50 protein-coding genes (1 of these 50 only partly in view) are annotated in these 57318 nt (G+C 72.9%); 35 read left to right on the top strand and 15 right to left on the bottom strand.

The window, feature by feature from the left end; all coding sequences use genetic code 11:
* On the top strand, positions 1–43 hold the 3' end of the coding sequence (locus ABT118_RS26830; protein WP_350674116.1) for a DUF4192 domain-containing protein. It extends 1574 nt beyond the left edge of the window; only the last 43 of its 1617 coding nucleotides appear in the window; its start codon lies beyond the left edge, outside the window; it ends in the stop codon at positions 41–43.
* A gap of 44 nt (positions 44–87) precedes the next feature.
* On the opposite strand, the gene ABT118_RS26825 is transcribed toward ABT118_RS26830, so the two are convergent.
* Positions 88–1401, bottom strand: a complete 1314-nt coding sequence (locus tag ABT118_RS26825; protein WP_350674113.1) for an alpha/beta fold hydrolase — start codon at positions 1399–1401, stop codon at positions 88–90.
* Positions 1402–2350: 949 nt separating this feature from the next.
* Here ABT118_RS26825 and ABT118_RS26820 point away from each other — a divergent pair.
* The 7 genes from ABT118_RS26820 (at position 2351) to ABT118_RS26790 (ending at position 11603) form a co-directional block, all read left to right on the top strand.
* Positions 2351–4345 (top strand): amylo-alpha-1,6-glucosidase, encoded by a 1995-nt coding sequence (locus ABT118_RS26820; RefSeq protein WP_502884682.1) that lies wholly within the window; start codon positions 2351–2353, stop codon positions 4343–4345.
* Positions 4346–4509: 164 nt separating this feature from the next.
* Positions 4510–5262: an NUDIX hydrolase gene (locus ABT118_RS26815; RefSeq protein WP_350674101.1), complete on the top strand. Its 753-nt coding sequence runs from the start codon at positions 4510–4512 to the stop codon at positions 5260–5262.
* Between the two features lie 165 nt (positions 5263–5427).
* Complete coding sequence (locus ABT118_RS26810; RefSeq protein ID WP_350674098.1) at positions 5428–6624, top strand: ABC transporter ATP-binding protein; 1197 nt, start codon at positions 5428–5430, stop codon at positions 6622–6624.
* A 2-nt stretch (positions 6625–6626) separates the two neighbouring features.
* Complete coding sequence (locus tag ABT118_RS26805; RefSeq protein ID WP_350674095.1) at positions 6627–7430, top strand: hypothetical protein; 804 nt, start codon at positions 6627–6629, stop codon at positions 7428–7430.
* A gap of 150 nt (positions 7431–7580) precedes the next feature.
* Positions 7581–8504, top strand: a complete 924-nt coding sequence (locus ABT118_RS26800) for a FadR/GntR family transcriptional regulator (protein WP_350674092.1) — start codon at positions 7581–7583, stop codon at positions 8502–8504.
* Positions 8505–8939: 435 nt separating this feature from the next.
* Complete coding sequence (locus ABT118_RS26795; protein WP_350674088.1) at positions 8940–10544, top strand: RNA polymerase sigma factor; 1605 nt, start codon at positions 8940–8942, stop codon at positions 10542–10544.
* A gap of 162 nt (positions 10545–10706) precedes the next feature.
* Complete coding sequence (locus ABT118_RS26790; RefSeq protein WP_350674084.1) at positions 10707–11603, top strand: S1 family peptidase; 897 nt, start codon at positions 10707–10709, stop codon at positions 11601–11603.
* A 132-nt stretch (positions 11604–11735) separates the two neighbouring features.
* On the opposite strand, the gene ABT118_RS26785 is transcribed toward ABT118_RS26790, so the two are convergent.
* Positions 11736–11966, bottom strand: a complete 231-nt coding sequence (locus tag ABT118_RS26785; protein WP_350674081.1) for a DUF7455 domain-containing protein — start codon at positions 11964–11966, stop codon at positions 11736–11738.
* A gap of 505 nt (positions 11967–12471) precedes the next feature.
* Between ABT118_RS26785 and ABT118_RS26780 the strand changes: the two genes are divergently transcribed.
* From ABT118_RS26780 to ABT118_RS26765, 4 genes are all read left to right on the top strand, one after another.
* Complete coding sequence (locus ABT118_RS26780; protein ID WP_350674078.1) at positions 12472–14583, top strand: DNA gyrase/topoisomerase IV subunit B; 2112 nt, start codon at positions 12472–12474, stop codon at positions 14581–14583.
* A 13-nt stretch (positions 14584–14596) separates the two neighbouring features.
* Positions 14597–15556, top strand: a complete 960-nt coding sequence (locus ABT118_RS26775) for a BadF/BadG/BcrA/BcrD ATPase family protein (RefSeq protein ID WP_350674075.1) — start codon at positions 14597–14599, stop codon at positions 15554–15556.
* A 152-nt stretch (positions 15557–15708) separates the two neighbouring features.
* The gene (locus ABT118_RS26770; protein WP_502884675.1) at positions 15709–16059 is read left to right on the top strand and encodes a DUF485 domain-containing protein; all 351 of its coding nucleotides are present in this window, start codon (positions 15709–15711) and stop codon (positions 16057–16059) included.
* Complete coding sequence (locus ABT118_RS26765; RefSeq protein ID WP_350674068.1) at positions 16056–17657, top strand: monocarboxylic acid transporter; 1602 nt, start codon at positions 16056–16058, stop codon at positions 17655–17657. The genes ABT118_RS26770 and ABT118_RS26765 overlap by 4 nt, the downstream gene beginning before the upstream one ends.
* Here ABT118_RS26765 and ABT118_RS26760 read toward each other — a convergent pair.
* Positions 17635–18363, bottom strand: coding sequence for a response regulator (locus ABT118_RS26760; protein WP_350674066.1), 729 nt, complete (start codon positions 18361–18363; stop codon positions 17635–17637). The two genes, ABT118_RS26765 and ABT118_RS26760, sit on opposite strands and share 23 nt — an antisense overlap.
* Positions 18360–19937 carry a sensor histidine kinase gene (locus tag ABT118_RS26755; protein WP_350674060.1) on the bottom strand — a complete coding sequence of 526 codons (1578 nt, stop codon included), beginning with the start codon at positions 19935–19937 and terminating at the stop codon, positions 18360–18362. Before ABT118_RS26755 ends, ABT118_RS26760 begins: the two co-directional genes overlap by 4 nt.
* 260 nt (positions 19938–20197) lie before the next feature.
* On the opposite strand from ABT118_RS26755, the gene ABT118_RS26750 reads away from it, so the two are divergent.
* From ABT118_RS26750 to ABT118_RS26735, 4 genes are read left to right on the top strand one after another with little or no spacing between them, the layout of a single operon-like run.
* Positions 20198–21019 (top strand): ABC transporter ATP-binding protein, encoded by an 822-nt coding sequence (locus ABT118_RS26750; RefSeq protein ID WP_350674057.1) that lies wholly within the window; start codon positions 20198–20200, stop codon positions 21017–21019.
* Positions 21009–21878, top strand: a complete 870-nt coding sequence (locus ABT118_RS26745; RefSeq protein ID WP_350674055.1) for an ABC transporter permease — start codon at positions 21009–21011, stop codon at positions 21876–21878. The genes ABT118_RS26750 and ABT118_RS26745 overlap by 11 nt, the downstream gene beginning before the upstream one ends.
* 38 nt (positions 21879–21916) lie before the next feature.
* Positions 21917–22963, top strand: a complete 1047-nt coding sequence (locus ABT118_RS26740) for an ABC transporter substrate-binding protein (protein WP_350674051.1) — start codon at positions 21917–21919, stop codon at positions 22961–22963.
* A 56-nt stretch (positions 22964–23019) separates the two neighbouring features.
* A complete protein-coding gene (locus tag ABT118_RS26735) occupies positions 23020–24171 on the top strand; it encodes a hypothetical protein (protein WP_350674048.1) in 1152 nt (383 codons plus the stop codon).
* On the opposite strand, the gene ABT118_RS26730 is transcribed toward ABT118_RS26735, so the two are convergent.
* Together ABT118_RS26730 and ABT118_RS26725 are read right to left on the bottom strand one after the other, a co-directional pair.
* The gene (locus ABT118_RS26730; protein WP_350674045.1) at positions 24134–25051 is read right to left on the bottom strand and encodes a ferredoxin family protein; all 918 of its coding nucleotides are present in this window, start codon (positions 25049–25051) and stop codon (positions 24134–24136) included. The two genes, ABT118_RS26735 and ABT118_RS26730, sit on opposite strands and share 38 nt — an antisense overlap.
* Positions 25052–25293: 242 nt before the next feature.
* Positions 25294–27747, bottom strand: a complete 2454-nt coding sequence (locus ABT118_RS26725; protein ID WP_350674042.1) for a DNA gyrase/topoisomerase IV subunit A — start codon at positions 27745–27747, stop codon at positions 25294–25296.
* A gap of 251 nt (positions 27748–27998) precedes the next feature.
* Between ABT118_RS26725 and ABT118_RS26720 the strand changes: the two genes are divergently transcribed.
* From ABT118_RS26720 to ABT118_RS26710, 3 genes are all read left to right on the top strand, one after another.
* On the top strand, positions 27999–29342 hold the full coding sequence (locus tag ABT118_RS26720) for a M16 family metallopeptidase (RefSeq protein ID WP_350674038.1): 1344 nt from the start codon (positions 27999–28001) through the stop codon (positions 29340–29342).
* Positions 29343–29359: 17 nt separating this feature from the next.
* Complete coding sequence (locus tag ABT118_RS26715; protein ID WP_502884681.1) at positions 29360–30724, top strand: M16 family metallopeptidase; 1365 nt, start codon at positions 29360–29362, stop codon at positions 30722–30724.
* 298 nt (positions 30725–31022) lie between these two features.
* Complete coding sequence (locus ABT118_RS26710) at positions 31023–32216, top strand: RtcB family protein (RefSeq protein WP_350674032.1); 1194 nt, start codon at positions 31023–31025, stop codon at positions 32214–32216.
* Positions 32217–32218: 2 nt separating this feature from the next.
* Here ABT118_RS26710 and ABT118_RS26705 read toward each other — a convergent pair whose 3' ends face one another.
* Entirely contained in the window at positions 32219–33037 is an 819-nt protein-coding gene (locus tag ABT118_RS26705) for an LAGLIDADG family homing endonuclease (RefSeq protein WP_350674029.1), read from the bottom strand.
* Positions 33038–33167: 130 nt separating this feature from the next.
* On the opposite strand from ABT118_RS26705, the gene ABT118_RS26700 reads away from it, so the two are divergent.
* Positions 33168–34079 (top strand): glutaminase, encoded by a 912-nt coding sequence (locus ABT118_RS26700; RefSeq protein WP_350674026.1) that lies wholly within the window; start codon positions 33168–33170, stop codon positions 34077–34079.
* Between the two features lie 16 nt (positions 34080–34095).
* Here ABT118_RS26700 and ABT118_RS26695 read toward each other — a convergent pair whose 3' ends face one another.
* The gene (locus tag ABT118_RS26695; protein WP_350674022.1) at positions 34096–34821 is read right to left on the bottom strand and encodes a GNAT family N-acetyltransferase; all 726 of its coding nucleotides are present in this window, start codon (positions 34819–34821) and stop codon (positions 34096–34098) included.
* A 75-nt stretch (positions 34822–34896) separates the two neighbouring features.
* Positions 34897–35175, bottom strand: coding sequence for an HPr family phosphocarrier protein (locus tag ABT118_RS26690; protein ID WP_350674019.1), 279 nt, complete (start codon positions 35173–35175; stop codon positions 34897–34899).
* 226 nt (positions 35176–35401) lie between these two features.
* Between ABT118_RS26690 and ABT118_RS26685 the strand changes: the two genes are divergently transcribed.
* The 4 genes from ABT118_RS26685 to ABT118_RS26670 all read left to right on the top strand — a co-directional run bounded on the left by ABT118_RS26685 (position 35402) and on the right by ABT118_RS26670 (position 40731).
* Entirely contained in the window at positions 35402–38179 is a 2778-nt protein-coding gene (locus ABT118_RS26685) for a bifunctional acetate--CoA ligase family protein/GNAT family N-acetyltransferase (protein ID WP_350674015.1), read from the top strand.
* A 93-nt stretch (positions 38180–38272) separates the two neighbouring features.
* Positions 38273–38863, top strand: coding sequence for a DUF5998 family protein (locus tag ABT118_RS26680; RefSeq protein WP_184913544.1), 591 nt, complete (start codon positions 38273–38275; stop codon positions 38861–38863).
* A 9-nt stretch (positions 38864–38872) separates the two neighbouring features.
* Entirely contained in the window at positions 38873–40042 is a 1170-nt protein-coding gene (locus ABT118_RS26675) for an alkaline phosphatase family protein (protein WP_350674009.1), read from the top strand.
* Between the two features lie 35 nt (positions 40043–40077).
* Positions 40078–40731, top strand: a complete 654-nt coding sequence (locus ABT118_RS26670; RefSeq protein ID WP_350674007.1) for a thymidine kinase — start codon at positions 40078–40080, stop codon at positions 40729–40731.
* Positions 40732–40735: 4 nt separating this feature from the next.
* Here ABT118_RS26670 and ABT118_RS26665 read toward each other — a convergent pair whose 3' ends face one another.
* The gene (locus ABT118_RS26665; RefSeq protein ID WP_350674002.1) at positions 40736–41449 is read right to left on the bottom strand and encodes a VOC family protein; all 714 of its coding nucleotides are present in this window, start codon (positions 41447–41449) and stop codon (positions 40736–40738) included.
* Between the two features lie 128 nt (positions 41450–41577).
* Between ABT118_RS26665 and ABT118_RS26660 the strand changes: the two genes are divergently transcribed.
* Positions 41578–42420, top strand: a complete 843-nt coding sequence (locus tag ABT118_RS26660; RefSeq protein ID WP_350674000.1) for a sulfurtransferase — start codon at positions 41578–41580, stop codon at positions 42418–42420.
* A 53-nt stretch (positions 42421–42473) separates the two neighbouring features.
* Here the strand turns inward: ABT118_RS26660 and sepH are convergent, their stop codons facing one another.
* Entirely contained in the window at positions 42474–43541 is a 1068-nt protein-coding gene (gene sepH / locus ABT118_RS26655) for a septation protein SepH (RefSeq protein ID WP_350673996.1), read from the bottom strand.
* Between the two features lie 439 nt (positions 43542–43980).
* Between sepH and ABT118_RS26650 the strand changes: the two genes are divergently transcribed.
* Positions 43981–44775 carry a hypothetical protein gene (locus tag ABT118_RS26650; RefSeq protein ID WP_350673993.1) on the top strand — a complete coding sequence of 265 codons (795 nt, stop codon included), beginning with the start codon at positions 43981–43983 and terminating at the stop codon, positions 44773–44775.
* Positions 44776–44782: 7 nt separating this feature from the next.
* Here the strand turns inward: ABT118_RS26650 and ABT118_RS26645 are convergent, their stop codons facing one another.
* Both ABT118_RS26645 and ABT118_RS26640 read right to left on the bottom strand, forming a co-directional pair.
* Positions 44783–46099, bottom strand: a complete 1317-nt coding sequence (locus tag ABT118_RS26645) for a D-arabinono-1,4-lactone oxidase (RefSeq protein ID WP_350673991.1) — start codon at positions 46097–46099, stop codon at positions 44783–44785.
* Positions 46100–46245: 146 nt separating this feature from the next.
* Entirely contained in the window at positions 46246–47475 is a 1230-nt protein-coding gene (locus ABT118_RS26640; protein WP_350673988.1) for an MFS transporter, read from the bottom strand.
* A gap of 125 nt (positions 47476–47600) precedes the next feature.
* Here ABT118_RS26640 and ABT118_RS26635 point away from each other — a divergent pair, with 125 nt between their 5' ends.
* Together ABT118_RS26635 and ABT118_RS26630 are read left to right on the top strand one after the other, a co-directional pair.
* The gene (locus ABT118_RS26635; protein ID WP_350673984.1) at positions 47601–48755 is read left to right on the top strand and encodes a ferrochelatase; all 1155 of its coding nucleotides are present in this window, start codon (positions 47601–47603) and stop codon (positions 48753–48755) included.
* A 31-nt stretch (positions 48756–48786) separates the two neighbouring features.
* Positions 48787–49563, top strand: coding sequence for an inositol monophosphatase family protein (locus ABT118_RS26630; protein WP_350673979.1), 777 nt, complete (start codon positions 48787–48789; stop codon positions 49561–49563).
* A gap of 72 nt (positions 49564–49635) precedes the next feature.
* Here ABT118_RS26630 and ABT118_RS26625 read toward each other — a convergent pair whose 3' ends face one another.
* Entirely contained in the window at positions 49636–49821 is a 186-nt protein-coding gene (locus ABT118_RS26625) for a hypothetical protein (protein ID WP_350673975.1), read from the bottom strand.
* Between the two features lie 462 nt (positions 49822–50283).
* Here ABT118_RS26625 and ABT118_RS26620 point away from each other — a divergent pair, with 462 nt between their 5' ends.
* The 4 genes from ABT118_RS26620 to ABT118_RS26605 all read left to right on the top strand — a co-directional run bounded on the left by ABT118_RS26620 (position 50284) and on the right by ABT118_RS26605 (position 54302).
* Entirely contained in the window at positions 50284–50937 is a 654-nt protein-coding gene (locus ABT118_RS26620) for a response regulator transcription factor (RefSeq protein ID WP_350673972.1), read from the top strand.
* A 52-nt stretch (positions 50938–50989) separates the two neighbouring features.
* Positions 50990–52288: a sensor histidine kinase gene (locus ABT118_RS26615; RefSeq protein ID WP_350673970.1), complete on the top strand. Its 1299-nt coding sequence runs from the start codon at positions 50990–50992 to the stop codon at positions 52286–52288.
* A gap of 258 nt (positions 52289–52546) precedes the next feature.
* The gene (locus ABT118_RS26610) at positions 52547–53548 is read left to right on the top strand and encodes an acyl-ACP desaturase (RefSeq protein WP_502884673.1); all 1002 of its coding nucleotides are present in this window, start codon (positions 52547–52549) and stop codon (positions 53546–53548) included.
* Positions 53549–54002: 454 nt separating this feature from the next.
* Positions 54003–54302, top strand: coding sequence for a DUF4193 domain-containing protein (locus ABT118_RS26605; protein ID WP_350673967.1), 300 nt, complete (start codon positions 54003–54005; stop codon positions 54300–54302).
* 229 nt (positions 54303–54531) lie between these two features.
* Here the strand turns inward: ABT118_RS26605 and ABT118_RS26600 are convergent, their stop codons facing one another.
* The gene (locus ABT118_RS26600; RefSeq protein ID WP_350673964.1) at positions 54532–54978 is read right to left on the bottom strand and encodes a DUF3093 domain-containing protein; all 447 of its coding nucleotides are present in this window, start codon (positions 54976–54978) and stop codon (positions 54532–54534) included.
* A 164-nt stretch (positions 54979–55142) separates the two neighbouring features.
* On the opposite strand from ABT118_RS26600, the gene ABT118_RS26595 reads away from it, so the two are divergent.
* From ABT118_RS26595 to ABT118_RS26585, 3 genes are read left to right on the top strand one after another with little or no spacing between them, the layout of a single operon-like run.
* On the top strand, positions 55143–55715 hold the full coding sequence (locus ABT118_RS26595; protein ID WP_350674353.1) for a PaaI family thioesterase: 573 nt from the start codon (positions 55143–55145) through the stop codon (positions 55713–55715).
* Complete coding sequence (dut, locus tag ABT118_RS26590; protein ID WP_350673960.1) at positions 55712–56200, top strand: dUTP diphosphatase; 489 nt, start codon at positions 55712–55714, stop codon at positions 56198–56200. The genes ABT118_RS26595 and dut overlap by 4 nt, the downstream gene beginning before the upstream one ends.
* Positions 56201–56257: 57 nt before the next feature.
* Entirely contained in the window at positions 56258–57061 is an 804-nt protein-coding gene (locus tag ABT118_RS26585) for a DUF3710 domain-containing protein (RefSeq protein ID WP_350673956.1), read from the top strand.
* Positions 57062–57318: the final 257 nt, after the last annotated feature.

The raw sequence follows: 57318 nt of genomic DNA, 5'->3' as shown, positions 1-57318 counted from the left end.
GCACCGCCCGCACCGCTCCCACCGGGCCAGGCGGGCGAGATGACGGAGCGTCGGTTCGGCCCGCCGTCCGGGCCCGGTCCGGAGGCCCTACAGCTCGCCGCGCGCCATCCGGATCAGCCGGTCGAGCACCGCGCCGCCGCTCACCCGCAGCCCGTCGTGCTCCCACTCGTTGGTGACCCAGGCCCGCAGGCCCCGGACGGCGTCCGCGGTGGCCAGCGAGTCGGCGGTGTCGACGTACATGTCGTCGTGGTAGACCGCTGCCACCACCGGCACCTGATTGGCCGCCAGCCGCTCCGGGGAGTACAGGTCGGGCCAGTCCGACTGCTCCGCGAGCAGCTGGGCGGTCTCCCGCAGCGCCTGCAGCGCGGGGTCGGTGTCGAACAGCGCGGGGTAGATCATCTCCCCGGTGAAGAGCACCGTCCGCCCCTCCTGCAGCGCCGCCTCGGCGTCGAACTCGGGGAACTCCTTGCGCACGCGCTCGGCCGCCCACTCGGTCCCGGCCGGGTCGACCGAGCGCTGCCCGTAGATCGACTCGTGCAGCACCGCGTACAGCGGCCCCTGGGCGAAGGAGAGTTGGGCCTGCACCCCGGCCAGGAAGAGGTCGGAGAGCTCCGGCCCGCCGACGCCCTCGATCCAGGCGTCCTCCAGCAGGTAGTGCAGGACGTGGGAGCCGCTCCCGGTGCCGAGCAGCATCCCGAGGCCCTGGAAGGCCTCCACCGTGAGCAGGCCGCCGCCCGGCAGCTCGGCCGGCCGGTCCAGCAGGTGCGCGGCGATCCGCTGCACCGCGGCGACGTCGTCCGGGTAGCGGGCGTAGTGCGAGGCGTTCTTCCGGGCGACCCGGGGGTAGGCGGCCCGGTAGACGTCCTCGGCCGAGCTGCGCAGGCCCGGCAGGCCGCCGGTCACGAACGCCTCCTGCAGCCCCTCGGGCGCGAGCGAGAGGTAGGTGAGGGTGCAGAAGCCGCCGAAGCTCTGGCCCAGCAGGGTCCAGCGGCCGGCCTCCCCGAGCAGCCGACGGCGGATCAGTTCCGCGTCCCGGACGATCGAATCGGCCCGGAAGTGCACCAGGTAGTCGGCCTGCTGCCGGGGCCCGCCCCGCCGGGCGAGGGTCTGGCGGGTGGCTGGAGTGGAGCGGCCGGTGCCGCGCTGGTCGAGCAGCAGCACCCGGTAGTCCTCCAGCGCCCGGACCAGCCAGCCGTCCCGGCCGATCGGCCTGTTCGCCCTACCGCCGGGGCCGCCCTGGAGGAACAGCAGCCAGGGCAGATCGTCACCCTCCCGACCGGAGGCGACCACCTCACGGGCGTACACCTCGATCTGCTCGCCCTCGGGGGCCTGGTGGTCGAGCGGCAGCTGGAAGAGGTGGTCGACGGTGACAATCCCGGGCAGCCGGCTGGCGGTGGACATACAACTCCTCGGTACGTGCTGGTCACAGGGCGCTGAGCGGTGGCCGCTCACAGTGTTCCCGGTGCGACCGCCGTCGCCAACGCACCGTATCCTGACGCAGGCGAAGGGACGGCCGACCGGGGATCGGGCCAGGTCACTTCGGCTGCGAACGACTCGGGGGTCGTCGCCGGACGCCGCTGCGGCGGCCGTTCGGGACGGTGTGACAACCGCTGGAGCAGGCGATGCGCCTGCCGATGGCGGCCGGATCGGCGTGACCTGGGGGAGGGGCGGTGCGTTCAACCTGCTGGGCATATGCGCCGGCCGACCGAGGCAACCCCGGACGGCGAGTGCCCGGGCGCCGGAGTCCATGGTGGAGCCGGTGTCGGCGTCGGAGCAGCGCGGCTCACGGCGAGGGCGGACTCGGCCCGACCACCCGGGACCGCAGCACGGGCTCCGGCCCGGTTCGGCGTTTTAAGGCCGGTCCGCCCGCCGCTCCGGCCCAGCAGTACCCGCCCGTGATCGAGCACGTGCCCGGCCGACCGGCTGCCCAGCCGTCGACCGGCCGAAGAAGGAGAGCCTGGTGACCGACCCGAGGCCGCCCCGGGACACGCCGCCGCCCGCCGGGTCTGCCGCACCGTCAGGTCCCGCCGGGCCCACCCCTTACCCCGCCCCCGGAAGCGGCACCGGCTTCCCGGCGCAGGTTCCGGCCCCGGCGGCCCCGCCCGTGCCGGCCTGGTCCGGAGCGGCCCCGGCTGCTCCGCCGTTCCCTCCGCCGTTCCCGGCCACCCATCCCGGAGCGGTACCGCCCGGCCCAGTCGGCCCGCCCCGGGCCCCGTCCGGTCCGCCCGCTGCGCCGTCCCTGGCGCCGCCCGCCGCGCCCGGCCCCGGCCAGCCGCCGCGCCCGCCGGTCCAGGGCCGCCCGCAGCCCGTCTCCACCCACGCCACCGTGCTGTGCGTCAGTGCCCCGGCGATGGCCGCCTCCGGGCCGGACGGCCAGCTGCGCGGGCAGGGCCTGCACGGTTTCTACCGCGCGGGCGTCCGCACGCTGGCCCGGATGGAGCTGCGGCTCGGCGGGATGGAGCCGATGCCGCTCCAGGGCACCCTCACCTCGGCGGCCGAGGCCCGCTTCGTCGGCGCCGTCCGCCTCCCCGGCGACCCCGACCCGGACCCGACCCTGACGGTCGAACGCCTGCGCCACGCCAAGGGCGTGGAGACCGTGACGGTACGGAACACCGGCAGCCGTCCGGCCCGCATACCGCTGGAGATCGCCCTCGGCACGGATCTCGGTCTGCTGGCCGAGATCGCCGCCGGTCAGCGGTCGGCCGACCTGCCCGGGCAGGTCCAGTCCGCCGGGCTGCGCTGGGCCGGTCCGCGGCACAGCGCCACCGTCACCGCCCGGCCCTCGCCGCACGCCGTGCTGGCCGGGGCCGGGGTGCTGCGCTGGGACTTGGAGGTGCAGCCCGGGGCCCGCTGGTCGGTGGAGCTGGGCACCGAGCTGGAGACCCTCACCCCGGAGGGCGTACGGCCACCGACCGGCCGGGGCGCGGGGGTTCCGCTGCCCTGGTCCGAGCCCGAGGTCCGGTGCGACGACCCCCGGGTGGAGCTGCTGGTGCCGCGCTCGCTCGATGCGCTCGGCAGTCTGCTGGTCGCCGATGCGGACCGGCCGACCGACCTCTACGCCGTCTCCGGAGCGCCCTGGCGCTTCGGGCTGACCGCCGCCGACGCGCTCTGGGCGGCCAGGCTCGCCCTGCCGCTTGGTACCCGCCTGGTGGCCGGCACGCTCCGTGCGCTGGCCCGCCGCCAGCCGACCGCCGGTCCGCAGTCCGGGGTGATCCCCGGCGTGCTCCGGCACGCCGGGCCCGAGCTGCCGCCGTCCTGCACGGCCACCGAGGCGACCCTGCTCTTCGTCACCGTGCTGGCGGAGGCGTGGCGTTGGGGCCTGCCGCGGGCGGAGGTGGCCGAGCTGCTGCCGGCCGCCGAGCGGGCGCTCGGCGCGCTGCGCGCCAACATCACCGACGACCGTCCGGCATTCGACCGGCCGGCACCTGACCGCCCGGCGGTCGGCCCCGAGGGTCCGGTCGGCTTCGTCACCGACCTCGGCCGGACGGCCGAGGAGCGGGCGGCCCGTCCGGTCCCGGCCCGCTGCGAGGTGCAGGCCCAGGCCCACCGGGCCGCCCTGCACGGGGCCGAGCTGCTGGAGGCCTTCGGCCGTCCCGGCGCGCAGGAGTGGCGCGACTGGGCGGCAGGTCTGCGGGAGCGGTTCCGGGAGCAGTTCTGGCTCGACGACCTGTCCGGCGGCCGCCCCGCGGCCGCCCTGCTGGCCCCGGGCCGTCCGCTGCCCACCGTCGCGTCCTCCTTCGTCCACCTGCTGGATCTCGGCCTGGCCGGGGACGGCGGTCGGCACCAGGGTCTGCTCGACCGGGAGCAGACCAGGATCCTGGCCCAGCGCCTGGTCGCCCCGGAGTTCGACTGCGGCTGGGGCCTGCGGACTCTCAGCACCAAGTCCCCCCGGTTCAACCCGCTCGGCCACCGCAGCGGCGCCAGCCGGGTGCACGAGACGGTGCTCGCCGTCACCGGCCTGGCCGAGGCCGGATTCGAGCGGGAGGCCAGGGTCCTGCTGGACGGCCTGTTGGACGCGTCCACCCACTTCGAGGGCCGGCTGCCCGAGATGTACGCGGGGGAGCAGCGGGTGACGGGGTGTCCGCCGGTGCCGCACCCCGCCGCCTGCCGGCCGGCGGCGCTCTCCGCCGCAGCCGTCGTCCACCTGGTGACGGCTCTGGCAGGGGTCCGTCCTGACGTTCCGGCAGGCCGGGTCACCGTCCGCCCGGCCAGCACCGCCCCGCTCGGGGAGCTCGAGCTGGGCGGCCTGCGGGTGGCGGGCGAGCCGTTCTCGGTCCGGGTCAGCCGGATCGGCGTGGCCGTGGTGGAGGAGGCGTCCCCGGAGCTCCAGCTCGGCGCCCGCTGACCTGGCGCCTGCTGAGCATGCGCCCGTTACCGGGCCGGGCGACAGCCCGGCCCGGCCCGGGAGCGGCGCTGCCGATGCGCGTCCGGTCGTACCTTTCGGGCCATCCGACGGAGTGCCTGACGCCACCTGTGCTTATCGTCAGACGGACGACTATGATCGTCGCCATGTCGCGTTATGACCCGTCGGCCTTTCCCCCGTTCGCTGTCACGGTCGACCTGGTGGTGCTGACGGTGCGGGAGCACGCGCTCTGTGCCCTGTTGGTCCGGCGAGGCGAGTCCCCGTTCCAGGGCTACTGGGCGCTGCCCGGCGGCTTCGTCCGCCCGGACGAAGGCCTCGCCGAGGCCGCCTCCCGTGAGCTGGCGGAGGAGACCGGCCTGCGCGCCCACTCCGCGCCGGGCCCCGGCCCGGGCACTGCGGCCGGCGCCCACCTGGAGCAGCTGGCCACCTACGGGCACCCGCAGCGCGACCCCCGGATGCGGGTGGTCAGCGTGGCCCATCTGGTGCTGGCCCCCGACCTGCCGACGCCGCAGCCCGGCGGCGACGCCAGCAGCGCCCGCTGGGCCCCGGTCGGCGACCTGCTCGGCCCCGCCCCGGTCGAGGGCGTCCCGCTCGCCTTCGACCACGGCAGGATCCTCGCCGACGGCGTGGAGCGGGCCCGGTCCAAGATCGAGTACTCCTCGCTGGCCACCGCGTTCTGCCCGCCCGAGTTCACCGTGGGCGAGCTGCGCCAGGTCTACGAGGCGGTCTGGGGCGTGGTCCTCGACCCCCGGAACTTCCACCGCAAGGTGACCGGCACCCCGGGCTTCCTGCTGCCCACCGGTGGGACGACGACCCGTCAGGGCGGCCGCCCCGCACAGCTGTTCAAGGCGGGGGGCGCCACCGTGCTCAATCCGCCGATGCTCCGCCCCGAGTCCTGATCGCGCCCGAACCCGCCGCTGTCCCCTGATCGGGTGAGCTGGACGGCCACGCCGTCCAGCTGCGTCCGTAATGCCCGATTTCTCGCCCGGCTCGCCCTACTGTGCAGGCTCGGGGCCAGCGGTGCTCCGTGGCCCCGGTCGGCCGAGACATGGGAGCAGGCAGCGATGATCCAGATCACCGGACTGACCAAGGTCCACCGCCGGGGCCGTGCCCCGGCCCTGCTCGACCTCACCTTCGACGCCCGCCCCGGCGTGGTGACCGCCCTGCTGGGCGCGGAGGGAGCGGGCAAGACCACCGCCCTGCGGCTGATGGTCGAACTGGAGCGCGGCCACGGGATCACCCTGTTCGACGGCAGGACGTACCGCAGCCTCCGCCGCCCGGAGCGGGAGGTCGGCGTCGTGCTCCCGGGCAGCGGCGACGCCGTGCTCGGCGGCGGCCACCCGGGCCTGCGGGCCCGCACCCACCTGCGGATGCTGGCGGGCGCGGTCGGCGTCCCGGCCGCCCGGGCCGAGGACCTGCTGGAGCAGACCAGGCTGGCCGGCGTCGCCGGGCACCGGCTGCGCTCCTTCTCGCCCGGCATGCACCGCCGACTGGCCCTCGCCGTCGCGCTGCTCGGCTCGCCCGGGACTCTGCTGCTGGACGCCCCGACCGAGGGGCTCTCGCCGCGCAACGTGGAGTGGTTCCACTCCTTCCTGCGCTCCTTCACCGTCTCGGGCGGCACCGTCCTGGTGACCACCCGCACTCCCCAGGAGGCCTCGGCGCTGGCCGACCGGGTGGTCACCCTGGACCGGGGCAGGCTGCTGGCCGACCAGCCGGTGGCCGAGTTCCGCCGCACCAGGCTGCACCCCGAGGTCTCGGTCCGCGGTCCGCAGATGGCCCGGCTCGCCGACCTGCTGACCGAGCAGGGCCACCAGGTCCGCCGGGACGGCGGCGCGGGCATCGCGGTCAGCGGCCTCGGCCGCACCGAGATCGGTGAACTCGCCTACCGCCACGGCATCCTGCTGCACGAGCTGGCCGACCGGGTGGTCGAGCAGCCCGTCCCGTACCCGTCGCTGCCGGCCGCCTCCGGGCGCTCGGGGCACGTCCGGCTCGGGACCCCGGACGGCGGGGGCGGCCGGCTTCCGCAGCCGGCCGAACCCGGGTCCGCTGCTCCCGCCGAGCGCCCGGAGGAGCAGACCGCCACCCTGGTCGCCCAGTTCAGCGCAGCTCCCGAACGCCCGCTGCGCGCCGCCACCCTGAGCGGCCCCCAGCTGTTCCGCGACGAGTTCTCCGGGGCGGGTCCGGCCTCCGGCCCGACCCCCGGCCCCAACGCCCATGCCACCCCCCGGCCGACGGCCGGGCCCGACCACCGGAGCGAGTGACCGTGCGCGTACTGGCATACGAGGTCCGGCGGTTGCGCGGCCTCCGGTCCACCTGGCTGATCCTCGCCACCGTGCTGCTGGCCGATGCCGCCGTCGTGGCCGTACTGGCCCGGCAGTTGCCCGCCGGACAGCTCGCCCCGGTCGCCGCCGTCCGCTGCCTCACGGCGGTCGTCCCGCTGCTGCCGCTGCCGATCGCGGCCCTCGGCGCGGGCGCCCTCGGCGCCCTCTCGTACGGTCACGAGGTCCGCTACCCGGGCCTGCCGGCCGGGCGGGTCACCTACCGCCGCAGGCTCGGGCTGATCGCCGCCAAGCTCGCCGTGACCGGCGTGCTCGCCCTGCTGCTGGCGGCCGCCACCGTGCTGCTGGACGCCGCGGTGCTCCGGCTGGCACCCGCTCCCGGGGCCCGGGTCGCCGAGCTGTTCGATCCGGCCTCGGCCGGATCCGCCGAGCTGGTCCGCCCGTTGCTCTTCTTCCTCGGCCTGACCGCACTGGCGGGCTGGGCCGGTCTGCTGATCACCTCGGTGGTGCGCAGCGCGGCGGCCGGCCTGCTGATCCTGTGCGCCGTCCCGGCCCTGCTCGAACCGGCGCTCTCGCTGCTGCTCCGGCAGAGCGGCCGGGTCTGGCCGGTCCAGCTCCGCGAGCTGCTCCCGTTCCAGTACGGGCTGGACCTGGTGCGCGGCGCCGATCCCCAGCAGCTGGCCGCCGCACCGGCGTTGGACGGCACCCTGCTCGTGGCCGTGCTGGCCCCGGCCGCGCTGTTGCTGGTGGCGGGCCTGCTGGTCCAGCTCCGCCGCCGGGCACTCTGACCCGTCGCGGGCCGGCCGGGACCGGAGCCGACCGCCGTTCCCCGCAGGCTCGATGACGACTCGTCACCAGGAGCGATGGCACGAGGGCGAATTAGGAGCTTCTGCCTGATAAGAAGTCAATTATCCGGTGACGGGCGATCACCCTTTCGTGTGCTTTTCACGAGAATTCTCAAGCCGGGCCCGCCGATCGCCGACAAAGGACCTGTGAGTACCCTTGCGCACCCCACCATGAACACGGCTCGCCCGTCCGACGCAGTCGGCCCCGCCGAGCTGGACCGCTTCTCCTACGCCGAACGGCCCACCCCGCCCGCCCCCCGCTGGGAGGGCGCCGAGTCCGACCTGCGGGTCGGCCGGAAGACCACCAGCAGCCGGGGCCGTGGCCTGCACGGCCAGCTGGTCCAGCAGCTCGGCCAGATGATCGTCTCCGGCGACCTGGGCGCCGACCGCCCGCTGGTGCCGGAGGAGATCGGCCAGCGGTTCGAGGTCTCCCGCACCGTCGTCCGCGAGTCCCTCCGGGTCCTGGAGGCCAAGGGCCTGGTCAGCGCCCGGCCGAACGTCGGCACCCGGGTCCGCCCGGTCAGCGACTGGAACCTGCTCGACCCCGACATCATCGAGTGGCGCGCCTTCGGGCCGCAGCGCGACGAGCAGCGCCGCGAGCTGTTCGAGCTGCGCTGGGCGATCGAGCCGCTGGCCGCCCGGCTCGCGGCCGGCCACGGCCGGGAGGACGTCCAGCAGCGGCTGACCGAGCTGGCCGAGGTGATGGGCCACGCCGCCGCCCAGGGCGACCTGGTCAGCTACGGCCGGGCCGACCTCGAACTGCACGCCCTGATCCTGCAGATGGCGGGGAACCGGATGCTGGAGCACCTCTCCAGCATCGTCGGCTGCTCGCTCCAGGTCTCCGGCGGCCCGGCCACCGCCTGCGAGCGCCCGTCCGACTCGGCGGTCAGCCTGCACGTCCGCCTGGTCGACGCGCTCGGCACCGGCGACGGCACCGCCGCCGACGCCGCGGTCCGCGCCCTGCTGACCGTGCACCCCGAGATCGAGCACTCCGTCCCGGCCCCGCGCGAGCACTGACCGGAGGGGTCCGACCAGGTCGAACACCCCCGGGGCGGTCGAACGGAACCTCGACCCGGGGCCCGAAAGGCAACGATCCGAGTACGGATACGCGTCGGTACCCAATGGCCCTTCAGCCGTCTTCACCTGCGGCTGAAGGGCCATGGCCGTTCTTCGGCCGTGATCGGGGCGGTCCGGGGCCTGCCGATGTGACCGGCGCCACCAAGGGCATGCGTAACACTTGAGGGGCAGCGGCGATGTGTACGGAGCGGAAGCAACTCCGGAATACCAGCACCGTGTCAGAATGCTGTGTTGGTCTGCGGCGCCGCTGCCGTCCTGCACACCCCAGTCCCCAAGCCCGAGCCGGTCGGAACCGGGCCCGCGCCGATCGCGCGCGGCCGCTCCTGTCGGCTCGGCTGCCGGTACTGGTGTCGAGTTAACTCATCGTCCGAGAGGTTGTTCGTGTCGGCCAGCACATCCCGTTCGCTCCCCCCCGAGATCGCCGAGTCCGCGGCTCTGCTGGCGCTCATCGAGCGGGGCAAGGCCCAGGGGCAGATCGCCGGTGACGACGTGCGTCAGGCTTTCGAGGCGGACCAGATCCCGGTCACCAAGTGGAAGAACGTCATGCGCAGCCTCAATCAGGTTCTGATTGAGGAGGGTGTGGACCTCATGGTCAGCGCGGCGGAGCCCACCGCCGCCAAGCGCAAGAGCGTCGCGGCCAAGAGCACCACCAAGCGCACGGCGGCCAAGGCGGTCACCACCCGTCCGTCCGCCCCGACCAAGCCGCCGGTGCGGATCGCCCCTTCGGCGAACCCGGTCGCGGCCCCGGTCGTGGCCGAGGTCCGGGTGGTGGAGAGCCTGGAGACCGACGCCGTGACCGGCGAGGTCAAGGTCGTCACCGCCAAGAAGGCCGCCGCTCCCGCCAAGAAGGCGGTGGCCAAGAAGGCCGCCGCCCCGGCGAAGAAGACGGCTGCCAAGAAGACCACCGCCAAGAAGGACGGCGACGAGCCGGGCGCCGAGGAAGAGCTCGACGACGTCGCGCTGCCCGGTGACAAGGCCGACGGCGAGGAGCCCGAGGAGGAGTCGAAGGGCTTCGTGCTCTCCGACGACGACGAGGACGACGCCCCGGCCCAGCAGGTCGCCGTCGCCGGTGCCACCGCCGACCCGGTCAAGGACTACCTGAAGCAGATCGGCAAGGTCCCGCTGCTCAACGCCGAGCAGGAGGTCGAGCTCGCCAAGCGGATCGAGGCCGGCCTGTTCGCCGAGGACAAGCTGTCCGCGGCCGACAAGCTCGCCCCGAAGCTCAAGCGCGAGCTGGAGATCATCGCCGAGGACGGCCGCCGGGCCAAGAACCACCTGCTGGAGGCCAACCTCCGCCTGGTGGTCTCGCTGGCCAAGCGCTACACCGGCCGCGGCATGCTCTTCCTGGACCTGATCCAGGAGGGCAACCTCGGTCTGATCCGCGCGGTCGAGAAGTTCGACTACACCAAGGGCTACAAGTTCTCGACCTACGCCACCTGGTGGATCCGGCAGGCGATCACCCGCGCCATGGCCGACCAGGCCCGCACCATCCGCATCCCGGTGCACATGGTCGAGGTCATCAACAAGCTGGCCCGGGTCCAGCGCCAGATGCTCCAGGACCTGGGCCGCGAGCCCACCCCGGAGGAGCTGGCCAAGGAACTCGACATGACCCCCGAGAAGGTCATCGAGGTCCAGAAGTACGGCCGCGAGCCGATCTCCCTGCACACCCCCCTCGGCGAGGACGGCGACAGCGAGTTCGGCGACCTGATCGAGGACTCCGAGGCGGTCGTCCCGGCCGACGCGGTCTCCTTCACCCTGCTCCAGGAGCAGCTGCACTCCGTCCTCGACACGCTCAGCGAGCGTGAGGCCGGCGTGGTCTCGATGCGCTTCGGCCTGACGGACGGTCAGCCGAAGACGCTGGACGAGATCGGCAAGGTCTACGGCGTGACCCGCGAGCGGATCCGCCAGATCGAGTCCAAGACCATGTCGAAGCTGCGCCACCCGTCGCGTTCGCAGGTCCTGCGCGACTACCTGGACTAGGAAAGACCAGTCCCGAAGGGCTCGGAGCCGCACCGGCTCCGGGCCCTTCGGCGTACCCGGGGTCAGGGAACCCGTCAGCCGACGCCGCGTCAGATCGCTCGTCCGGGTGCTGTCGGCGCGCGCAGCAGCACGGTGCGTGATCATTCGACTACGCTGTGCCGGTTGCTGCCGCCGACCCACCTGGAGACTCCGGTGCCGCCCATGCTGGACGCCCGCCCGACCCCGCCGTCGACCCGGCTCCACCGCCGGGGGCTCGCCCTGGCGCTGCTCGCCACCCTGCCGGCCTCGCTGTTCGCGCTCGGTGCGGCCACACCGGCCCAGGCGCAGCGCAGGATCGTCGGCGGCCAGGGCGCCAGCACCCAGGACCTGCCCTGGATGGTCGCGTTGGCGAGCCGGCAGCAGTACGGCAACGCCCGCTCCGGCCAGTTCTGCGGCGCCGCGCTGATCTCGCCGACCAAGGTGGTCACCGCCGCGCACTGCTTCTTCGACGAGTCCAGTGGCAAGCAGGTCAAGCGCCCCGGCCTGCGGGCCGTGATCGGCCGGGACGACCTGGCCGGCAAGGCCGGACACGAGGTCGACGTGCGCGGGATCTGGGTGCACCCGCAGTACGACTTCTCGCGGAACCTGAACGACGTGGCGGTGCTCACCCTCGCCGAGTCGCAGGGCGACCGTCCGGTGATCGAGCTGCTGAACCAGGGCGAGACCGAGCCGTACGCGCCCGGCACCCGGGCCACGGTGTACGGCTGGGGCGACACCAAGGGTGACGGAAGTTACTCCCGCACCCTGCGCAAGGTGGAGGTGCCGGTGGTCTCGGACGAGGTCTGTCACAAGGCGTACTCGCACGGTGCCGACGGCGCCTACGACGAGCACGTGATGGTGTGCGCCGGCGAGGCGAAGGGCGGCAAGGACGCCTGCCAGGGCGACAGTGGCGGCCCGCTGGTGGTCGCGGGGAGGCTGGCCGGGCTGGTCTCCTGGGGCACCGGCTGCGCGGATTCCAGGTACCCCGGGGTGTACACCAGGGTGGCGGCGGTCTCCGATGAGGTACGCTCCGTGCTCTGACGAGCACGCTCCGACATACCGTCAGGTGAGACGGCATCGGAGAGACGACGGAGCCGGACGGACTGCCCTGCTGGGGGCAGCCGCCCGGCTCCGCCGGTCAGCTCTGCGCGCTCGCCTGTGCGAGCGGCGAACTCAGCGTTCGTCCTCCGAGGCGTTGGTGCTCGGCTCCGTGAGGCGGCCGCTCTCGTCGTGTATCTCGACCGAGATCTTCTTGAGCTCGGGCTCGAACTTCCGCCCGTGGTGGGCGCAGAAGAGCAGCTCTCCGCCGCTCGCGAGTACGACGCGCAGGTAGGCCTGGGCGCCGCAGCGGTCGCAGCGGTCGGCCGCGGTGAGCGGGCTCGCAGGGGTCAGAACAGTAGTCACGTCGCCTCTTCTCTAGCTCGACGAGCTGTCGTACCAGGGTCAACATCCAACCAGGCCGAAAACGTTCCCGCTCGTGGCTTTTCTTCTCTGAGGATTCTGCTGTGTTGTTGCTGAGGACGTGCCCAAGGCGCCGGCGGTTCATGCCTACCGAATCCCAGGACTCGCCATTCGGCTCGAACTCCCGATCGGTCGGGGGTCGAGGTCCGCGTAGCATAATCCTCTGCTGGGTTGGAGCATAAGCCCCGTCCCCGACACCGGTAGCCTGCATATCGCCTGCTCCACCGGCTGCCCCGCAGTCGACGGTCCGCCAGGACCCGTGGTGGCGGGAGGAGATGGCGTTCCGGTGCCGCCGGATCCGGCGAAAGTCTTGTTCGCGCAGCGCGTACAAGCTGCGCAGGCCGCCCCGGATGTGTCTCAGGCATTGGGAACACTGTGGGGGTTCGGCCGGGGAAGCACCGGGCCGGAAGTCAGACGAGTCAGAACGTCATTGAGGAGTGCACACCGAGTGAGCGCCGATCCGAACGCGTCGTCCGCCCTGCTGGCCGGGGACGACGGCTCCAACTACACCGCTCGGCACCTGCTCGTCCTGGAGGGGCTGGAGGCGGTCCGCAAGCGCCCCGGCATGTACATCGGCTCCACCGACAGCCGCGGGCTGATGCACTGCGTCTGGGAGATCATCGACAACGCGGTGGACGAGGCGCTCGGCGGCCACTGCGACAAGATCGAGGTGGTGCTGCACGAGGACGGCTCGGTCGAGGTCAGGGACAACGGCCGCGGCATCCCGGTCGACGTGGAGCCCAAGACGGGGCTCTCCGGCGTCGAGGTCGTGATGACCAAGCTGCACGCGGGCGGCAAGTTCGGCGGCGGCTCGTACGCCGCCTCCGGCGGTCTGCACGGCGTCGGCGCCTCGGTCGTCAACGCGCTCTCCGCCCGGCTGGACGTCGAGGTGGACCGCACCGGCCACGTCCACGCGATCAGCTTCCGGCGCGGCACCCCCGGCATCTTCACCGAGCTCAGCCCGGACGCGCCGTTCGAGGCGGGCAGCGGGATGACCAAGAAGGGCAAGGCCCCCCGCGGGAAGACCGGTACCCGGATCCGCTACTGGGCCGACCGGCAGATCTTCCTCAAGGAGGCGAAGCTCTCGCTGGAGACGCTGCACGCCCGGGCCCGGCAGACCGCGTTCCTGGTCCCCGGCCTCACCATCGTGGTGCGTGACGAGCGGCTGACGGAGAGCGACAAGGTTCAGCAGGACACCTTCCGCTTCGACGGCGGGATCAGCGAGTTCTGCGAGTTCCTGGCCCCCGACAAGCCGGTCTGCGACGTGCTGCGGCTGCACGGCGAGGGCAGCTTCAAGGAGACCGTCCCGGTCCTGGACGAGCTCGGCCACATGACCCCGACCGAGGTCACCCGTGAGCTCGGGGTGGACATCGCGCTGCGCTGGGGCGCCGGTTACGACACCACCCTGCGCTCCTTCGTGAACATCATCGCCACCCCCAAGGGCGGCACCCACGTCACCGGCTTCGAGCGCTCGCTCGCCAAGACGGTCAACGAGGCGCTGCGGGCGGGCAAGCTGCTCCGGGTCGCCGAGGACGACATCACCAAGGACGACGCGACCGAGGGCCTCACCGCCGTGGTCACCGTCCGGCTGGCCGAGCCGCAGTTCGAGGGCCAGACCAAGGAGGTGCTCGGCACCTCGGCCGCCAACCGGATCGTCGCGGCGGTGGTGGCCAAGGAGTTGAAGGCCTTCCTCACCTCGGTCAAGAAGGACGAGAAGATCCAGGCCCGGGCGGTGCTGGAGAAGGTGGTCGCGGCCGCCCGCACCCGGGTGGCGGCCCGTCAGCACAAGGAGGCGCAGCGCCGGAAGACCGCGCTGGAGACCTCCTCGCTGCCGGCCAAGCTGGCCGACTGCCGCAGCGACGACGTCGAGCGCAGCGAACTCTTCATCGTGGAGGGCGACTCGGCGCTCGGCACCGCCAAGCTGGCCCGCAACTCGGAGTTCCAGGCGCTGCTGCCGATCCGCGGCAAGATCCTGAACGTGCAGAAGGCGTCCGTCGCCGACATGCTCAAGAACGCCGAGTGCGCCTCGATCATCCAGGTGATAGGAGCGGGCTCGGGGCGGACCTTCGACATCGATCAGGCCCGCTACGGCCGGGTCATCTTCATGGCCGACGCCGACGTCGACGGCTCGCACATCCGCTGCCTGCTGCTGACGCTGTTCCAGCGCTACATGCGGCCGATGGTCGAGCAGGGCCGGGTGTTCGCGGCCGTCCCGCCGCTGCACCGGACCGAGCTGACCAGCCCCAAGCGGGGCCAGGAGAAGTACCACTACACCTACTCCGACGGCGAACTGCGGTCCACCCTGCTGGAGTTCCAGCGCAAGGGGATGCGCTGGAAGGAGCCGGTGCAGCGGTACAAGGGCCTCGGTGAGATGGACGCGGACCAGTTGGCCGAGACCACCATGGACCCGCGCCACCGCACCCTGCGCCGGATCAACCTGGGCGACCTGGAGCAGGCCGAGAAGGTCTTCGACCTGCTGATGGGCAACGACGTGGCGCCGCGCAAGGAGTTCATCGTCGACTCGGCGGCCACCATGGACCGTTCGCGGATCGACGCCTGAGCGGCGGGTCGTGGTGACCGGTCGTCCGTGGGTGATCGGGGTCGATGTCGGGGGCGGTGGCGTGCGGGTGGCCGCCGCCCCCGGGCACGACCGGGCGGTGGCCGGGGTCGAGCTGGCGGTGCCGACCCGGCTGGGCGGGCAGGGGGTCGACGCGGGGGCGCTGCTGGAGGTGCTGCTGCCCGCGCTGACCGGCCTGCTGGCGCGGGTCGGGGCGGAGCGGGCGCCGAGCCTGGCCATCGGGGCGACCGGGATGGCGCTGCTGGGGCGGGAGTTGGCCGAGCGGCTGCCGGGCCCGCTGGCCGCGGCGGTCGGGGCCGAGCGGCTGACCCTGGCGAGCGACGCGGTGACGGCGTACGCGGGCGCGGTCGGCGCCAGGCCGGGCGTGGTGGTGGCGGGCGGCACCGGGCTGGTGGCGCTGGCCACCGACCTGGGCAGCGGTTGGCACCGGGCGGACGGCTGGGGGCAGTTGCTCGGCGACTGCGGCAGCGGCGCCTGGATCGGCCGGGCCGGCCTGGCCGCCGCGCTGCGGGCGGTGGACGGCCGCAGCGGGGGCTCGGCGGAGCTGCTGGCCCGGGCCGAGCTCCGGTTCGGGCCGGCGGCGGAGCTGCCCGCCGCGCTGCAGCCCCGACCCGACCGGGCGGCGCTGCTCGCCTCCTTCGTCCCGGACGTCGGCGCCGCCGCCGAGCAGGGCGACCCGGTGGCCCGGTCGATCCTGGAACGGGCGGCCGGGGAGATCGCCGACTCCGCGCTGGCGGCCGGTCGGGCGGCGGGGCTGACCGACCCCTGGCCGGTGCTCACCGGCGGGCTGTTCCGGCTGCCGCTGCTGCACCGCGCGGTGCAGGACCGGCTGCCGGGCACCCGCCCGGCCGAGGGCCCGCCGCTGCTGGGCGCGCTCCGGCTGGCCGTGGCCGCGCTGGACGGGGTCCGGCCCTGGCCGGTCGTGCCGCCGTTGCTGGACGTCCGCGTGCTCTGATTGACGGATCGTCATCCCGTCGGTTCGCTCACCTGATTGAGTGAACGTATCTGCAAAGCCGCCCCGAACGCCCGCGCGCCGGTTCCATGCTGGAACGGTCCAGGCAGACCGGAGGCACGCCCTCCGGTGCCGAAGCCGACCGTGGAGCAGCCGTGGCCCAACAGGAGATCGCACCGCAGCAGAGTGTCGGCCGGGCCGAGGTGTACCGGTCGGTGCAGGAGAGCGACGCGTTCCAGGAGATCCGGCGCGGCTACCGGGGGTTCGTCTTCCCGGCCACCGCGGGCTTCCTCGGCTGGTACCTGCTCTACCTGGTGGCCCAGACCGCCGCCCCCGGCCTGATGCGCCACCAGGTGGCCGGGCCGGTGAACGTGGCCTGGGTGCTCGGCCTGCTGCAGTTCTCCTCCACCTTCCTGCTCACCTGGCTCTACGCCAGGAACGCGCGCACCACCCGGGACGCCGCCGCGCTGGAGCTGCGCTGGGACACCCAGGACCAGCTGCGGTGAACAGTTCCCAACACGGCCTGGCCGTGGCCCTGTTCGCCGTCATCGTGCTGGTCACCCTGGGCATCACGCTGTGGGCCGGCCGCCGGGGCCAGGCCGCCGAGGAGTTCTACACCGGCGGCCGGGAGTTCAGCCCGCTGCAGAACGGCTTCGCGCTCTCCGGCGACTACCTCTCGGCCGCCTCCTTCCTCGGCGTCACCGGCCTGATCGCGCTCTACGGCTACGACGGCGTGCTGTACAGCATCGGCTTCCTGGTCGCCTGGCTGGCGGTGCTGATGCTGGTCGCCGAGCTGGTCCGGAACGCCGGGCGGTACACCCTGGCCGACGTGCTGGCGCTGCGGATGCGCCAGCGGCCGGTCCGGGCGGCGGTCGGCAGCGCCAGCGTGGTGGTCACCCTGCTCTACCTGGTCGCGCAGATGGTCGGCGCGGGCAGTCTGGTGGCGCTGCTGCTCGGCACCGGCAACGGCTCGGCCAAGACCTGGGCCATCGTCGGGGTCGGTGCCCTGATGATCGTCTACGTCACGGTGGGCGGGATGAAGGCCACCACCTGGATCCAGATCATCAAGGCCGTGCTGCTGGTGGCGGGCTCGCTGCTGCTCACCGCACTGGTGCTGATCCGCTTCCACGGCGACCTGGCCGAGCTGATGCGGGCCGCCGCCCGGGGCAGCGGCGCGGGGGAGGCCTTCCTCCAGCCCGGGCTCAAGTACGGGACGGGGGCGGCCAGTCGGCTGGACTTCTTCTCGCTCGGGCTGGCCCTGGTGCTCGGCACCGCCGGGCTGCCGCACATCCTGTCCCGGTTCTACACCGTGCCCACCGCCCGGGCCGCCCGCCGCTCCACCATGTGGGCGATCGGGCTGATCGGCGGCTTCTACCTGATGGCCATCGTGCTCGGCCTGGGCGCCGCCGCCCTGGTCGGCAGCGCCGCCGTCCGGGCCGCCAACCCGGCCGGGAACACGGCCGTCCCGCTGCTGGCCCAGGTGCTCGGCGGCGGCGCGGCCTCCACCGGCGGGGTGCTGCTGTTCGCGCTGATCTCGGCGATCGCCTTCGCCACCATCCTGGCCGTGGTGGCCGGGCTGACCCTGGCCTCCTCGGCCGCCTTCGCGCACGACCTGTTCGCCCGCGCCTGGCGCCGGGAGAACGAGCGTCAGGTGACGGAGCGCCAGGAGGTGGTGGTGGCCCGGATCGCGGCCGTGGTGATCGGGGCGCTGGCGATCGTGCTCAGCCTCTTCGCTCAGCGGCTGAACGTCGCCTTCCTGGTCGGCCTGGCCTTCGCGGTGGCGGCCTCGGCCAATCTGCCGACCCTGCTCTACTCGCTGTTCTGGCGTCGCTTCACCACCCGTGGCGCGGTCTGGTCGGTGTACGGGGGCCTCGTCCCGGCCGTGCTGCTGGTGCTGTTCTCCCCGGTGGTCTCCGGCTCGCCGACCGCCGTGTTCCCCGCGCTGGACTTCCACTGGTTCCCGCTGGAGAACCCGGGGCTGGTCTCCATCCCGCTCGGCTTCCTGGCCGGCTGGCTCGGCACCGTCACCTCCCGGGAGCCGGCCGACCCGGACAAGTACGCCGAGCTGGAGGTCCGGGCCCTCACCGGGGCGGGGGCGGCGTAGCCCGACCGGCAACCGGCGGGTCGGCCCTGGGCAGCACGTACCGGTGCTCGGGGCGGCCGGTGTCGCCGTAGCGCAGGCTCAGCCGCAGGCGGCTGCCGCGCTCCAGCTGCTTGAGGTAGCGCTGCGCGGTGGAGCGGCTCAGCCCGGTCCGGTCGGCCACCTCCTGGGCGGAGAGCGGCCGGCCCGCCTGCCTGAGCACGCCGAGCACCAGGTCGGTGGTGGGGGCGGAGTGGCCCTTGGGCAGGGCGGTCGCGGGGGAGGCGGCGCTGCGCAGGGCGGCGTACATCCGGTCCACCTCGTCCTGGCAGGCCTCCCGGGCCGCCGGGCCGGCCAGCACGTGCCGCAGGTCCGCGTAGCCGACCAGCTTCTCCCGCAGCCCGGCGAAGCTGAACGGCTTCACCAGGTACTGCAGGGCGCCGTGCTGCATCGCGGCGTGCACGGTGGAGACGTCCCGGGCGGCCGTCACCATCATCACGTCGGAGCCGATCCCGGCCTCCCGCATCCGGCGGACCAGGGCCAGCCCGGTCTCGTCCGGCAGGTGGTGGTCGAGCAGGACCAGGTCGACCGGGGTGCGCTCCAGCGCGGCCAGTGCCTCGCCCGCGCTGTGCGCCTTCCCGGTCACCCGGAAGCCGGGCACCTTGGCCACATAGGCGGCGTGCACCTCGGCCACCCGGAAGTCGTCGTCTACCACGAGCACGTCGATCATGCGGTCACCACGGCGTGCAGGGCCTCGGGCAGTTCGACGCCGAAACGCGCGCCGCCGAGCGGTCCCTGATCGACCGCCACCCGACCGCCGGAGCGCTCCACCAGCCGTCGGACCAGCGCCAGGCCCAGGCCGCGCGGGCGGTGCGCGGGCGCCGCCTTGTCGGTCCAGCCCTCCTCGAAGATCCGCTCCCGCAGCTCGGGCGGGACACCGGGGCCGCTGTCCGCGACCTCGATCAGCAGCGCGTCGCCGCGGGCCCGCAGGGCGACCGTGACCACCCCGCCGGAGAGCACGTCCAGGGCGTTGTCGACCAGGTTGCCGAGCACGGTGACCAGCGCGCGCGGGTCCACCGCCGCGTCCGGCAGATGGCTGTCGGGGGTGATCTCCAGCCGGCTGCCGCGCTCGGCCGCGACCGCCGCCTTGCCCGCCAACAGGGCGGCCACGTGCGGGTCCTGGACCTGCTCGGCGATCCGGGCGGCGACCGCGGCGTGCGAGCCCGACTGCTCGGAGATGAACTCGGCCGCCTGCTCGTGCCGCCCGAGCTCCAGCAGGCCGAGCAGGGTGTGCATCCGGTTGGCGTGCTCGTGGTCCTGCGCCCTGAGCGCCTCGGTCAGGCTCCTGGTGGTGTCCAACTCACGCACCAGTGCCTCCAGTTCGGTCCGGTCCCGGAGGGTTACCACGGCGCCGTCGTGCTCGGTGGCCATCCGGTTCACCACCAGCACCCGGTCGTCCCGGACGGCGGGCAGGTCGGTGCCCGCGATCCGGCCGGTCAGCACCTCGGCCAGCCGGCCCGGCGGCAGCAGTTCGTCGATCGCCCGCCCGGTGCAGTCCGCCGGCAGCGCCAGCAGCCGGACCGCCTCGTCGTTGGCGAGGCGGACCCGGCCCCGCCGGTCGAGCGCGACCATGCCCTCCCGGATGCCGTGCAGCATCGCCTCCCGCTCGACCAGCAGCGCCGCGATGTCCGCGACCGCGATGTTGTGCGTCCGCCGCTTGAGCCGCCGGGCCAGTACCAGCGTCGCCAGCAGCCCGGCCGCCAGGCCCGCGCCCGCGCAGAGCAGGATGCCGGTCACCATGCTGAGCAGCCGGCGCCGGATCGAGTCGTCGCTGATCCCGACCGAGACCTCGCCGACGATCCGGCCGTCCGCCAGCCGCAACGGCACCTTGCCGCGTGCCGTCCGGCCGAGGGTGCCCTGCTGGATCGCGGTCACGCTCTCCCCGCGCAGCGCGGGCTCCGGGTCGGTGCTCACCCGGAAGCCGATCCGCGCGGGGTCGGGGTGCGAGAGCCGGGTGCCCTCCAGATCGGTGACCACCACGAAGCTCGCACCGGTGGCCAGTCTGATCTGCTCGGCGTTGCGCTGGGCGGCCACCGCGTCCCGGTTCGCCGCGGCCCGGGCGATCACCTCGTCCGCGGCGGTGGACTGGGCGATCGACAGGGCGCGCTGCTTGGCGTCGTGGTCCAGCTCCCGGCTCACCGGGGCCAGGAACAGGCCGGCCGTCACGGCGGTGACGCCGACCGTGACCACGGTCTGGCTCAGCAGCAGTTGGGCGAAGACCCGGCGGGGCCAGTGCGGACGCATCGTCGCGGGTCTCCTCTCGAGGATGTGCGGGGACGTAAGGGGTGGGTTCGGGCGGGATCGGGTGGGATCGACACCATATGTTTCCGGGGGGTTTCTGTCAGCCCCGCTCCGCTGTTGTAGCGGAAGCAAAACGAGCAGAACAGCCCTCAACGCACGGAAGCCGCAGTACGCCCGCAAGGGTGCCGCCGCCACCCGCCGCACTCCTAGCCTCCGGGGCAGACACAGACCCCGGCGACGGCGCCGGGACCTCGGAGGTGGATATGAACGGGCTGACAACCACAGCCCCGGCGATCGAGTTGACCGGTGCGACCAAGCGGTTCAGGACTCCCTCGGGCAGCCTGCACACCGCCGTCCGGGACCTCGATCTGACGGTGGCCCCGGGGGAGTTCGTCGCGGTGGTCGGCCCGACCGGCTGCGGGAAGTCCACCGCGCTGACCCTGGTCAGCGGCCTGGAGGAGCCGACCGAGGGCGAGGTGAGGGTCCACGGCGAGCAGGTCGAGGGGATCAACGGCCAGGTCGGCTTCGTGTTCCAGCAGGACGCCGTCTTCCCCTGGCGGACAGTGCTCTCCAACGTGATGGCGGGCCCCCGGTTCCGGGGCGTCCCGGTGGCCGAGGCCCGCGAGCGGGCCCGCGACTGGCTGGCCCGGGTCGGTCTGGCCGCCTTCGAGGACCGCTACCCGCACCAGCTCTCGGGCGGCATGCGCAAGCGCGTCGCGCTCGCCCAGACCTTCGTCAACGACCCGAAGATCCTGCTGATGGACGAGCCCTTCTCGGCCCTCGACGTACAGACCCGGGCCCTGATGTCGGACCAGCTGCTCGACCTGTGGGCCGGTACCGGCTCCTCGGTCGTCTTCGTCACCCACGACCTGGACGAGGCCATCGCGCTGGCCGACCGGGTGGTCGTGATGACGGCGGGCCCGGCCACCGTCAAGCAGGTCTTCACCGTCGACCTGCCCCGCCCCCGCACCGTCGAGGCGGTCCGCCTGGAGCCCCGCTTCGTCGAGCTCTACCGCGAGATCTGGGCCTCGCTGGGCGAAGAGGTCCGCATCACCCGTGAGAGAGGAGCGGGCAATGCCGCTTGAGACCACGGCCGCCCCCACGGCCACCGCACCCCCCGTCACCACCCGCACCGCCGCCCGCCAACGCGCGGCCCAGAAGCGGAAGTTCACCGTGTACGGGGCCCGGGCCGGCGTGCTGGTCGCCTTCCTCGGGCTCTGGGAGCTGTGCGCCAGGACCGAGGCCATCGACCCGTTCAACTTCTCCCAGCCGTCCCGGATCTGGGCCCAGATCTGGCAGTGGGTCACCCACGGCACCGCCCAGGGCTCGCTCGGCGAGCAGATCGGCTACACCCTCTACGAGGCCCTCACCGGCTGGGTGATCGGCGTCGTCGGCGGCGTCCTGCTGGGCATCGCGCTCGGCCGGATCCGCTTCCTGGCCGACGTGTTCGGCCCGTACATCAAGGTCCTGAACGCGATCCCCAGGATCGTGCTGGCCCCGATCTTCCTGATCTGGTTCGGCCTCGGCCCGGCCTCCAAGGTCGCCTCCGCCGTGGTGCTGGTCTTCTTCCCGGTCTTCTTCAACGCCTTCCAGGGCGCCCGCGAGGTCGACCGCAACCTGATCGCCAACGCCCGGATCCTGGGCGCCGACAACCGCCGGCTCACCCTCCAGGTGGTCATCCCCGCCGCCACCACCTGGATCTTCACCAGCCTGCACGTCAGCTTCGGGTTCGCGCTGATCGGCGCCATCGTCGGTGAGTACATCGGCGCCACCAAGGGCCTCGGCCTGCTGGTCGCCGCCGCCCAGGGCACCTTCAACGCCGCCGGGGTGTACGCCGCGATGACCATCCTCGCCGTGGTCGCCCTGCTCACCGAGGGGCTGCTCACCTTCGGCGAGAAGCGGCTCTTCCGCTGGAAGCCGGCCGACTCCGGCGACGGCCGCTGACCCTCCCTCACCCCACCCGCAGAGATAGGCATTCCCCCATGCGCAGAACCGCCGCCGCCGCCCTCGCCGCCGCGCTGCTCCTCTCCCTCACCGCCTGTGCGAACGACGCCGCCTCCTCCACCCACGCCGAGGCCGGACAGACCGTCGACGGCCCCAAGGTCAAGATCATGGTCGGCGGGCTGGACAAGGTCATCTACCTGCCCGCGATGCTCACCCAGCGGCTCGGCCACTTCGCCCAGGCCGGCGTCAACGTCGAGCTGCTGAGCGAACCCGCCGGCGTCAACGCCACCACCGCCCTGCTCGCCGGGGACGTCCAGGGCGCCGTCGGCTTCTACGACCACACCATCGACCTCCAGGCCAAGGGCAAGAGCGTCGAGTCGGTGGTCCAGTTCTCCCAGGCCCCCGGCGAGGTCGAGGTGGTCTCCGCCAAGCAGGCCGACGCGATCAGGACCGGCGCGGACTTCAAGGGCAAGAAGCTCGGTGTCACCAGCATCGGCTCCTCCACCGACTTCCTCACCAAGTACCTCGCCGTCAAGAACGGCGTCGCCGTCAGCGAGTTCAGCCCGATCGCGGTCGGCGCCGGTCAGACCTTCATCGCCGCCATGCAGCAGGGCAGCATCGACGCCGGCATGACCACCGACCCGACCGTGGCCGCCATCCTGGCCAAGAACCTCGGCACCGTGCTCTACGACATGCGCACCCCCGAGGGCTCCCGGGCCGCGCTCGGCGGGCTCTACCCCTCCTCCTCGCTCTACATGAACACCGACTGGGTCGAGAAGAACAAGGACACGGCCCAGAAGCTCGCCAACGCCTTCGTGAAGACCCTCAAGTGGATGTCCACCCACACCCCCGCCGAGATCGCCGCCCAGATGCCGGCCGACTACGCCCAGGGCGGCGCCGAACAGTACGCCGAGGCGATCAAGGCCACCCTGCCGATGTTCACCACCGACGGCGTGATGCCGCCCGAGGGCCCGAAGACGGTCCTGGCCGTCCTCGCCGCCTTCCACCCGGACGTCAAGGGCAAGGAGGCCTCGATCGACCTCTCGAAGACCTACACCAGCGAGTTCGTCACCAAGGCCGGCTGACACCCGCCCGCCCCCGGCACCGACCCGGTCGGCGCCGGGGGCTATGGTCCGTCCGCATGACCACCACCACCGCCCTGGTCGACACCACCGTGGCCGGCTCCCTGCTCGCAGGGCTGCTGCTCGGCACCCGGCTGTTGCGCCGACCGGCCGGACCGGGCGCCGGAGGCACCGTCGCCCCGGAGGTGCTGCTCGCCGGAGTGACCGCCCTGATCTACCTCAACCAACTGCTCTGCGCCGCCTACCTGCTGCGCGTGCAGGGCGGGGACACCACCTTCGTCACCCGCTACCTGCCGCCCGGCTGGTTCGCCCAGCCGGACGGCAACCCGCTGGTCCGCCTGGTCGCCGACCACCTGCCCGCCCCGGCCCTGTTCGCACCCACCGTGCTCCGGGTCCAGGCCTTCCTGGAACTGCCGTTCGTGCTGCTCGCCTACGGGACGGTGCTGCGCCGGCTCAGCCCCGCGCTCTACCGGACGGTGCTCGGCTCCCGGGCCCTGGTCCGGTCGGCCGCGCTCTCGTACACGGTGGTCTTCGGCGTGGTCGAGTGGGACCTGCGCAACCCCTGGACCGTGCAGGACCTGGTGATCCGGGCCGTTTCGGCGGTGCTCACCGCGCCGCTGCTCAACGCCCTGGCCCGGCGCGAACCCGGCGCCGACCGGGAGCCCGGGGCCGCGGGCCTGCTGCTCTTCGCCGCCTCGCTCTGGGCCGTCGGCACCCTGGTCATGGTGGTCTACGACACCGCCCTGCTCTACAACCTCGGCCACCTGGGCGGCCGTTGGCCCGAGGCTCTGCTCGCCCTGCTGGTCCTGGCGGCCACCGCCCGCCGGCAGGGAGCCGGCCCGGCCGGGGGCCGGGGCACGGCCGCCCTGGACGCGGCACTGCGCCGCTCGCTGACGCTCTTCCTGGTGCCCGCACTGGCGATCCGCTACGGCGTCACCTTCGGCACCCCGCTGCTCGCGGCGGGCGGGGCCCTGCTGACCGGCGCACAGGCACTGTGGCACCGCCGGGTCCGGGCCGGGCTGCTCCCGCTCGTGCTGGGCGGAGCGGCCGGACTGGCGGCGGCCTACCTGGCGGTGCTCCTGGTCACCGACACGTACTACGAGAGCGCCCTGCTGCGGGCCATGGCCACCGCGCTCGTGGTCACGACGCTCGGCTGCGCCCTGGCCGACCGGCTCAGGCCTGAACGGCTGTCAGCTCACGCAGTGAACTGACGTCCATCCGGGCCGGGGTGGCCGGGCTCTTGCCGCAGCTCTCCGCCCGGGGCGGCTCGCTGACCCCCTGCACCACCTCGACCAGCCAGGAACGGCCGTCGGTGTGCCGCACCGTCACCGACCAGGCGCCCTTCGCCGTGTCCTGCTGCACCAGGGTCAGCGCGTCGGCGTCCGTCTCCCCGGTCAGCTCCCGGACGGCCTGCTCCGCCGCCTGACCCGGCCGGTCCCAGTACGAGCGCCCGCGCGCCCACTCCGTCACGGTGTGCCCCGCGGCGGTCGCCGCCAGCACCTCCTTGGCCCCCGTCGGGGACAGCCGCCCGTACGCGTAACCGAACGGCAGCACCAGCATGGTGGGGGAGAACCGGTGCCCGCCCAGATGGGTGACCTCCCAGACCTCCGCGTGTCCGGCCGCCGCCAGCTCCGCCGCCAACGGGCGCCCCAGCAGCGCACAGCAGCGGTCCCGCCGGCCGTTGGTGCACACCAGCGCCAGCGGGTCGCCCCGGTGCGCGGTGCCGAAACCGCCGTGCTCGCCCGCGCCGAGCGCGGCGAAGTCCAGCGCCAGCAGCTCGGCCGGATCGGCCACCGTCGTCCGCCGCACCCAGGACGCACCCGGCGCGGTGTGCGCCACCACCACCTCGTGCCGGGCCGTCGGCAGACAGTCGGCATGCCGCCCGGGGCGGCGGATCAGCGCGATCCGCACCCCCGTGCCCTCCGCCGCCGCGTCCAGCGCCCGGCCCAGCCCCGGATCCAGATGGCTCTCGGTCAGGGCCTTCGCACCCCACGGACCGGCCTGCTCGACCAGCAGCCAGGTCGCCGCGGTGGCCGCAGTGGCAGCCAACGGCTCGGTAAGTTCGCGCGACAACGTTGCACAGGTGCTCACACAGGCAAGGCTACCTTCGGAGCCTTCGGCCCACGGTGCACCCGCAGGGGCCCGGGGAACGGCGACGCCGACCTCTCGACACTACGGCCAGGGGCTCGGGGAACCGCGAGGCCGACCTCGTCATAGGTCACCCGTGCGCAGGTGGTCAGGCACTTGCAGTTTGACCCGCACGCCAGACATCCTCGCCGTTCCCCGAGCCCCTGGCTGCGCCATGGTCGGGCACCCTGCAGAGAGCTGCGCGCCTAGGTGGCCGGCCCCGCCACCACCGCGACGGTGCCCGTCACCGGTGTGCCGGAGCCGTCCCGGCGCGGATCCCGCTCCGGCAGCTCCACCGGAGCCCCCGCCACCGTGGCCGCCCGGGCCGGCGCAGGGCCCGCCCAGGCGAAGGCCAGCGCGTCCTCGCCGCGCAGGAACCGCTGGATCCGGACCCCGCCCGTGGCCCGCCCCTTCCGGGGGTACAGCTCGAACGGCGTGACCTTCCAGCTGGTGTGCTCACCACCCGTCAGCGTCCCCGAGGCGGCCGCGACCGAGACCACCACCGCGTCCACCGCCGGATCCACCGCCGTGAACGAGAGCACCCGGGCCCCGTCCGCCAGCTTCACCCCGGCCATGCCGCCCGCCGGGCGGCCCTGCGGCCGGACCTGCCCCGCCGGGTACCGCAGCAGCTGGGCGTCCGAGGTGATGAAGACCAAGTCCTCCTCACCGGTGCGCAGTTCGACCGCGCCGATGACCGAGTCGCCCTCCTTGAGGGCGATCACCTCGAACTCGTCCTTGTTGGCCGGCCACTCCGGCACCACCCGCTTCACCACACCCTGCACCGTGCCCAGCGCCAGCCCCGGCGAGGACTCGTCCAGCGTGGTCAGCCCGATCACCCGCTCGCCGTCCTCCAGCCGGAGGAACTCGCTCACCTGCGCCCCGCCCGCCAGCGACAGCGTCGGCGACGGCGGCAGCGCGGGCAGGTCGATCACCGGCAGCCGCAGCGCCCGCCCGGCCGAGGTCACCACACCCACGTCACCCCGTGCGGTGGCCGACACCGCCGCGACCACCACGTCGTGCTTGGCCCGCGAGTCGGACAGCTCCACCGGCTCGCCGTCCGCCAGCCGGGCCAGCAGCCCGGTCGAGGAGAGCAGCACCCGGCACGGGTCGTCCGCGACCTCCAGCGGCACCGACAGCGTCGCGGCGGGCACCGCGCCCGCCTCCAGCAGCACCGTCCGCCGCTCGGTGCCGAACTGCTTGGACACCGCCCCGAGTTCGTTCGACACCACGCTGCGCAGCTTGGTGTCCGAATCCAGGATCTCGCTCAGGTCCGCGATCTCCGACAGCAGCTTGGCCTGCTCCGCCTCCAGCTCCACCCGGTCGAACCGGGTGAGCCGCCGCAGCGGGGTGTCCAGGATGTACGCCGTCTGCGTCTCCGACAGGGAGAAGCGCTCCATCAGGCGCTCCTTGGCCTGGGTCGCGTTCTCGCTCGACCGGATGATCGCGATCACCTCGTCGATGTCGACCAGCGCGACCAGCAGGCCCTCGACCAGGTGCAGCCGCTCCTGGCGCTTGCGCCGCCGGAAGTCGCTCCGCCGCCGCACCACGGTGAAGCGGTGGTCGACGTAGACCTCCAGCAGCTCCTTCAGGCCCAGCGTCAGCGGCTGGCCGTCGACCAGCGCCACGTTGTTGATGCCGAAGGTCTCCTCCATCGGCGTCAGCTTGTAGAGCTGCTCCAGCAGCGCCTCCGGCACGAAGCCGTTCTTCACCTCGATCACCAGGCGCAGACCGTGCGCACGGTCCGTCAGGTCCTTGACGTCCGCGATGCCCTGGAGCTTCTTCGAACCGACCAGGTCCTTGATCTTGGCGATCACCTTCTCCGGACCGACCGTGAACGGCAGCTCGGTGACCACGATGCCCTTGCGCCGCGCCGTCACCGCCTCGATCGAGACCGTCGCCCGGATCTTGAACGTGCCGCGCCCGTTCTCGTACGCGTCCCTGATGCCGGACAGGCCGACGATCCGGCCGCCCGTCGGCAGGTCGGGGCCCGGCACGAAGCGCATCAGCGTGTCGAGGTCCGCCGTCGGATGCTTGATCAGATGCCGGGCGGCGGCCACCACCTCGGACAGGTTGTGCGGCGGCATGTTCGTCGCCATCCCGACCGCGATGCCGGTGGCGCCGTTCACCAGCAGGTTCGGGAAGGCGGCGGGGAGCACGGTGGGCTCCTGCTCGCTGCCGTCGTAGTTCGGCCCGAAGTCGACCGTGTCCTCGTGGATCGACTCCACCAGCGCCATCGAGGCGGCCGTCAGCCGCGACTCGGTGTACCGCATCGCGGCCGGCGGGTCGTCGTTGCCGAGCGAACCGAAGTTCCCGTGGCCGTCGATCAGTGGCAGCCGCATCGAGAACGGCTGCGCCATCCGGACCACGGAGTCGTAGATCGAGGCGTCGCCGTGCGGGTGCAGACGGCCCATCACCTCGCCGACCACGCGTGCGCACTTCACATGCGCGCGGTCCGGGCGCAGGCCCATCTCGTTGGCCTGGTACAGGATGCGCCGGTGCACCGGCTTGAGGCCGTCCCGGGCATCGGGCAGCGCACGGGAGTAGATGACCGAGTAGGCGTACTCCAGGAAGGAGCCCTGCATCTCGTCCACCACGTCGACATCGAGGATGCGCTCCTCGAAGTCTCCGGGCGGCGGGGTGGGCGAACTGCGGCGGGCCATCGCGGCGGGGCTCCCTTGCGTCTCTGACGGTACTTCGGTAACTGTCCGGGGGGCTGCTGGGGTACGGCGCCCCCCATTGTGGACCCTCGCACCGACAGCCTCGGTCAACCCCCTCCTTGCTGGCGCACTTCCGCCCGTGGCGAACGCCCGGCTGGCGCGGGCACATCCAAGCGTCTCGCGCGTTGCACCACAATGAGGGGACGGCATTCCAGCCGCCCGGACCGACTATTCGAAGACGGGAAGGACCCAGCATGGCCAACCCGGCCCCCGCCTCCACCCGAGGCCTCGCCATCACCGAGCACCGCCTGGCCAACGGCCTGCGCGTGGTGCTCTCCGAGGACCACCTCACCCCGGTGACCGCCGTCTGCCTCTGGTACGACGTCGGCTCCCGTCACGAGGTGAAGGGGCGCACCGGCCTGGCCCACCTCTTCGAGCACCTGATGTTCCAGGGCTCGGCGAACGTGTCCAACAACGGTCACTTCGAACTGGTCCAGGGCGCCGGCGGCTCCCTCAACGGCACCACCAGCTTCGAGCGCACGAACTACTTCGAGACCATGCCCGCCCACCAACTGGAGCTCGCGCTCTGGCTGGAGGCCGACCGGATGGGCTCGCTGCTGGCCGCACTCGACGACGCCTCGATGGAGAACCAGCGCGACGTCGTCAAGAACGAGCGCCGCCAGCGCTACGACAACGTCCCGTACGGCACCGCCTTCGAGAAGCTCACCGCGCTCTCCTTCCCCGACGGCCACCCGTACCACCACACCCCGATCGGCTCGATGGCCGACCTGGACGCGGCCACCCTGGAGGACGCCCGGGCGTTCTTCCGGACGTACTACGCGCCCAACAACGCCGTGCTCTCCATCGTCGGCGACCTCGACCCCGAGCAGACCATCGCCTGGGTCGAGAAGTACTTCGGCACCATCCCCGCCCACGACGGCAAGCAGCCGCCGCGCGACGGCGCCCTGCCCGAGGTGATCGGCCGTGAGATCCGCGAGCTGGTCCAGGAGGACGTTCCCTCCCGGGCGCTGATGGCCGCCTACCGCCTGCCGCACGACGGCACCCGCGAGGCCGACGCCGCCGACCTGGCCCTCACCATCCTCGGCTCCGGCGAATCCAGCCGCCTCTACAACCGCCTGGTCCGCCGCGACCGCACCGCCGTCGCGGCCGGGTTCGGCCTGCTCCGGCTCTCCGGCGCACCCTCGCTCGGCTGGCTCGACGTCAAGACCTCCGGCGACGCCACCATCGAGCAGATCGAGACCGCCGTCGACGAGGAGCTCGCCCGCTTCGCCGCCGAGGGCCCCAGCGCCGAGGAGCTCGAGCGCGCCCAGGCCCAGATCGAGCGCGAGTGGCTCGACCGGCTCGCCACCGTGGCCGGCCGCGCCGACGAACTCTGCCGCTACGCCGTCCTGTTCGGCGACCCCAAGCGGCTCAACGACGCACTCGGCAAGGTCCTCGACATCAGCGCCGAGGAGGTCAAGGCCCTGGCCGCCGCCCGCCTGCGACCCGACAACCGGGCGGTCCTGGTCTACGAGCCGACCACCACCGACGACACCGCCGACGCGGCCGAGACCGAGGACGAGGAGGCGGCGGCATGACCGACCCCACCCCCACCATGACCTTCCACCCGCAGCCGACCGCGGGCACTCCCACCCCCTGGGCCTTCCCCGCGCCCGACCGCACCACCCTGGCCAACGGCCTCACCGTGCTGCACTGCCACCGCCCCGGCCAGCAGCTGGTCGCGGTGGAGATCCAGCTGGACGCCCCGCTGGCCGCCGAGCCGGACGACCTGGACGGCATCGCCAACATCCTCGCCCGCGCCCTCAGCGAAGGCACCGACACCCTCACCGCCGAGCAGTACGCCGGCGAGCTCGAGCGGGCCGGTGCCACCCTGGACGCCCACGCCGACCACCCCGGCATCCGGGTCTCGCTGGAGGTCCCCGCCTCCCGGCTGGAGCGCGGCCTCACCCTGCTCGCCGACGCCCTGCGCGCCCCCGCCCTCCCCGAGGACGAGATCGAGCGCCTGGTCGCCAACCGCCTCGACGAGATCGTGCACGAGCAGGCCAACCCGGCCCGCCGCGCCGCCAAGGCCCTCTACGCCGCCCTGTTCGAGGAGGCCGACCGGCTCTCCCGCCCGCGCAGCGGCACCGCCGACACGGTCAAGAACATCACCCGGGCCGCCGTGCTGGCCTTCTACACCGAGCACGTCCGCCCCGGCACCGCCACCGCCGTGGTGGTCGGCGACCTCACCGGCCTCGACCTCACCGCGCTGCTCGAAGCCACCCTCGGGGGCTGGACCGCCCCCGTGACCGCCGCGAGCACCCACGCCCCGGTCACCGCCGACGACCGCGGCCGGGTCGTCATCGTCGACCGCCCCGGCTCCGTCCAGACCCAGCTCCTGATCGGCCGGATCGGCCCCGACCGCCACGACCCGCTCTGGGCCGCCCAGATCCTCGGCACCTACTGCCTCGGCGGCACCCTCACCTCCCGCCTGGACCGGGTCCTGCGCGAGGAGAAGGGCTACACCTACGGCGTCCGGGCCTTCGCCCAGCCGCTGCGCTCCAACGCCGCGGGCTCCGGCCGCGCCCTGCTCGCCATCAGCGGCTCGGTGGACACCGCCTCCACCGCCCCCGCGCTGGCCGACACCTGGACCATCCTGCGCACGCTCGCCGCCGAGGGCCTGACCGACGCCGAGCGCGACGAGGCGGTCCAGTTCCTGGTCGGGGTCGCCCCGCTCAAGTACGAGACGGCCGGTTCGGTCGCCGCCACCCTGGCCGACCAGGTCGAGCAGTTCCTGCCCGACGACTACCAGGCCGAGATCTACCGGCAGCTCGCCGAACTCGGCACGGCCGCCGCCACCGACGCCGTGGTCGCCGCCTTCCCGCCGGACCGGCTGGTCACCGTCCTGGTCGGCGACGCCGCCCAGTTCGCGGACCAGGTCAGGGAGTTGGGGATCGGCGAGGTCACCGTCATCAGCTGACCCGCAGCTCGCCCGACGGCCCGACGGAGTGTCAGCTCCGTCGGGCCGTCCGCGTTTATTCCATTGCCGCGGTGTTGCCTCCTGTGGCTAGATAGCACCCGTCGCCCGGTCGGGCGGCCACACACAGGAGAGGAGGCGGTCACCATGCGGGTCGAGCGAACCAGCTCCCTGAGGCGACCGTACTTCCCCTGTACCGCTCGCACTCGCTGAGCACCCTCGCCTTCCCCGAGCCACGCCGGAAGCTTCGCGCGGCACCCCCATAAGCTTGGAACCAGCCGACCCCTGGAGGTCGTTCACCATGTCGTACACCGAAGTCCCCGGCGTCCGGGTCCCGATCCGGATGTGGACCAACCCCTCGACCGTCGAGGGCCAGGCCATGCAGCAGCTGCGCAACATCAGCTCGCTCCCGTGGCTGCACGGCCTCGCCGTGATGCCCGACGTCCACCTGGGCAAGGGCGCCACCGTCGGCTCCGTCATCGCCATGAAGGGCGCGGTCTGCCCGGCCGCGGTCGGCGTCGACATCGGCTGCGGCATGAGCGCGGTGAAGACCTCGCTCACCGCCAAGGACCTGCCGGACGACCTGTCCCGGCTCCGCTCCAAGATCGAGCAGGTCATCCCGGTCGGCCGGGGCCTGCACTCCGACCCGGTCGACCCGAAGAAGCTGCACGGCTTCGCGACGGCGGGCTGGGACGACTTCTGGAGCCGCTTCGACGGCATCGCCGGCGAGGTGAAGTGGCGGCGTGAGCGGGCCGCTCAGCAGATGGGCACGCTCGGATCAGGTAATCACATGATTGAGCTGTGCCTTGATCTGAACGGTTCTGTTTGGTTGATGCTGCATTCGGGATCGCGCAACATCGGCAAGGAGCTGGCGGAGCATCACATGGGTGTGGCGCGCGGGCTGTCGCACAACCAGGGCCTGGTCGATCGCGATCTCGCGGTGTTCATCTCGGACACCCCGCAGATGGCGGCGTACCGCGAGGACCTGTTCTGGGCGCAGGAGTACGCCAAGAACAACCGCGCGGTGATGATGGCGCTGTTCAAGGACGTCGTTCGGCGCGAGTTCCCCAAGGTGAAGGTCGCCTTTGAGGAGGAGATCAGCTGCCACCACAACTACGTTGCGGAGGAGCGGTACGACGGCGTCGACCTGCTGGTCACCCGCAAGGGCGCGATTCGGGCCGGCACCGGCGAGTACGGCATCATCCCGGGCTCGATGGGGACGAGTTCGTTCATCGTCCGTGGCCTCGGCAACGAAGCGGCCTTCAACTCGGCCTCGCACGGTGCGGGCCGGAAGATGAGCCGTACGGCAGCCAAGAAGATGTTCACGACGCGGGACCTGGAGGAGCAGACCAAGGGTGTCGAGTGCCGCAAGGACAGCGGCGTCGTCGACGAGATCCCGGGCGCTTACAAGTCGATCGAGAAGGTCATGGAGCAGCAGCGTGACCTGGTGGAGATCGTCGCGCAGATCAAGCAGGTCATCTGCATCAAGGGCTGAGGTCAGGCCAGGGTGTGCGGGGAGCGCACCCTGGCCTGCTGCGGTCCCAGGACGCGCCAGCGCCGCATTTCGCAACTGCTCACCGTGCGGTTCAGGAGGGCAGCCGCCGCCGCAGGGTCGGGGGTGGCGAGCAGGAGCTCGGTCTCCTCGGCGGTCCAGGACCGCTTGCGCACCTTCTTCATGCCGACGGGTCGTACCCAAGCCGCGACCTGACCCGCAGCGGCCTGCTTGCGCGGCAGTGCGAGACAGCCGGGGTAGTAGAGCTCGCGGATCAGCAGTACGGCCTCCTCGCGGGTGAACAGCACGTTGTGGATGTCGTCGCGCCTGTTGCGCCGCACCGTGCGGGGCATGTCGGTGAGGCGTTCCGCATAGGCGCAGAAGTACCGGGCCATTGCCTCGCTCGCTGTGGTGAGACTGATGAACGGCAGGTCCTGCGCAGTGCGCCCGACTGATCCGTCGGCGTCCACGATGCCTCGGATGTAGTCGCGCTCCGAGTGGCTGCCGGTCGGCGCGGCGACGCTCAGCGATTTCCGGCCGCTCGGCAGGCCAAGGGCCTGGAGCCGTTCGCGGAACTCCAGTGCGCAGACCGACCAGACCACCGAGGTGTGCTCGGCCGCGAAGTTGGTGCTGCGGGTGCGATAGCTGATGGTGCTGTTGTGAGGGCAGATTCGTTGGAACTCCTCCAGCAGCGGGGCGTCCCGAGCGGACAGCTCCACCGTGAGCCGGCCTTTGCGGCCCGGTCCCCGGCTGAGGTGGCCGTCGGCCTGGATGAAGCCGAACATGTAGGCGTGCTCGGGTCGTTCGAGGTCGAAGTCGTTCATGTGGCACAGCGTGCGAGGCAGGCGGCCGGGACGTCCCGGACATCAGGTCGGACCATCCGATCGGATGGATTGGCTAAAGTCGAAATGTCCGATTCTCCGTCAGGCTGCCCCGCCTGGGCAGAATGGCCGCGTGGACTACCAGCAGCTTCTGCACGACGTGATGGACACCGCCCTGCGCGCGCCCGAGCGCGGCCGGCCCGCCGACTACATCCCGGCGTTGGCGGCCGTGGACGGGGCGGCATTCGGGATGGCGATCGCGACGGTGGAGGGGGAGGTGTACGGGGCGGGGGACTGGGAGACGCCGTTCTCGGTGCAGAGCGTGTCGAAGCTGTTCACGCTTGCCCTGGCGCTCGCGGAGGGCGGGGACGAGTTGTGGAAGCGGGTGGGGCGGGAGCCCTCGGGGAATCCGTTCAACTCCTTGGTGCAGCTGGAGACCGAGCACGGGATCCCGCGCAATCCGTTCATCAACGCGGGGGCGCTGGTGGTGACGGACCGTCTGCTGGAGCTGACGGGGGACGCGGTGGGGGCGGTGCGGGACTTCTTGCGGGCGGAGTCGGGGAACGACCTGATCGAGGTGGACGACGCGGTGGCGTCCTCGGAGGCGCGGCACGGGCACCGGAACGCGGCGCTGGCCCACTTCATCGCCAGCTACGGCAATCTCCGCAACCCGGTCGACAGCGTGCTGGCGCACTACTACGCGCACTGCGCGATCGCGGCGAGCGCGCGGGACCTGGCGCTGGTGGGACGGTTCCTGGCCTCGCACGGGGTGCGGGCGGACGGCTCGCGGCTGCTGACCCGTAGTGAGGCGAAGCGGGTGAACGCGGTGCTGCTCACCTGCGGGACGTACGACGCGGCGGGGGAGTTCGCGTTCCGGGTCGGGCTGCCGGGCAAGAGCGGGGTCGGCGGCGGGATCCTGGCCGTGCTGCCGGGGCGGGGCGCGGTCTGCGTCTGGAGCCCGGGGCTGGACCAGGCCGGGAACTCGGTGCTGGGCGTGGCCGCCCTGGACGCGCTGACCACCGCCACCGGGTGGTCCGTGTTCTGAGCGGGGTGGGCCGGGGTCAGACCGCGCAGGCGGCGATCTCGCGCCACGCCAGCCCGAGCCGGCGGTAGAGCCGGATCGCGGCGGTGTTCCAGGAGTCGACCAGCAGGGCGGCCCGCCCGCTGCGCCGCAGCTGGGTGTCGAGCACCAGCCGGCAGGCGGCCTCCGCGTGGCCCCGGCCCCGGCCGAGCCCGGGGTGGGCGGCGACGCCCGCCAGCAGGCCGACCTCGGGGGAGCTCCAGGCGTCGGCGGCGATCGCGGTGAGCCGGCCGGCCTCGTCCCGGACGCCGGCCCAGGCGGTGGCGCCGGGGCGTGCGGGGTGGGCGTACGAGGTGGCGAAGTGCTGGTCCAGCAGGGTGGCGGCCTCGGGCAGTTCGGCCGGGGTGAGCCAGGCGGCCGCGGACGGGGGCCCCGGCGTCAGGGCGGCGGTCTCCATCCAGCCGAAGCTGCCGAGGTACCGGTGGCCGAGCTGCGGGGCGAGCGGGGCCAGCAGTGCCTGGTCGCCGATCGGGCGGTGGCCGGGGCCGGTCAGGTCGAGGACGGCCCGGACCAGCGGCACGGCGTCGGCCAGCGGGCCCCGGACGGCGATCCGGTCCCGGCCGGAGAGCGCGGGCGAGGCGACCGCGACGGCACCGCCGTGCGTGAAGGCGGAGACGCCGCCGCGCAGCCCCTGGGCGGCCCAGAGCAGCAGGGCGTCGTCCTCGGCGGCGGTCCGCAGGTCCTCGGCGGTGTGCAGTTCGATCACGGTGCGGAAGTCTGGCAGAGCATGGCGAAGGGGCGGCACCGGAGGTCTCCGGTGCCGCCCCTTCGGGCCGGGTGATCAGGCGGCGGGGAGCTCGTCCAGGCCTTCCTGGACCAGCTTCGCCAGGCGGTCCAGCGCCGCGTCGGCGCCGTCGGCGTCCGAGCTGAGGACGACCGGGTCGCCGCCCTGGGCGCCGAGGCCCAGCAGCGCGAGCATGGAGGCGGCGTTGACCGGGTTGCCGCCCTCCTTGGCGATGGTGACGGGCACGCCGACGGCGGTCGCCGCGCGGACGAAGACCGAGGCGGGACGGGCGTGCAGGCCCTCGGGCCAACCGATGGTGACGCGGCGCTCAGCCATGAGACGTGCCTTTCAGGTGGTGCTGTGGAGCTATGTTGTCTAGACCATTGTGGCACGCAAACAGCGAGGTCGCGCCGCCACGGGACTTCTTGGTGGCCAAGGTCCCACCCTGCCCCGCCGACCGGCCTCCCGCCACGCGGCTCGCCGCTGACCTGCGGCGCAAGGACCCCGTATTGCCCACCGCGCGCCCGGGTCCGCCCGGCTCCGCAGCGTCTAATCTGACGCTGTGGAAGACTCCGGCCCCGGCGCGCCGCACACCGACGAGCACAGCTACCCCCAGCACTGGGAGGCCGACGTCCTGCTCCGGGACGGCGGCACGGCCCGGATCCGGCCGATCACCGAGGCCGACGCGGAGCGGCTGGTCGAGTTCTACGAACAGGTCTCGGACCAGTCCAAGTACTTCCGCTTCTTCGCGCCCTACCCCCGGCTCTCCGACAAGGACGTCCGCCGGTTCACCCACCACGACTACGTGAACCGGGTCGGCCTGGCCGTGGTGGTCCGGGACCGCTTCATCGCCACCGTCCGGTACGACCGGATCGACCGGGACGGCCGCCCCTCGGCCACCGGCACCGACGCCGAGGTGGCGTTCCTGGTGCAGGACGCCCACCAGGGCCGGGGCGTGGCCTCCGCCCTGCTGGAGCACATCGCCGCGGTCGCCCAGGAGCGCGGCATCCGCCGGTTCACCGCCGAGGTGCTGCCGGAGAACCGCAAGATGGTGAAGGTCTTCACCGACGCGGGCTACACCCAGCAGCGCTCCTTCGCCGACGGCGTGGTGCACCTGGAGTTCGACCTCGAGCCGACCGACTCCTCGCTGGCCGTCATGCGGGCCCGCGAGCACCGCGCCGAGGCGCGCAGCGTGCAGCGCCTGCTGACACCCCGTTCGGTCGCGGTGATCGGCGTCTCGCGCGGCCCGCAGTCGGTCGGCCGGGCGCTGCTGCGCAACCTGCGCGGCTTCGACGGCGAGGTGTACGCGGTGAACCGCAACGCCCCGCCCGGCACCGACATCGACGGCGTGCCCACCCACCGCTCGGTACTGGAGATCCCGGGCCCGGTCGACCTGGCGGTGGTCGCGGTGCCCGCCACCGCCGTCCCCGGGGCGGTCGCGGACTGCGGTGCGCACGGGGTGCAGGGCCTGGTGGTGGTCACCGCCGGGTACGCCGAGACCGGCCCGGAGGGGCGGGACCGCCAGCGCGCGCTGGTGCGGCAGGCCAGGGCGGCCGGGATGCGGGTGATCGGCCCGAACGCCTTCGGCCTGCTGAACACCGACCCGGAGCACCCGCTGAACGCCTCGCTCGCCCCGGTGCTGCCCGAGCGCGGCCCGTTCGGCCTGTTCTGCCAGTCCGGCGCGATCGGGGTGGCGCTGCTGGAGGCCGCGCACCGCCGGGGCCTGGGCGTGTCCTCGTTCGCCTCGGTCGGCAACCGGGCCGACGTCTCCGGCAACGACTGGCTGCAGTACTGGGAGGAGGACCCGGCGACCAAGGTGGTGCTGCTCTACCTGGAGTCCTTCGGCAACCCGCGCAAGTTCACCCGGATCGCCCGCCGGCTGGCCGCGGGCAAGCCGGTGGTGGTGATCAAGGGGGCCCGGCACACCGGCAGCCTGCCGCCGGGCCACGCCGTCCAGCCCGCCGCCAGCCGGCTGCGCGACGCCACCGTGGACGCGCTGTTCCAGCAGGCCGGGGTGCTGCGGGTGGGGACCATCACCGAGCTGTACGACGTCGGCGAGCTGCTGGCCCACCAGCCGCTGCCGGCGGGGGACCGGGTGGCCGTGGTCGGCAACTCCGACTCGCTCGGGCTGCTCACCCACGACGCGCTGCTGAGCGCCGGGCTGCACCCGCGCTCCCCGGTCGACCTGACCACCGGCGCCACCGGCGAGAACTTCCGGATCGCGCTCGACACCGCGCTCACCGACCCGGCGATCGACTCGGTGATCGCGGTGGCGATCCCGCCGATCGCGGCCCAGGGCCCGACCCCCGACCTGGGCGCGGACGAGCCCGAGTTCGCCGACGCCCTGCTCGAAGCATCCGGCCGGGCAAGGGAGTTGGGCAAGCCGCTGCTGCTCGCCCATCTGGCGCTGACCGAGCTGCCGGAGCGGCTGCGGGCGGGCGGCATCCCGGCCTACCCGGCGCCGGAGCGGGCCGTGCACGCGCTGGCCCAGGCGGTCCGGTACGCGGACTGGCGGCGCCGCACCGCCGAGGCGGAGCAGACCGCCCGGGTGCCCGAGCTCGGCCGGATCGCCGAGACCGAGGCCCGCGCCCTGGTGGAGGCCGCCCTGCAGACCCGCACCGCCGTCGCGGCCAGGACCCAGCCCGGCGGCGCGCGGATCACCCTGCCCGAGGCGGAGACCGCGGCGCTGCTCGGGCACTACGGCATCGACGTGCAGGCCGTGCTGCCCGCCCCCGACGAGGAGAGTGCGCTGCGGGCGGCCGCCGCCCTCGGCTACCCCGTCGCGCTCAAGGCCACCGCAGAGCACCTGCGGCACCGCCCGGACCTGGGCAGCGTCCGGCTGGACCTGACCGGTGAGCCCGGACTGCGGCGGGCCTTCCGGGAGTTGGACGCGCTGCTGGGCGGTGCGGCCAGGGCCGCGCTGGTGGTGCAACGGCTGGCCCCGCGCGGGGTGGACACGGTGATCGGCGCCACGGTCGACCCGGCGGTCGGCGCGATCCTCTCCTTCGGCCTGGCCGGCGCCCCGGCCGAGCTGCTCGGCGACGTCGCGCACCGCCTGGTTCCGGCCACCGACCAGGACGTGGCCGCGCTGATCCGGGAGGTGCGGGCGGCGCCGCTGCTGTTCGGCTGGCGCGGTGCGGCACCGGTGGACACGGCCGCGCTGGAGGAGCTGCTGCTGCGGGTCTCCCGCCTGGTGGACGACCTGCCGGAGGTGGCCTCGGTGGACCTGGAGCCGGTGGTGGTGGCCCCGAACGGCCTTGCGGTGCTGGGTGCCCGCGTGCGAATCGCCCCGCTCCCGGTCCGCAGCGACCTGGGGCCGCGCGCCATGAGCACCCTGTAACCTTCCTTGGTTGCGTCCGACCGCGGACGCCCTCGGGCAGAAGCTCGGCGCAGTGCCACCCGCTTCGTCCGCGGGACATGCCAGGATGGAGCTATGGCGAAGACCGGTACCACGACCACGCAGGACCTGCGCTCGGCGATCGAGCGCAGTGGCTACTACCCGGCGCTGGTGTCCGAGGCCGTGGAGTCGGCGGTGGGCTCCGAGCCGATCGTCTCCTACCTGGTCCACCAGGAGACCACCTTCGACGCCAACGAGGTCCGCCGGCACGTCACCGTGCTGGTGCTGACCTCCTCCCGCTTCGTGGTCAGCCACACCGACGAGCAGAACGGCGACGCCGCGACCCCGGTCCCGTACGCGACCACCTCGACCGAGTGCGTCCGGCTGGACCGGATCGGCTCCGTGGTGCTCAGCCGGATGGTGGCCAACCCGGAGACGTACACCCCCGGCACGCTGCCGCGCGAGGTGGTGCTCACGATCGGGTGGGGTGCGGTGCAGCGGATCGACCTGGAGCCGGCCGGCTGCTCCGACCCGAACTGCGAGGCCGACCACGGCTACACCGGTTCGGCCACCGCCGACGACCTGTCGCTGCGGGTCAGCGAGGCCGGCGACGGCCCGGAGACGGTGGCCCAGTCACTGGTCTTCGCCCGCGCGCTGTCCGAGGCGACCATCGCCAACCGGGGCTGACGGGCCCCCATGACGACGCACCTCGGGTACGACGCGTTCGAGATCCTCGACCCCCTGGACGCCCCCGCGCCGCAGTACGGCACCGGTTCGCTGGCGGACCTGCTGCCCGCGGTGGCGGCCGGGCTCGGCGTGTCCGGGTTCGAGAGCGGGCTGGCGCTGGCCCCGGCCGACCGGGTCTGCGTCTTCCTGGTGGACGGGCTGGGCTGGGAGCTGATCAAGCGCCACCCCGACTACGCCCCGTTCCTCAACTCGCTGATCAACGGCGGCGGCCGCTCGATCACCGCCGGGTTCCCGTCCACCACCGCGACCTCGCTGGCCTCGGTCGGCACCGGTCTGCCGCCGGGCCTGCACGGCCTGGCCGGCTACACCGTGGCGGTGCCGGGGCGGAACCAGCTGATGAACCAGCTGCGCTGGCAGCCGCCGGTGCCGCCGCGGGAGTGGCAGCCGTACCCGACCGTGTTCGAGCGGGTGCACGCCGCCGGGGTGGCGACCGCGCAGGTCTCCTCCCCGCTGTTCGCGCAGACCCCGCTGACCCAGGTGGCGCTCTCCGGCGGCTCCTTCCTCGGCCGCACCACGGGCGAGGAGCGGATGGACCTGGCCGCGCAGTGGCTGGCCGAGCACGACCGGGCCCTGGTCTACACGTACGTCAGCGAACTCGACGGCGCCGGGCACCGGTTCGGGGTCGACTCGGACGAGTGGCGGATGATGCTGGACAAGGTGGACCGGCTGGCCAAGCGGCTGGCCGAGCAGCTCCCGCCGCGTTCGGCGCTGTACGTCACCGCCGACCACGGCATGATCGACATCACCCCCGAGGACCGGGTCGACTTCGACGAGGACTGGGAGCTGAGCGCGGGCGTGGCCCTGCTCGGCGGCGAGGGCCGGGCCCGGCACGTGTACGCGGTGCCCGGCGCGGCCGCGGACGTCTTCACGGTCTGGAGCGAGGTGCTGGGCGACCGGATGTGGGTCGCCACCCGGGACCAGGCGATAGCGGCGGGCTGGTTCGGCCCGGCGGTGGACGAGCGGGTGTACCAGCGGATCGGCGACGTGGTCGCGGCCGCCCGCGACGACATCGCGGTGATCGCCTCGCGGAACGAGCCCGGCGAGTCCTCGATGATCGGGCTGCACGGCTCGATGACCGCGGTGGAGCAGCTGGTGCCGCTGCTCGAAGTCCGTGCCTGAACCTGACGACCGATCGAAAGGCCTCCGCTCCACCCATGGCTGAACTGGTGTTCTTCTCGGGCACGATGGACTGCGGCAAGTCGACGCTCGCGCTCCAACTCGACCACAACCACGCCGCCCGCGGCCGCCGGGGCATCATCTTCTCCCGGCACGACCGGGCCGGGGCCTCCACCATCTCCAGCCGCCTCGGCCTGCAGGCCGAGGCGGTCGAGGTGGCCGACGGCTTCGACTTCCACGCGCACGTGGTGCAGCTGCTCTCGGCCGGCGGCCGGGTGGACTACCTGATCTGCGACGAGGCCAACTTCTACACCTCCGAGCAGGTCGACCAGCTGGCCCGGGTGGTGGACGAACTCTCCATCGACGCCTTCACGTTCGGCATCACCACCGACTTCCGCACCAAGCTCTTCCCCGGCTCGCAGCGGCTGATCGAGCTGGCCGACCGGGTCGAGGTGCTCCAGGTCGAGGCGCTCTGCTGGTGCGGCGCCCGGGCCACCCACAACGCCCGCACCGTCGGCGGCGTGATGGTGGTCGAGGGCGCCCAGGTCGTGGTCGGCGACATCGCCAAGAACGAGGGCGAGGTCGGCTACGAGGTGCTCTGCCGCCGCCACCACCGCCGCCGCCTCACCGCCGCCACCGCCCGCGCCTCGGTGCTCTCCCCGGACGTGCTGCCCTTCGGCGAACGGGCCTAGAGGCCTAGAGCCCGACCGGCTGGGGCGCGACCACGGAGAACCGGCCGCCCTGCGGATCGGTCAGCCGGGCCACCCGGCCCCGGTCGGTGTCGTGCGGCGCCAGCAGGACCCGCCCACCCAGCCGGACGGTCTGATCGGCCGTCAGATCCGGGTCGGAGACGGTGAAGTGGACCCGCCAGCGCGGCGGCCCGTCCCGCAGGTCGCCCGGACGGACGGTGCGCTCGGGGTGCCCGCCGAAGACCGCGTCGTAGAAGACCCCGGCACTGCGGTCGGGGGTCAGCAGCTCGGCCCAGGCCGGTGCCCCGGGGACGTCGACCAGCTCCCAGCCCGGGTGCTCCTCGCCCTGCCAGAGCCCGAACACCGCACCGGAGACGTCCGCCGCGATCGCCAGCCGACCCGCGTGCTCGGCCTGCAGCGGCCCGACCGCCACCGTGCCGCCGCACTCGCGGACCCGCTGCGCCACGTCGTCGGCCCGGTCCACCGCGAAGTACGTGGTCCACTCGACCGGGTAGCCGGTGCCGGGCGGGGTCACCCCGAGCCCGGCCACCTTCGCACCGTTCAGGGTGGCCCGGACGTACGCCCCGAGCTGGCTCGGCCCCGGCTCGAACTCCCAGCCCAGCAGGGCACGGTAGAACTCCTTCGCTCCCTCCAGGTCGTCCGTCATCAGGCTCACCCAGCAGGGCGTGCCCTGGGCCAGTCGGGCCTTCACCGCAGTCATGGCGGACCTCCTCGGGAGCGCGTCGCAGGAGAATGCTTCCACCGCCGACGGCGTGTCGTCCCGCCCTGGCCCGGCGAGCCGGGCAAAGACCGTACAAAGAGCGGAGTCGCCCGGTGAAGAGGTGAAGAATGGCCGGTATGACCTCACCTCTGATCACGGTCGACGAACTGGCCGCCGCCCTCGCCGCCGACCGGCCCCCGGTGCTCCTTGACATCCGCTGGCAGCTGGGCGGCCCGCCCGGCGCCGAGGCGTACGCGGACGGACACCTGCCTGGTGCCCACTACCTGGACCTGGACCGGGAGTTGGCCGCCCCGCCCGGCGCGGCCGGCCGGCACCCGCTGCCCGACCCCGAGGTGCTCGGCGCGGCGCTGCGCCGGGCGGGCGTCCGGGCCGACCGGCCCGTGGTGGTGTACGACGCGGGCCCGGCCACCTCGGCGGCCCGGGCCTGGTGGCTGCTGCGCTGGGCCGGGCACGAGGACGTCCGGGTGCTGGACGGCGGCCTGGCGGCCTGGCGCGCTGCCGGCCGGCCGGAGTCGGCCGGGCAATCGGCCGCCGAGCCGGGCGACTTCAAGCCGGAGCCCGGCGCGCTGCCAACGGTCGACGCCGCCGGTGCGGCCGAACTGGCCGTCGCGGGGCTGCTGTTGGACGCCCGGGCGGGGGAGCGCTACCGGGGTGAGGTGGAGCCGGTCGACCCGCGGGCCGGGCACATCCCCGGCGCGGTCAGCGCGCCGACCACGGAGAACCTGGCCGCCGACGGACGGTTCCTGCCCCCGGCCGCGCTGGCCGAGCGGTTCCGCGCGCTTGGCGTGGACGGGGCCTCGGAGGTCGCGGTCTACTGCGGCTCGGGGGTGACGGCGGCGCACCAGCTGCTGGCGCTGACCGTGGCGGGGCACCCGGGTCTGGCGCTCTACCCGGGCTCGTGGAGCGAGTGGTCCGCCGACCCGGCGAACCCGGTGGCGACCGGCGCCTGAGAACGGCTGAGGGCGGGTCGACCCGACCCGCCCTCACCGATCCGTCCGCCTGCCTACTCCTGCTTCTTGCGCCTGCTGCCGAAGACGATCTCGTCCCAACTCGGCACCGTGGCCCGCCGCCCGGGCCGGACCCCGTCCGCCTCGGCCTGCCGGTCGGTGGTGCCGACCAGCCGCTCGCGGTGCGGTGAGACCGCCCGCGGCATCAGGATGTCCGCGTACGCCGAGCCGGCTCCGACGCTGGCCGCCGGGGCGGCCTGCTCCTCGACCTCTTCCGGCTCCTCGGCGATCACCGGCTCCACCACGGGGACGGAGAGGTCGCCGCGGTAGGCGGGCACCACGTCGAGCAGGCTGGTGAGCGAGTCCCGGTTCTCGGCCGTGGCCTCCCGGACCTCGCGCGCCTCCCGGGCCATGATCCGGTCGGGCAGCGCGGGCCGCTCGATCATCGGGCGGGCCGGCCGGTCCTGGGGGAGCCGGGCGATCCGCGGGATGAACGGGAAGACCTGCTCCTCCTCGCGCTCGACGTTCTCGCCGATCAGCGCGCGGGCCTCGTCGTCGTTCGGCTGGACCAGGCGGCGGGGCGGGTCGTACGTCCAGCTCGCGGTACGGGTCTCGCCGTCCGCGCGGTAGGAGAGGAAGACCTCCCAGGTGCCGTCGTCCCGGCGCCAGGAGTCCCAGTTCTCGGCGTCCTTCTCGGCACCGCGCAGCGCCAGCCGCTCCGCGACCGCCTCGCCGAGCTGGGGGCCGGTGGACTCGCCGTGCCGACGGATCGCGGTCTTGCGGGCCCGCTCGGCCATGAAGGCGCGCTCGGCCAGCACCGGACCCTCGAAGCGACGGACCCGGTCCACCGAGATGCCCGCGGCCTGCGCGACCTCCTCAGCGGAGGCACCGGCTCGTATCCGGGCCTGGATGTCACGGGGGCGGAGGTGGCTCTCGACCTCGATCTCGATCTGGCCGAGGCGCGGACGGTCACCCCTGATCGCGGCGCGGAGGCGCTCGTCGATGGGGAGGGTGTACTCCGTGCTGTCGGCAGCCTTGAGCACCAGCCGTGTGCCGTCGTTGCTGACGGCCACGACGCGCAGTTCGGGCACGGTTACCTCCCGGGTGGTGCCTGCCGACGTCACCTGCGTCGCTGCTCCCGTACTGAGTGTGGCCTGCCCACTCGCGACTGGCCACAACCTTGCAGAGTTACTCGGCGTGTCGGACTTTCGTCCGCCCCCGCCGTTGTGGCACGGTTGCCTGTTTGCCACGTCGTCGGTCGACGCTGCGCCCGGGATGCCCCGGCCGCCGTCTGATGGACAGTCGGCACTGATGACCGAAGGCTCAGGCTCCACGAACAGTACTCCATTCGTGGCATCCGGAGGGGCGGCTCGCCGCTCAAGTCTCCCGCGATTCACGGGAATCTCAAGGGTGGGCACTCCAATGGCCGACGGTCGATCAGCGCGCGGTGATCATCTTCACATATATCGACCGCCGAGAACCAGATTTTCGCCCGTTGTGTCCTTCTTTGTGCAAGATGGAGGGACTTTTCCCCTGACAAGCCGTACCGACCGAGGGATGTTGATGCCCCAGCAGCGCGCACCGCAGACCGTCGCCGAGCAGTCCGCCGACGAACCGAAACGGATCGATCTGAGCGTTGCTCAGGTGGCGGCGAGCGCCCTGGCGACCATCGTCGGCGCACTGCTCGCCTCCGAACTCGGGGTCTACGGCACGATCATCGGCGCGGCCGTGGTCAGCATCGGCGCCACCACCGGCGGGGCGGTCTTCCAGCACCTGTTCCGGCGCGGCGGCCAGCAGCTGCGGCAGGCGGTCGACCGGGTCGGCACCGGTAAGCAGCCGACGGTGCCGGACGCCCTGCCCGAGAGCACCGAGCTGTCCTCGGAGTGGAACGAGCCGCAGACCGTCCGGGCCAAGCGGCGCTGGACCTGGAAGACCTACCTGGCCGTCTCCGGTCTGGTCTTCGCGCTGGCGATGGGGCCGATCCTGGCGTTCGAGCTGGCCACCGGCCAGCCGGTGTCGGCCACCGTCAAGGGCGAGAGCGGAACGGGCACTTCCCTGGGCGGCACGGTGGAGAAGCCGCCGGCCGGCACCCCCTCCACCACCCCCTCGGACGACGGGCAGCCCTCGTCGCCGAGCGGGTCACCGTCCGGCAGTCCGAGCCCGACGCCCTCCGGCACCCCGAGCGGTTCGCCCTCCGGTTCGCCGAGCGGCAGCCCGAGCGCGAGCCCGTCCCCCTCGCCGGGCGGGTCGCCCTCCGGCACCCCGTCGGGGACCCCGGGCAGCACCCCGTCCGGCAGCCCCGCCGCCGGCGGCAGCTCCGGCGACGCGGCGACGCCCGGTGGCACGCCGTCGCCCTGACGGACGGTCAGTCGCCGAGCACCCGGCGCAGGTAGTCGTTGGCGAACAGCCGGCCCGGGTCCACTTTGTCGCGCAGCGCCGTGAAGTCCCCGAAGTGCGGGTAGACCGAGGCCAGGTACTCCGCGTCCCTGGTGTGCAGCTTCCCCCAGTGCGGGCGGCCCTGGTGAGCGGTCATCAGCTTCTCCACCTCGGTGAAGTAGCCCTGCTCGGCGGTGCCCCGGTAGAGGTGGACGGCGATGTAGACGCTGTCCCGGCCGTTCGCGGTGGAGAGCCAGAGGTCGTCGGCGGGGGCCACCCGCACCTCCACCGGGAAGCTGATCCGCCAACCGGAGCGCTCCACCAGCGTCTTGAGCTCACGCAGCACGGTGGTCGCCGCGGCCCGCGGCACGGCGTACTCCATCTCGATGAAGCGCACCTTGCGCGGGCTGGTGAACACCTTGTACGCGGTGTCGGTGTACGTCCGCTCCGACCAGGCCCGGCTGGCCAGCTGGGCGATGGTCGGGATGGCGGCGGGGAACCGGCGGCCGACCTTGCAGGCGCCCTCCCAGACCGTGTTGGAGAGGAAGTCGTCGTCCAGCCAGGACCTGAACCCCGGCAGCGGCGCGGCCGGGCCCTGGCTGCGGTTGTTCCGCTTCACCGAGCAGCGGTCGGTGTGCGGGAACCAGTAGAACTCGAAGTGCTCGTTCACCGCGGCCAGGTCGTCGAACGCGGCCAGTACCTCCTCGAAGCCCATCGGCCGCTCGTGGGCCGTGAGCAGGAAGGCCGGCTCCACCCCGAAGGTCAGCGCGGTCACCACGCCCAGCGCACCCAGCCCGAGCCGGGCGCCCTGGAACAGTTCGGCGTTCTCGGTGGGGGAGCACTGCTGCACGGTGCCGTCGGCGAGCACGATCTCGACCGCCCGGATCTGCGCGGCCAGCGAGCCGGAGTCGCGGCCGGTGCCGTGGGTGCCGGTGCTGGTCGCCCCGGCCACCGTCTGCACCTCGATGTCGCCCATGTTCGTCAGCGCCAGACCGGCCGCCGCCAGCAGCCGGTTCAGCCGCGACAGCGGCAGCCCGGACTCCACCGTCACGGTGCCGGCCTCGCGGTCCAGCTCCCGCACCGCCGTCAGCCCGTCGGGCCGGACCAGCACCCCGTCACCGGCGGAGGCTATCGACGTGAACGAGTGCCCCGAGCCCACCGCCTTCACCGTCCGCCCCTGCCCGGCCGCCTCCCGCAGCACCTCGGCGAGCTCCGCCGCCGAGCTCGGCGCCACCACCCGGCTGGGCCGGGCGCTCTGGTTGCCGGCCCAGTTCTGCCAGCCGACCGATGTGCTGCCCTGCGGCATGGGGGTGCCTCCTGCTCCGTACGTACCGGTGAGTAGGGGGGAGCGTAGCCACTGAACGGCCCGGAAAACAGGGCAGGCGCCCCGCCGTCTGCGGCCGGGGGCCCGGGGAACTCCCGGCAGAGGTCACCGGTGCGCAGCCGGAAGCGTCAGACGTGCACCGGCTCGGACCCGGTCAGCCCGGCCCGGAGCCGCGGCAGCCCGGCGACCGCGACCACCATCCCGAACGCCGCCGCGACCACCGGCACCCAGTACCCGGCCGGCGCGCCCCCCGCGTCGACCACCAGCCCCGCCGCCGAGGACCCGAGCGCCACCCCGAGGGCCAGCCCGGTGGTGGTCCAGGTCATCCCCTCGGTCAGCTTGGCGGCCGGGATCAGCCGCTCGACCAGCGCCATCGCGGTGATCAGGGTCGGTGAGATGGAGAACCCGGCGACGAACAGCGCCGCACTGATCGCGACGAGCCCGCCGACCCCGTGCACCAGCTCGCCGACCAGCAGCAGCGGCACCATGCTGGCCGCCATCAGCGCGGCCCCGACCGGGAACCGCGTCGCCATCGAACCCTTGAGCTTGAGCGTCCCGAAGATCACTCCGGCCAGGCAGGAGCCGAGCGCGTACACGGCCAGCACCAGACCGGTCCAGCTCTTGTGCCCCTGCTCCGCGGCGAACGCCAGCGTGACCACCTCGACCGAACCGAAGACCGCTCCGGTCGCCACGAAGGTGACCACCAGGACCTGCAGCCCGCCCGACAGGATGGCCGGTCCGCCGGTGTGGTGCTCGGCCGGGTGCACCGGCGGCTCGGTCCGCCGCTGGGCGGTGAACAGCAGCACGCCGACGGTCAGGAACACGCCGGCGAGCATGATCCCGGCCTCCGGGAAGACGCTGGTGGCCAGGGTGATCGAGAGGATCGGGCCGATGATGAAGCAGATCTCGTCCACCACCGCCTCGAACGAGTACGCGGTGTGCAGCTTCGGCGGCTCGGAGTTGTAGAGGTGCGCCCAGCGGGCCCGGACCATCGACCCGGTGCTGGGCATCACGCCCATGCCGAAGGCGCAGACGAACAGGGTCCAGGTCGGCGCGCCGGAGCGGGCGCAGAGCAGCAGCCCGACCGCCGCCGCCACGGTGACCGCGGTCGCGGGCAGGGTCACCCGGCGCTGTCCGTGCCGGTCCACCAGCCAGGAGACCGCGGGGCCGAGCACCGCCGCCGCGCCCGCCATGGTGCCCGACACCCAGGCGGCCAGACCGTAGGAGCCCCGGAGCTGGGAGAGCATGGTCACGATGCCGATGCCCGTCATCGAGATCGGCATCCGGGCTATGAAGCCGGCGAGGGAGAAGGCCAGGCTGCCGGGGGCGGCGAAGATCTGGCGGTAGCTGGAGAGCAAGGGGGCTCCGCTGGGTGCTGGTAAGGAACGTCGGTCGCATACACAGCTTACGTACTCCGGCAACGGGGTTTCCGCACCCCGGACTTGACCCGGAGTCCGGTGCCGCAGGTGGCAGGATCGGAGCCATGTCCGACTCGCACACCCTCATCCACACTGCCGCCTCTGCGGACCCGGCGCCCTTCGACGCCCTCCTGCTGCTCTCCTTCGGCGGGCCGGAGGCCCCCGAGGACGTGGTGCCGTTCCTGGAGAACGTCACCCGGGGCCGGGGCATCCCGAAGGAACGGCTGGCCGAGGTCGGCAAGCACTACTTCCTGTTCGGCGGGGTCAGCCCGATCAACGAGCAGAACCGCGAACTGCTCGCCGCCCTGCGCAAGGACTTCGCCGGCCACGGCCTGGACCTGCCGGTCTACTGGGGCAACCGGAACTGGGCGCCGTACCTGACCGACACGCTGCGCGAGATCGCCGCCGACGGCCACCGCCGGGTGCTGGTGCTGGCCACCAGCGCGTACGCCGGGTACTCGGGCTGCCGGCAGTACCGGGAGAACCTCGCCGACGCGCTCGCCACGCTGGCCGAGGAGGGACGGCCGACCCTGGAGGTGGCCAAGCTCCGGCACTTCTACAACCACCCCGGTTTCGTCGGCCCGATGACCGACGCCACCCTGGCCGCGCTCGCCGAGCTGCCCGCCGGGGTGCGCGACGGCGCGCAGCTCGCCTTCACTACCCACTCCATCCCGGACGCCATGGCCGAGACCTCCGGCGCCCCCGACGACCCGGCCCGGGGCACCCCCGGCGGTGCGTACGTCGCCCAGCACCTGGAGGTGGCGAGGCTGGTCGCCGAGGCCGTCGCCACCGCCACCGGCGTGGCCGACCGCCCCTGGGAGCTGGTGTTCCAGAGCCGCAGCGGCGCCCCGCACATCCCGTGGCTGGAGCCGGACATCTGCGACCACCTGGAGTCGCTGAAGCAGGCCGGGGCCCCGGCCGCGGTGATGGTGCCGATCGGCTTCGTGTCCGACCACATGGAGGTCAAGTACGACCTCGACACCGAGGCGACCGCCAAGGCCGCCGAACTCGGCCTCCCGGTCAGCCGGGCCGCCACCGTCGGCGCCGACCCCCGGTTCACCGCGGCCGTCCGGGAGCTGGTGCTGGAGCGCGCCGCCGTCGAGCGCGGGGCGGCCGTCGAGCGCTGCGCGCTGGGGGCGCTCGGCCCCAGCCACGACGTCTGCGCCGTGGCCTGCTGCCCCAACCCGCGCACCCCCCGGCCGGCCGCCGCCCAGCTCTGACACCCCGCCACCCCTGCCGGAAGGAATCCCCGTGCCCGACCCCGCCCTGCTCGACGAACTGCTCGACGTCGCCCTGGAGGCCGCCGGCCGGGCCGGCGCCCTGCTCCGCGACGGCCGCCCCGCCGACCTCGGCGTGGCCGCCACCAAGAGCAGCCCGGTCGACGTGGTCACCGAGATGGACCTCGCCTCCGAGAAGCTGGTGCTGGAGTTGATCAGCACCCGCCGCCCGCAGGACGGCTACCTCGGCGAGGAGGGCGCCGACCGCCCCGGCACCAGCGGCGTCCGCTGGGTGGTCGACCCGCTCGACGGCACCGTCAACTACCTGTACGGGCTGCCCTCCTGGGGTGTCAGCGTGGCCGCCGAGCTGGACGGCGAGGCGGTGGTCGGCGTGGTCGCCGTCCCCGCCAGGGGCGAGCTGTTCCACGCGGTGCTCGGGCGCGGCGCGTACCTGGACGGGGCACCGATCCGCTGCCGTCCGGCGCCGCCCTGGGGGCAGGCGCTGGTCGGCACCGGCTTCAACTACGTCCAGTCGGCCCGGGTCCGGCAGGCGGAGGTACTGCTCGCGCTGATGCCCGAGGTCCGCGACATCCGCCGCGCGGGCGCCGCCGCGGTCGACTTCTGCGACGTCGCGGCCGGCCGGCTGGACGCCTTCTACGAACGCGGCCTGCAGCCCTGGGACCGGGCGGCCGGCGTCCTGATCGCCGCCGAGGCCGGCGCCCTGACGGGCGGCGACGACGGCCTCACCTACACCGCCCCGCCCGGCACCTTCGAGCGGCTGGAGGACCGCCTGCGGACCCTCGGCGCCTGAGCCGGGCGGGGCAGTGCAGAAGCCCTGGCACACGGGGAGTGCCAGGGCTTGGTGGTGCGTCCTGCGGGTGGATCAGGCGGCGGCGCGGTGCATCTCGCGCACCGGGTCGATGCCGTGGTCGGCGGCGAGCCTGCGGAGGTCGTCCAGTTCGGACTGCTCGACCTCGGCGAGGAACTCGTCACCGGACTCGAGAGCGCGGTGCAGGTCTGCTTCGGCGTTCCGTATGCGCTGAATGATGCCGGCGGTGAAGGCGTCCATTCTGGCCCCCTTGCTGTGTCGGACGGGCACGGTCCGGCGTTCCCCGGTCCGGGCTCCGGCGCCAACGGAAATGCCCCAGCCGGTGGTGCTCTCCCCGGCTGGTGCGTGGCGGCCTGGGGCCGTCCGTGGACTCCGATACCCGTGCCGGTGCGGATGAACGCACGGCGGGTGGTGACTGCGATCGGCGCTTCGGCCCGATCGCCGGTGTGAACCTGTCCTCCCCACCCCTGTGGGCGGGAAACCTGACTCACCGAGAAAGTTGCCCGCGTCACAGTCCGTTCACGGAACCATCGCCCGTTCGAGGCACCGCTTACCGCTGCTTTACCGGTCCACCAGGCAGGATATGAGTACCGTCGGACTGGGGTGCCCGACCTCGGCCGCCCCCTGTTCCGTGCCCGCGCGCCCCACGGCCCGCACGGGTGAGCACCACGGTGGGCCGCAGCTGGAGAAGGGACAACCACCGTGCGGGTTCTCGTCGTGGAGGACGAGCAGCTGCTCGCCGAAGCCGTCGCCACCGGCCTGCGCCGCGAGGCCATGGCCGTCGACGTGGTCTACGACGGCGAAGCCGCGCTGCAACGGATCTCGGTCAACGACTACGACGTGGTGGTGCTGGACCGCGACCTCCCGCTGGTGCACGGCGACGACGTCTGCCGCAGCATCGTGGAGCAGGGCCTGGCCACCCGGGTGATCATGCTGACCGCCTCCGGCGACATCAGCGACCGGGTCGAGGGCCTGGAGATCGGCGCCGACGACTACCTGCCCAAGCCGTTCGCGTTCAGCGAGCTGGTGGCCCGGGTCCGGGCGCTCGGCCGCCGCGCGACCGTGCCGCTGCCGCCGGTGCTGGAGCGCGCCGGGATCTCGCTCGACCCGGGCCGCCGCGAGGTGCTCCGGGACGAGAAGCCGGTCCAGCTGGCACCCAAGGAGTTCGCCGTGCTGGAGGTCCTGATGCGGGCCGGCGGTGCGGTGGTCTCGGCCGAGCAGCTGCTGGAGAAGGCCTGGGACGAGCACACCGACCCGTTCACCAACGTGGTCCGGGTCACCGTGATGACCCTGCGCCGCAAGCTCGGCGACCCCGCCGTGATCGTCACCGTGCCGGGCTCCGGCTACCGGATCTGATCTGCCCCGGCACTCAGCACCCCGTACCTGGACCGCACCCGAGAGGACTGCCATGACCACCCCGCCCCCCGCCGGCGGGGCCTCCGGCGCGCCCGCCGGCGCCCCGGTGCCGCCGCGCCCCAGCCGGCCCCCAGCCCTGCCCACGGCCCAGCCGACGCCCCAAGTGGTGCGCGGGGAGGGCCTGTTCAGCTGGCTCCCGCTCCGCCCGACCATCCGGATCAGGCTCACCCTGCTGTACGGCGGGATGTTCCTGATGGCCGGGGTGCTGCTGCTGATGCTGATGTACTTCTTCGTCCGGCAGGCGTTCTACGACATCTCGCTGCCGCCGCTGAAGCTCGGCAACGACGTGGCGATCCGGACCGAGGACGGCACCACGATCACCGCGGCCAACTTCGAGCAGTGGCTCCGCCACTTCCAGAGCGTCCAGGCCGAGGCCGCGCTGACCACCCTGCTGCGCAAGTCGCTGACGATGCTGGTCTGCCTCGCGGTGATCGCCTTCATCCTCGGGTACGCCCTGGCGGGCCGGGTGCTGCGCCCGCTCAACCGGATCACCAGGACCGCGCGCGAGGTGGCCGGCTCCGACCTGCACCGGCGGATCGACATGGACGGCCCCGACGACGAGCTCAAGGAGTTGGCCGACACCTTCGACGAGATGCTGGAACGCCTGGACCGGGCCTTCGACTCCCAGCGCCGCTTCGTCGCCAACGCCTCGCACGAGCTGCGCACCCCGCTGGCGATCAACCGGACGCTGCTGGAGGTCCAGCTCTCCGACCCGGGCGCCTCGGCCGACCTGCAGCAGCTCGGCAAGACCCTGCTGGCCACCAACGAACGCAGCGAGCAGCTGGTCGAGGGCCTGCTGCTGCTGGCCCGCAGCGACAACGAACTCACCGACCGCCGCCCGGTCGAGCTCTCCGAGGTGGCGCTGCGCGCGATCGAGCAGATCCGCCCGGAGGCGGCGGGCCGCGAGATCGAGCTGAGGTCCGAGCTGCACCCGGCCCCGGTGAGCGGCAACGGCGTGCTGCTGGAGCGGATCGCGCTCAACCTGCTGCAGAACGCGGCCCGGTACAACACGCCCGGCGGCTGGGCCGAGATCACCACCGCCCCGGCGCCCGGCGGAGGCGGCGAGCTGGTGGTCAGCAACACCGGACCGGTGGTGCCCGGGTACGAGCTGGAGCACATCTTCGAACCGTTCCGCCGGGTGAAGGGTGCGGACCGCACCCGGAGCGACAAGGGGGTCGGCCTCGGCCTCTCCATCGTCCGCTCGGTGGTCCGGGCGCACGGCGGTGCCATCGAGGCCACCGCGCGGGCCGGCGGCGGCCTCACCATCCGGGTCCGCATCCCCGGGTCCTAGGGCCCGCCCGCCGGGCCGCTGCCGGTCCTTCCGGCCCCGTTTCGCCCGTATTTCGCTCCGTGCGCAGAGCATCCCGCTCCGTCCCCGAGCCGCTCCCGCCAGGCCGGTCGCCACGACATAAGCCCTGGCGGGGGCGGCTTGTCTTTTTCCGTCGGGACAACTTACGGTGTCGTAACCTACGGAGCCGTAAGGTTGGCCGTAGCCACCCGGCCAGACGCGACCCCGTCGTCCCTGCCCCGCCCCTTCAGGAGCACCGCCGTGACCATCGCACCCGAGCAGCGCACCGCCGCCGCCCCCACCGCCGCCCCGCTCGCCACCGCCGGCTGGACCGACGCGCGATTGATCATGGCGCTCGAGGAGGTCGTGGAGACCGAGCTGAACCGGCACCTCAAGGTGGCCAAGGAGTGGATGCCGCACGAGTTCGTGCCCTGGAGCCAGGGCCGCGACTTCGACGGCGTGCTCGGCGGCGAGGCCTGGTCGCTGGACCAGTCCAAGGTGACCCCGCTCGGCCGGGTCGCCCTGGTGGTCAACCTGCTGACCGAGGACAACCTCCCCAGCTACCACCACGAGATCGCCACCATGTTCGGCCGCGAGGGCGCCTGGGGCACCTGGGTGCACCGCTGGACGGCCGAGGAGGGCCGGCACGGCATAGCCATTCGCGACTACCTGCTGGCCACCCGCGCCGTCGACCCGGTGGAGCTGGAGCGGGCCCGGATGACGCACATGGCCGAGGGCTTCGAGTCCGACAACGCGCACAGCATGCTGCACTCGGTCGCGTACGTCGCCTTCCAGGAGCTGGCCACCCGGATCTCGCACCGCAACACCGGCCACTTCTCGGGCGACCCGATCTGCGACCAGCTGCTCGCGAAGATCGCCAACGACGAGAACCTGCACATGGTCTTCTACCGGAACCTGCTCAAGGCCGCGCTGGAGATCGCCCCGGACCAGGCCATGCGGGCCATCGCGGACGTGGTGATCGACTTCCGGATGCCCGGCCACGGCATGCCCGGCTTCGAGCGCTCGGCGGCCCAGCTCGCCATCGGCGGCGTCTACAACCTCCGGATCCACCACGACGACGTGCTGCAGCCGGTGCTGCGCCACCTCAAGGTGATGGAGCTGACGGGCCTCGGCCCGGCGGGTCTGCAGGCCCAGCAGGAGCTCGGCGTCTTCCTCGGCGGCCTCGACGCGCAGGCCACCAAGTTCGACGAGCGGCAGGCCGCACTGCTCGCGCGGCGGGCCGCGAACGCCGCGAAGAAGTAGTTCCAGCCGGGTCGATTTTCGGGATTTTGCCCGAAAAGTTCAGTCTGTGAGGAAGCTCACACGAAGTCGCCCGACACGTTCGGATGATCTCTCAGGGTGATCACCGGTTCGGGCTGCCCGGTCGCTCGCGGTGACCGGGCGGCGGCCCGGGCGATTTGTCGACCTGTCGTCAACTCGGCTTCGGGGCTGGCGAGTTGGGTGCCGTTCGATGGCCCGACAGCCACGCACCGTAGTGGTCCGAACGGTCGGTCGGCCGGTCGGGGGCAGCTCTCCGTGAGGCCGTTCGGACCGCGCAGAGGGGTCCTGAAGAGGCCGTTCGAGGATGTCGATTGAGTAACAGGGCTTGAAGTAAGGCAAAATCTCCGCCTCGGGTCGGGCACAAGACCGGCCCCCCATGCGTTACGTGCGCTGGAGATACCGCACACCGCACACACCCAGAGGGGGAGAGCGAACAATGGCAACGGACTACGACACCCCGCGCAAGACCGACGACGATGTCAACGAGGACAGCATCGAGGAGCTCAAGGCTCGTCGGAACGAGAAGAGCACCAGCTCGGTCGACGTCGACGAGTTCGACGCTGCCGAGGGCCTGGAGCTCCCGGGCGCGGACCTTTCCAACGAAGAGCTCTCCGTCCGGGTGCTGCCGCGCCAGGCCGACGAGTTCACCTGCATGAGCTGCTTCCTGGTGCACCACCGCAGCCAGCTCCACGGCGAGAAGAACGGGCAGCCCATCTGCCAGGACTGCGGAGCCTGAGCCCCGGGCGGGAAAGGCCCGGCCCGTCGGTTCCCGTCGGTCCGGCACACCGCCCCGCCCGGCCTTGGGCAGCAAGGCCGGAGGCAGCAGTAGCGGCCACCCCGGCGGCCGCTCCAGCACCACCGCGCGACCGGTCCCACCGATCGCGCAGCAGTACCGGAAACACAGGGACGGTCCCGCGTGCACCTGCGCGGAGCCGTCCCTCCGGCGTTTCCGGCCGGCCGGTTTTTTAGCTGGTCCGGCCCCGGGCCTCGGCCAGTGCGTCGGCCAGCCGCTGCGGCGAGCGGGTCGACAGGTAGACGTACGGCGTCGGGTCGGCCGGGTCGGTGATCTCGACCCGCAGCGCGGTGGGCACGTAGCTGCGCAGCAGCATGAAGGCCCGGGGATCCGCCTTCACGGTCCGCCAGGCCACCGTCTCGGCCGGGTTGAGCACCTCGGCGGTTCCCAGCACATCGGCCGGGATCCGGGCCTGTCCGGCCACCAGGGAGCCCTGCACCACGCGGATCCGGGCCGAGCCGTAGCTGCTCAGCGCGGCGGCCCCGGCGACGATGCCGACCACCAGGCCGCCCAGCGCTCCGACCGCACTGAACCGCAGCATGATCAGCGCCAGCGACAGGCCGAGCGCGACGGGGAGCAGCCACCAGCTGCGGGGGACGGTAAGGCGTTCGTCGTACATGCCCCCATTGTGTGTGCCGCCACGCGGGTGCCGGCCCCCGCCTCCCCGGAAATCGACCGGTGCGCCCCGTACTACTCGCGGGTAAGGTCGCGGCTGTGAACGGACCCGCCGCCTTCCCGCCTGCGCAGCAGGGCTCCGACGAGCCCCCCGCCCGCGCCACCGCCCTGCCGTCGACCACGCCCCCGGCCGACGCCGTACTGCCGCCCCGGGCGCCCGAGGCACCCGCCCCCGGCACCTCGCTGGGCTCGCACTACGACCACTGCTTCGGCTGCGGCCCCCAGCACCCGCAGGGCCTCCAGCTCACCGCCGTGGCGGGCGAAGGGCTCGACGTCACCGCCGAGTTCACCGTCCGCCCCGGCCACCAGGGCGGCCCCGGCCTGGCCCACGGCGGCGTGCTGATGACGGCCATGGACGAGACCCTCGGAACCCTCAACTGGCTGCTGCACATGGCCGCCGTCACCGGCCGGCTGGAGTGCGACTTCGTCCGCCCCGTCCCGGTCGACTCGGTGCTGCACATCCACGCCCGGGTCACCGGCGTGAAGGGCCGCAAGATCTACAGTGCGGCCGAGGGGCGGATCGGCGGACCCGACGGACCCGTGGCGATTCGGGCGCAGGCGCTCTTCATCCAGGTGAAACTGGAACACTTCACCACGCACGGGCGTCCCGAGGACATCAAGAAGGCCTTGGACGACCCGGACCTGTTCAAGCGTGCCCGAGCCTTTGAGGTGAACCCTTGAGTACCACCGCCCGCCCGCCGGTCGACGTCCTGATCACCCGTTTCGATCCGGAGCTGCCGCTGCCGTCGTACGAGCACCCCGGTGACGCCGGAGCCGACCTGCGCACCACCGTCGACGCCGAGCTCGCACCCGGCGAACGCGTCGTGCTGCCGACCGGTGTCGGCATCGCCCTGCCGGACGGCTACGCGGCCTTCGTGCACCCGCGTTCGGGCCTCGCAGCCCGGTGCGGAGTTGCACTGGTGAACGCCCCGGGGACGGTCGATGCCGGGTACCGTGGTGAGATCAAGGTGATTCTGGTAAACCTCGACCCGCGCGAGGGAGTCAGCTTCCGCCGTGGAGACCGAATCGCCCAGCTGGTGATCCAGCAGGTCGAGAAGGCGAGCTTCCACGAGGTGGCGGAACTTCCCGGTTCGGCACGTGCCGAAGGCGGGTTCGGGTCGACCGGAGGTCACGACAGGGTTACCATGCCCGCGCCAGCGCAGTAGCCGAGCAGTAGTCGAGCAGGTATTCGCATCGGTCTTGGACCGGGAAGGACAGTGACCGTGTTCCGTCGCCGCCAGAAGAGCGAGGACGCTGTCGAGCAGCTCGCCGACGACGCCATCAGCGCCGACGAGACGGCCGATGACGTCGAAGGCTCCGCCGACTCCGAGAACGAGAACGCCGCGGACGCCGACCCGGCCGACCGGGTCGGTCTGCCGCCGGCCCCGCGCCCGGACGGCCCGTGGGACGTCTCCGAGCTGGAGAACCCCGAGGAGGGGCGGGTCGACCTCGGCGGTCTCCTGATCCCCGGTGTGGAGGGCATGGAGCTGCGGGTCGAGGTGGCCGGCGACGCGATCGTGGCCGCCACCCTGGTCCTCGGCAACAGCGCCATCCAGCTGCAGGCCTTCGCGGCCCCGAAGTCCGAGGGCATCTGGGGCGAGGTCCGCGAGGAGATCGCCTCGGGCATCACCCAGCAGGGCGGCCTGGTCGACGAGGAGGAGGGCCCGCTGGGCTGGCACCTCCGGGCCCAGGTCCCCGTACAGCTGCCGGACGGCACCCAGGGCGTCCAGCTGGTCCGCTTCGTCGGGTGCGACGGACCGCGCTGGTTCCTCCGCGGTGTGATCTCCGGTCAGGCCGCGGTCCAGCCGGAGATGGCCGGGATCCTGGAGCAGGTCTTCCTGCAGACCGTCGTGGTCCGCGGCGAGACCCCGATGGCCCCGCGCGACCCGATCGTGCTCAAGCTCCCCGAGGACGCGCAGATGGTCGCCGACGGCGGCGCCAGCGTCGTGGACGCCGGCAGCTCCCGCTTCGGCGAGGCCTCGCTGGACCCGTTCGCACGCGGTCCGGAGATCACCGAAGTCCGCTGATCGCCTGCTGATCGCCTCCGTCCGGTACGCCGGACGGAGGCGATTTGCTTGTGGGGCGGCGATGCCCGTACAGTTCCGGAGTCGCACCGAGAGGGGCGAAGAAAAGCGAGTCGGCTGAATGAAACTCCGGAAAACGGAGCGGAAAACGTCTGATAAGCTCGGAACACGAAAGAACGAAGCGCCCGGAGGGTCCGCCTGATAAGCGGCTCGAAGGAAGTGTCCGTTCCTTGAGAACTCAACAGCGTGCCAAAAGTCAA

The organism is Kitasatospora sp. NPDC002040 (assembly GCF_040296785.1).
In the GTDB taxonomy this organism is placed as follows: Bacteria; Actinomycetota; Actinomycetes; order Streptomycetales; family Streptomycetaceae; genus Kitasatospora.
Note: the sequence above shows the minus strand (reverse complement) of the source record. Positions and strands in the feature narration are given on the sequence as shown.

What these genes read in the sequence shown, in the direction of transcription:
- ABT118_RS26825 (WP_350674113.1), bottom strand. Translation starts at nt 1,401, where the DNA reads ATGTCCACCGCCAGCCGGCTGCCCGGGATTGTCACCGTCGACCACCTC.
- ABT118_RS26820 (WP_502884682.1), top strand. Translation starts at nt 2,351, where the DNA reads ATGGCCGCCTCCGGGCCGGACGGCCAGCTGCGCGGGCAGGGCCTGCAC.
- ABT118_RS26815 (WP_350674101.1), top strand. Translation starts at nt 4,510, where the DNA reads ATGTCGCGTTATGACCCGTCGGCCTTTCCCCCGTTCGCTGTCACGGTC.
- ABT118_RS26810 (WP_350674098.1), top strand. Translation starts at nt 5,428, where the DNA reads ATGATCCAGATCACCGGACTGACCAAGGTCCACCGCCGGGGCCGTGCC.
- ABT118_RS26760 (WP_350674066.1), bottom strand. Translation starts at nt 18,363, where the DNA reads ATGATCGACGTGCTCGTGGTAGACGACGACTTCCGGGTGGCCGAGGTG.
- ABT118_RS26755 (WP_350674060.1), bottom strand. Translation starts at nt 19,937, where the DNA reads ATGCGTCCGCACTGGCCCCGCCGGGTCTTCGCCCAACTGCTGCTGAGC.
- ABT118_RS26750 (WP_350674057.1), top strand. Translation starts at nt 20,198, where the DNA reads ATGAACGGGCTGACAACCACAGCCCCGGCGATCGAGTTGACCGGTGCG.
- ABT118_RS26745 (WP_350674055.1), top strand. Translation starts at nt 21,009, where the DNA reads ATGCCGCTTGAGACCACGGCCGCCCCCACGGCCACCGCACCCCCCGTC.
- ABT118_RS26740 (WP_350674051.1), top strand. Translation starts at nt 21,917, where the DNA reads ATGCGCAGAACCGCCGCCGCCGCCCTCGCCGCCGCGCTGCTCCTCTCC.
- ABT118_RS26735 (WP_350674048.1), top strand. Translation starts at nt 23,020, where the DNA reads ATGACCACCACCACCGCCCTGGTCGACACCACCGTGGCCGGCTCCCTG.
- ABT118_RS26725 (WP_350674042.1), bottom strand. Translation starts at nt 27,747, where the DNA reads ATGGCCCGCCGCAGTTCGCCCACCCCGCCGCCCGGAGACTTCGAGGAG.
- ABT118_RS26720 (WP_350674038.1), top strand. Translation starts at nt 27,999, where the DNA reads ATGGCCAACCCGGCCCCCGCCTCCACCCGAGGCCTCGCCATCACCGAG.
- ABT118_RS26715 (WP_502884681.1), top strand. Translation starts at nt 29,360, where the DNA reads ATGACCTTCCACCCGCAGCCGACCGCGGGCACTCCCACCCCCTGGGCC.
- ABT118_RS26710 (WP_350674032.1), top strand. Translation starts at nt 31,023, where the DNA reads ATGTCGTACACCGAAGTCCCCGGCGTCCGGGTCCCGATCCGGATGTGG.
- ABT118_RS26705 (WP_350674029.1), bottom strand. Translation starts at nt 33,037, where the DNA reads ATGAACGACTTCGACCTCGAACGACCCGAGCACGCCTACATGTTCGGC.
- ABT118_RS26690 (WP_350674019.1), bottom strand. Translation starts at nt 35,175, where the DNA reads ATGGCTGAGCGCCGCGTCACCATCGGTTGGCCCGAGGGCCTGCACGCC.
- ABT118_RS26680 (WP_184913544.1), top strand. Translation starts at nt 38,273, where the DNA reads ATGGCGAAGACCGGTACCACGACCACGCAGGACCTGCGCTCGGCGATC.
- ABT118_RS26675 (WP_350674009.1), top strand. Translation starts at nt 38,873, where the DNA reads ATGACGACGCACCTCGGGTACGACGCGTTCGAGATCCTCGACCCCCTG.
- ABT118_RS26670 (WP_350674007.1), top strand. Translation starts at nt 40,078, where the DNA reads ATGGCTGAACTGGTGTTCTTCTCGGGCACGATGGACTGCGGCAAGTCG.
- ABT118_RS26665 (WP_350674002.1), bottom strand. Translation starts at nt 41,449, where the DNA reads ATGACTGCGGTGAAGGCCCGACTGGCCCAGGGCACGCCCTGCTGGGTG.
- ABT118_RS26660 (WP_350674000.1), top strand. Translation starts at nt 41,578, where the DNA reads ATGGCCGGTATGACCTCACCTCTGATCACGGTCGACGAACTGGCCGCC.
- ABT118_RS26650 (WP_350673993.1), top strand. Translation starts at nt 43,981, where the DNA reads ATGCCCCAGCAGCGCGCACCGCAGACCGTCGCCGAGCAGTCCGCCGAC.
- ABT118_RS26645 (WP_350673991.1), bottom strand. Translation starts at nt 46,099, where the DNA reads ATGCCGCAGGGCAGCACATCGGTCGGCTGGCAGAACTGGGCCGGCAAC.
- ABT118_RS26635 (WP_350673984.1), top strand. Translation starts at nt 47,601, where the DNA reads ATGTCCGACTCGCACACCCTCATCCACACTGCCGCCTCTGCGGACCCG.
- ABT118_RS26625 (WP_350673975.1), bottom strand. Translation starts at nt 49,821, where the DNA reads ATGGACGCCTTCACCGCCGGCATCATTCAGCGCATACGGAACGCCGAA.
- ABT118_RS26615 (WP_350673970.1), top strand. Translation starts at nt 50,990, where the DNA reads ATGACCACCCCGCCCCCCGCCGGCGGGGCCTCCGGCGCGCCCGCCGGC.
- ABT118_RS26605 (WP_350673967.1), top strand. Translation starts at nt 54,003, where the DNA reads ATGGCAACGGACTACGACACCCCGCGCAAGACCGACGACGATGTCAAC.
- ABT118_RS26600 (WP_350673964.1), bottom strand. Translation starts at nt 54,978, where the DNA reads ATGTACGACGAACGCCTTACCGTCCCCCGCAGCTGGTGGCTGCTCCCC.